Below are 56,944 nucleotides of genomic sequence, written 5' to 3' on the forward strand. Positions count from 1 at the left end.
CCTTGGGTGCTGCTGGAACCTTTGTGTTGTCCGCCTGGGACGAAGGCTCGTCCGTGGAACGGCGTGCCTTTTCGCCGGCATCACCGGCAGAGCTGACGGTCGCCTTATCATCGTTGTCGACGCTGGCAACCGGCGATGCAGCGGCTTCACCGGAAGCGGACTGAGACCCGGACGCTTTGCTGGAGCCGATGTCACCGGCGCTTTCGCCTTCTTCCAGCAGAACCGCGATCGGCGTGTTGACCTTCACGCCTTCGGTGCCGGCGGCGATCAGGATCTTCCCGAGCGTGCCTTCATCAACGGCTTCCACTTCCATGGTCGCCTTATCGGTCTCGATCTCGGCAATGACATCACCGGGGGCAACGGCGTCGCCCTCGTTCTTCAGCCATTTCGAAAGATTGCCTTCCTCCATCGTGGGAGACAAAGCGGGCATAAGGATATCGATCGGCATACCCGTTTCTCCTTAAAGCAGAATGTCGGTGTAGAGCTCGGATGCGTCCGGCTCTGGATCGGTCTGGGCGAAATCGGCGGAGTCGGCGACGATGTCGCGAACTTCCTTGTCGATCGACTTGAGTTCGTCTTCGCTGGCCCAGCCATTCTCGATCATACGGTTCTTCACCTGTTCGATCGGATCATGCTCGGAGCGCATCTTCTGCACTTCGTCCTTCGAACGATACTTCGCCGGATCCGACATCGAGTGACCGCGATAGCGGTAGGTCTGCATTTCCAGGATGATGGGACCCTGGCCGGAGCGCGCATATTCGAGCGCATATTCGGATGCCGACTTCACGGCGCGCACATCCATGCCGTCGACCTGCATGCCAGGAATCCGGAAAGAAACACCGCGCTGCGAGAACACGGTCTCAGCAGACGAACGCGAGACCGAAGTGCCCATCGCGTAGCGATTGTTCTCGATCACATAGACCACCGGAAGCTTCCACAGCGAGGCCATGTTGAAGCTCTCATAGACCTGGCCCTGGTTGGCCGCGCCATCACCGAAATAGGTGACGCAGACCGAGCCGTCTTCGCGGTACTTGTTTGCAAAGGCCAGACCCGTGCCGAGCGACACCTGCGCGCCGACGATGCCGTGGCCGCCGTAAAACTTGTTCTCCTTGGAGAACATGTGCATGGAGCCGCCCTTGCCTTTGGAATAGCCGCCGCGACGTCCGGTCAGCTCGGCCATCACGCCGCGCGGATCCATATCCATGGCCAGCATGTGGCCGTGATCGCGATAGGCGGTGATCATCTGATCACCTTCGCGCATGCCGAGCTTCATGCCCGTAACAACAGCTTCCTGACCGATATACAGATGGCAGAAGCCGCCGATGAAGCCCATGCCGTAAAGCTGGCCGGCCTTTTCTTCGAAGCGACGAATCAACAGCATCTGCCGGTAAGCGGCGAGTTCCTGTTCTTTCGAAAGCGTGGAAGGCGCAGGAGCTTCAAGCGTTCCGCGCAGTTGCATATCTGGTTTTGCGTCAGCCTTCGCTTTCGCCGGCGATGTTTTCGCGGCAGTGGCCATGCTCGACTCCCTCAAACTGTCTCTTGGCGGACATCAACGAGGCTCGGAAGCTCCGATGCCCGGGTCGAGAAAGACGCTAGCACGCAGAAAGCCGCACCGCCATGCGCAAAATGCATGGCTGTTATGCGGCTAACCTGTTGAAAGTTGGGAAGGAAAAGCGATGAACTCAGATCCGGTTCATCGCAGAAATGGAGGCAGATCAGCCTCCACGCTGGCGCAGAATGACCAATTCGTCGTCGTGGGAAAGGTTCAGCGAGCGGCGCGCCTGCTCATCGAGCATGTCCTTCTCGATAGAACCGTCCTGCAGAAGGCGCACGCGGGTCTCGAGTGCAATGCGTTGGCTGCGGATAGTGTCGAGTTGTTTCTGCAAGGCGGCGGCGCGCTCTTCCAGGGCATACTTGGAGTAGATGCCGTACTCACCATGCCAGGCATGGAAGCCGAAATAGGAAAGAAAGACGATCGTGATGACCGGCAGAATGAGCCGGCCGAAGTTCCGTTGACGATGTTGACGAGTCCACATTGGCGCGATCCGCTACTATCGCGCCAATGTGGACGAACGTGCTTAACGGCGCGTTACAATTAGGCTCAACGAGCCCGCAAAATGCTCGAACCGGCGTACTTTGCCTGCGGTCCGAGCTCCTGCTCGATCCGAATCAGCTGGTTGTATTTCGCCAACCGGTCAGAGCGTGCCAGTGAGCCGGTCTTGATCTGTCCGCAGTTGGTGGCAACCGCCAGATCCGCAATCGTCGCGTCTTCCGTTTCGCCGGAGCGGTGGGACATCACCGCCGTGTAGCCTGCCTTGTGCGCCGTCTCGACCGCATCCAGCGTTTCGCTGAGCGAGCCGATCTGGTTGACCTTTACCAGGATCGAATTGGCAACGCCCATCTTAATGCCGTCGCGCAGGCGTGCGGTATTGGTCACGAAGAGATCGTCACCGACGAGCTGGACCTTCTTGCCGGCAAGATCGGTCAGCGCCTTCCAACCGTCCCAGTCGTCTTCCGACATGCCGTCTTCGATCGAGATGATGGGGTAATCGGCGGCCAGTTTGGCGAGATACTCAGCCTGTTCCTGCGGTGAGCGGGTCTTGCCCTCGCCTTCATAAACGTAGTTGCCGTCCTTGAAGAATTCGGTTGCAGCGCAATCCAGAGCGATGAACATGTCTTCGCCCGGGCGATAACCGGCCTTCTCGATCGACGCCGTCACGAAGTCGAGCGCATCCACAGCGCTCTTCAGGTTCGGAGCGAAACCACCTTCGTCGCCGACGTTGGTGTTGTGGCCAGCATCCTTCAAGCGCTTCTTCAGAGTGTGGAAGACCTCGGCGCCCATGCGCACCGCGTCGCGCAGGGTTTCTGCGCCCACCGGCATGATCATGAATTCCTGGAAGTCGATCGGATTGTCGGCATGCGCGCCGCCATTGATGATGTTCATCATCGGAACCGGCAGAACATGGGAATTGACGCCGCCGACATAGCGGTAAAGCGGCAGGCCGGATGACTGCGCCGCGGCCTTGGCGACCGCCAGTGAAACGCCGAGGATCGCGTTTGCACCCAAACGGCCCTTGTTGGCGCTGCCGTCGAGCTCGATCATCGCAGTGTCGATCTGCAACTGGTTCTCGGCGTCCATGCCGCCGATCGCGTCAAAGATCTCGCCGTTGACGGCGTTGACGGCCTTCTCAACGCCCTTGCCGAGATAACGATCGCCGCCGTCACGCAATTCGACGGCTTCGTGTGCGCCGGTCGATGCGCCCGAGGGCACTGCGGCGCGGCCGAAAGCGCCGTCCTCGAGATGCACATCGACTTCAACCGTCGGATTGCCGCGGCTGTCGAGAATTTCACGCCCGATGATGTCGATAATGGCCGTCATTGCTGCCTCTCCGCTATGATCTTGATCTCGCGGATGTCCTTATCGGATGCAGACGGAAACGCAACCGCGGCTGCGCTTCACCCGCCGGCAAGCAACAGAAACAGAGGGGCTGCTTTGCTTACCCTGAGAGCTCCAGCCTCAGCGTTTCGCCAGAGCATCGAACGCCATCAAGCGTTCCATGAGGGCCGGCAGCTTGTCGAGGGGGACCATGTTCGGTCCATCGGACGGCGCATTGTCGGGGTCCTCATGCGTTTCGATGAAGACGCCGGCGACGCCGACGGCAACGGCTGCTCGCGCCAAGGTTTCCACATGCCGCCTGTCGCCGCCCGAAGAGCCGCCCTGCCCGCCGGGTTGCTGTACAGAATGCGTGGCATCAAAGATCACCGGTGCACCGATCTCCCGCAACACCGGCAAGGCGCGCATATCGGACACGAGGGTGTTGTAGCCGAAAGATACGCCGCGCTCCGTCGTCAGAACATTGGAGTTGCCGGATGCGGTGACCTTCGCCACAACGTTCTTCATGTCCCAAGGCGCGAGGAACTGGCCCTTCTTGATGTTCACGACCTTACCCGTCGCCGCTGCTGCAACCAGAAGGTCGGTTTGACGGCAGAGGAAAGCGGGGATCTGGAGAATGTCTACGACTTCGCCGACCACCGCGCATTGTTCTTCCGTATGCACATCCGTCAGAATCGGAAGGCCAAGCTCCTTCTTGATGTCAGCAAAGATCGGCATTGCAGCATCGAGCCCAGCGCCGCGCTTGCCGCCAAGGGATGTGCGATTCGCCTTGTCGTAGCTCGTCTTGTAGATCAGGCCAATGCCGAGCTTGGCTGCCATGTCCTTCAGGCTGCCAGCCATGTCGAAGGCGTGCTGGCGTGTTTCCAGCTGGCATGGACCCGCGATCAAGGTCAGCGGCAGATCGTTGCCGAAGGTGACGGAGCCCACGGACACATGCGGATTGGGATTGGTCATGATCTTGCTTCCGTGAACAGGAACGGGACACCCTGGCCGGCAGCCGCATCGACGCGCAGGGATGAGCCTGCCGTTTCCACGACCATACCGCCAGCTTCCAGATGGGTGCGGGTCGCGCTTAAATCTTGGACGCCGAACTCGATGGCAGCAAACTGCAGCGTCGGATCGGCTTCATCCCAGCGTGCATCGCCAAGAAGCGCATGCGCAGCAGCCGGGGTCAGAACCGAAATTGTAGAGGTGCCGGTTTGCAAATCGATGGCATCATCGCTGCGGACGGGGTCGGCATGATCCATCAGCGTCGTCAGCAGCATCTCAAAATGATGCGGTTCGGGCGCAACGAGAATCACCCGCCGCAAGGTCGTGACGCCATTCGCATGACGCGTCAGCGGTGTGCGATCGACGGCGGGAACACCGATACGCTCACAGGTAAAGAACAGCGCGTCCGGCGCACGGAGATCGCCGGCGAAAGCCAGGAGAAAGCTTGCTTCGCCCGATGTACCATCAAAGCCGACAAAGGGTCGCGAGAAGCGCAGCATGTCGCCGCGCGAAACCGCGTCGGCGCGAAAGCGTGCGTCGTCGGCCGAAGCGTCCTGCGTGCCTAGAACAAGCGCGGACAGTCCGTCTTGCCCGACACGTGTGCGGAACGTCTTGTCATGTCCGACAAAGACATTGCCCGACTTAACGGCCTCGCTTGCGCGCTCCTCGTCCGCAACGGCAAGCGGTTCAAGAAAGGTGCCGTCCGCCAGATAAACGCAGGCGTTTTCCGTGCCGAAGGGATGCTGGCCACGAGGGGCGACCTGGAAGCCGAGCGCTGCGTAGCGCGCTTCGGCAACATGGAGATCGCCGACAGGCAGGACGAGATGGTCGAGTGGACGAAGATGAGCGGTCATCCACGCGGTCTGCCCCAAATCACTGCCGGGTTCAAGATAGCGTCATCAACCCGGCAGATTGTCTCTTCAGACCAGCCGGCTTTGCGCCATCGCAGCCTGCACAAAGCTGGCGAAAAGCGGATGCGGCTCAAACGGACGGCTCTTCAGTTCCGGATGATACTGAACGCCGATGAACCAGGGGTGGTCGGCGTATTCCACCGTTTCCGGCAGAACACCATCGGGGCTCATGCCGGCGAAAACCAGCCCGCAGGCCTCGAGCCGTTCCTTGTAGTCGATGTTGACTTCAAAGCGGTGACGATGGCGTTCGACGATGTCGGTGTCGCCATAAATCTCCGCGATGTGCGAGCCTTCCTTCAGGCGCGCGTCATATGCGCCAAGACGCATCGTGCCGCCCAGATCGCCGGCCGCCTGCCGCTTCTCAAGCATGTTGCCGCGCAGCCATTCGGTCATGAGACCGACCACCGGCTCGCTCGTCTTGCCGAACTCAGTGGACGAGGCGTGCTCGATGCCTGCCAACGAACGGGCAGCTTCGATGCAGGCCATCTGCATGCCGAAGCAGATGCCGAAATACGGCACCTTGCGCTCCCTGGCGAACTTGGCGGCGAGGATCTTGCCTTCTGAACCGCGTTCGCCAAAGCCGCCGGGCACCAGAATGCCGTGGACCTTTTCCAGGAACGGTGCCGGATCTTCCTTCTCGAAGATCTCACTCTCGATCCAGTCGAGCTTCACCTTGACGCGATTGGCAATACCGCCATGCGCCAGCGCCTCGATCAGCGACTTGTAGGCGTCCTTCAGGCCGGTATATTTGCCGACAATCGCGATCGTGACTTCGCCTTCTGGGCTGTGGATCCGATCAGCAACTTCGGCCCAACGCTCCATGCGGGGCTTTGGTGCAGGATCGATGCCGAACGCGGCCAGAACTTCGCTGTCGAGACCTTCCTGATGATAGGCGGTCGGTACGTCATAGATGTTGGCGACGTCGAGGGCCTGGATGACCGCCGATTCGCGCACATTGCAGAACAAGGAAAGTTTGCGACGCTCTTCGCGTGGGATCGAGCGATCAGCGCGCACCAGCAGGATGTCCGGCGCAATGCCGAGCGCCTGGAGCTCCTTGACGGAGTGCTGCGTCGGCTTGGTCTTCAATTCGCCCGCTGCCGGAATGAACGGCATCAAGGTCAGGTGGATATAAACAGCCTGCCCGCGCGGCAATTCGTTGCCGAGCTGACGAATGGCTTCCAGGAACGGCATCGCTTCGATGTCGCCCACCGTGCCGCCGATCTCGCAAAGAACGAAATCGAAGTCGTCATTGCCCTCACGAACGAAGTTCTTGATCTCGTCGGTGACGTGCGGAATGACCTGAACCGTCGCGCCAAGATAATCGCCGCGCCGTTCGCGCTCGATGATGTTCTTGTAAATACGGCCAGTGGTGATGTTGTCCCGCGCATTGCCCGAGCGGCCGGTGAAGCGCTCGTAATGGCCGAGGTCGAGGTCGGTCTCAGCGCCGTCGTCGGTCACGAAGACCTCGCCGTGCTGGTAGGGCGACATCGTGCCCGGATCAACGTTGAGATAAGGGTCGAGCTTGCGGATCCTCACGCGGTATCCGCGTGCCTGCAACAGAGCTCCAAGAGCTGCTGCCGCTATGCCTTTGCCAAGTGAGGAGACCACGCCGCCGGTGATGAAAACATATCGCGCCATGGGATTTATCGCTTAGCTCTTGCGGATCGATTCCGCCAGTCAAAATTGACAGCTCTCGCCGTGAACGGCGCACTGCCCTGTGCACAAAAGAAAGAGGCCGGCGAACCGGCCTCTTTTAAAAGGGTATTGGACCCGGCCAGATCAGAGAACGACGATCTGAGCGCCCATGGGAACGCGTTGGTACAATTCCATGACGTGTTCGTTGATCATCCGGAAGCAACCGTTCGATGAGGCGCTGCCGATCGATTCGGGTTGGGTCGTGCCATGGATACGGATGTGGGTGTCCGTCTTGCCTTGGTAAAGGTAGATTGCGCGGGCGCCGAGCGGATTGTTTGGGCCGCCGTTCATGCCGTCCTTGTACTGACCATACTTCTTGGGCTCGCGCGCCTGCATGTCCTTGGTCGGGAACCAGCGCGGCCATTCCTGCTTGTCGCCTACCGTACCGGTGCCCTTGAAGGCCAGACCTTCCTTGCCGACGGCAATGGCATAGCGGCGGGCGGTGTCACGCGACTCTACGAGGTACAAGCGACGGGCGCTCGTATCGATAACGACCGTTCCCTTGTCGTAGCCAGAGAAGGCAACGGTCTGAGGTTCGAATTCCGGCTTGACCTTGAATGGCTTGGCAGCAGCGCGCGCGGCGAGCTTGCTGTCGAGCGTCTGCGTTTCGGGCAGATAGCGCGGCGGAGCATCTTCGCCGAAGATGGTCTTGAAGAAGCCGCCCTGCGGACGCTGAACGCTGCGCAGCTCGCCATTGTTGCCTTCCACGGCGACGTCGACCGTCGGCATGGTGGAAACCGGCTGCACCATCTGCGGCATCGCAACGGTGCGGGTCACCTGCTTCGCCTGCGTCACCGTCTTGCCCTGCTGAGCTGAACGCGAAGCAGTCTTCCTTGCATCTGCCGCGGACTTCGTTTTTGCGGCTGCGCCTTTGGCGGGAGCTGCATTCGGCTTGGTCGTCGCGCCGGTGGTCACCGTCTGCGCATCGAGCTTGCGTTGATACATTCCGGCGAAATCGAAAACGCGGTCTCCACCGGCATAAGCGGGAGACACGAAAACAACAGCCGAGCAAAGGCCGGCAACAACAAGGTTACGGAGCAGCATGGGCAAACCTGACTTGACTAAAACGAAGGAGACTCGCGTCACGGCGATCACCGCACGCCACCTTCGCCGGTCTTGGTAATCCCATCGGACCGAAGGCTCAAGAACCTCCTGCCATCCCTGATCATGGGGATGGCTTCGCGTCGCATTCTTGCAACAGGCTCTGTCCGGTCGAACAGAGCCCCGAAATTGGCGTTACTGACCCGAAGGAACGCTGTTTCCGCCCTGCGGAGCAGCATTGTTGGTCGTTGGTGCAGCAGGCTCGGACGCTGCCGGAGCGCCAACTGCTGGAGCATCAGGCGCAGGCGACGTTGCAGCCGGCCGGGTCGACGCTTCCGGCGCATCACCCGAAGGCGGCGTAACCGGTGCAGATTCCGCAGGCGCTGCCGGGGTCGACGGGCTGCCGCCAAGCTGGTCAAGCACACCATTGCCGCCGCCGGCAGGTGCCGACTGTGTTTGACCGGGCGCGTTGTTCGGCAACCGGTCGAGAATATCGAGCGGATCGTTGCCGTAGTAGCGAGCCAGCAAGGACAAGGCGAGGGACGTAATGAAAAACGCCGTCGCAAGGATGGCGGTCGTGCGCGTCAAAGCATTGGCAGCACCACGGGCCGTCATGAAGCCGGAACCACCGCCCACGCCAAGGCCGCCGCCTTCCGAACGCTGCACGAGAACGACACCCACGAGCGCAAGCACGATCAGAAGATGAATAACGATGATGACAGTCTGCATAATCGGGTCCGGAAAAATCGGAGGCGGCGACTAGCGCCGACAAGAAAGGATTGGGCGGCTCACTACACGCAAACGCAGATCAATCCAAGTCCTGCAACCTGCCATGCATGGATCCCGCATATGGGGGCCGCCCAATCGGGGCGCAACGCGTCAGCTTAAAGCGTCGTAAGCCTCGGCGATGGCGAGAAAATCCGCAGCCTTGAGGCTTGCGCCGCCAACCAGGGCGCCGTCGACATTCTGCACGCCCAGCAATTCCCTCGCATTAGACGGCTTGACGGACCCACCATAAAGAATGCGGACCTTTGCGGCTTCTTCGCCGATCAGGTTCGTAAGCTCCTGCCGAATATGCGCATGAGCCTGCTCGACGTCACGCACGCTCGGAGTGAGTCCGGTGCCGATCGCCCAGACGGGTTCATAGGCGACGATCAACCAGTGTGCCGTCGAAGACGATGGTACAGATCCGCTCAGCTGCTCAGACAGAACGCGCAACGCTTCACCATTGGTGCGCTGCTCATGCGTTTCACCGATGCAAAGAACCGCTTGGAGCCCTGCTCGCCACGCCGCTTCGGTCTTCGCCTTCACATCTGCGTTGGTTTCGCCGTGATCGGTGCGGCGTTCGGAGTGGCCGACGATCACGAACTTTGCCCCTGCATCGCGTAGCATCTCGGCAGAAACGTCGCCGGTATGAGCGCCGCTTTCCTTGGCGTGACAATCCTGGCCGCCGACTTTGACCGGCGTATCCTTGATCCGCTCGCAAGCCCGCGAAAGCAGCGTTGCCGGCACGCAGATCAATGCGTCGGTTTGCGTATCCAGTCCATGCATGAAGCCCTGACCGATCCGCGAAAGCTCGTCGAGTGCCGAACTGACGCCGTTCATCTTCCAGTTGCCCGCAACAAGCGGACGAATGCCAGGGGTCATGCTCTTCTCCTCACCTCATGAACAAGCGGGGGTCTGCGTACCAAATTACGGCGACAAAGCAATCGACACTGCCAGCGTCACGGGCTATTGCCGCGTGAAGCGCCCTCGCCCACTCGGCTTGGGCAGTCATCTATGAACCAAACGGACTTCTCATGCTGACTTTCCTGCGAAGCGCTGCCGGAACCTGGATCTCCAAGCTGCTCCTGATTCTGCTTGTCGTGAGCTTCGCCGCCTGGGGCGTATCGGCGCAGCTGGTCAACGGCACCAGTTCGAACAGCGTCATCACCGCGGGCGACGCGCAAGTTTCGCAGCAGGATTTCCGACTGGCCTATGATCGCCAGATCAATCTGTACTCGCAGCAATTCGGAACGCGCATTACGCGCGAACAAGCGCGCGCCTTCGGGATTGAGGATCAGGTTGTCGCACAATTGGTCGCCGGCGCGCTGCTGGATCAGCAGGCACGGACGATGGATCTCGGCGTCTCGCAGGATCGCGTTGCAGAGCTGACAGCGTCGGATCAGGCGTTTCACGGTCCCGATGGCCAATTCAACCGCCAGCAGTTCGAGTTCGTGCTCAACCAGGCTGGTATGCGACCGCAGGATTATCTGCTGAACCGCGAACAGGTCGCCCTTCGCCAGCAGATCGTTGAAGCCGTATCCGACGGCATGACGGCGCCTGACGCGTTTATGCGTGCAGTGGCGCTTTATCGTGGTGAAGATCGCACGGTGGACTACGTCGTTCTGCCACTCTCGCTCATCGATACGGTCGAAGAGCCAAGTGCCGCCGACTTGCAAGCCTATTTCGATGAGAACAAGGCTGAGTTCGCAGCGCCGGAATACCGCAAGATTTCTTATGTGCGGATGGAACCGGCTGACATCGCTGATCCGAATTCGATCTCGGACGAGCAGGTTCAGGCAGACTACGAAAAGAACAAGGCGCGCTTCACGACCCCCGAGCGCCGCAAGATCGAACAGCTCGTCTTCGGCAACGAAGCCGGCGCGCAAGCTGCGGTGGAAGCGATCCGCAATGGCGCAACCTTCGAATCGGTCGTGGCCGCGCAGAGCAAGACGATCGATGACGTTCAGCTCGGCACATTCGCAAAAACGGAGATTGCCGATCAGGCAATCGCCGATGCAGCGTTCAATCTTTCAGATGGTCAGGTGAGCGATGTTGTGAACGGCAACTTCGGCCCTGTACTGGTTCGCGTCACTCAGATCACGCCGGAAGTCGTGCGTCCGATGGCTGAAGTCGGCGACCAGATCCGTCGCGACCTTGCGCTGAGCGAAGCCAACCGCATTCTTCTGGATGCCCACGATCGCTTCGAAGACGCACGCGGCGGCGGCGCAACGCTTACCGAAGCCGCTCAGCAGCTCAACCTGCGCGTTTCGACGATCGACGCCGTCGATCGTCAGGGACGCCGCCCGGACGGCTCGGTTGTCGATGACCTGCCGGCCTCGGCACAGCTCCTGCAGCAGGCTTTCGAAACGGAAGTCGGTGCGGACAACCCCGCGCTGCAGACAGATGCACGTGGCTACGTGTTCTTCGACCTCGACGCGATCACGCCGGCACGCGACCGCACGCTGGATGAAGTGCGCGATCAGGTGATCGAGAAGTGGAAGGAAGATCAGGCTGCGTCTCGTCTGGCTGCGCGCGCGGCAGATGCACAGAAGCGTCTCGCAGATGGCACGGCTACGCTCGACCAGATCGCGACCGAGGTGGACCAGCCCAAGCAGACCAAGCGGGGTTTGAAGCGCGAGGCGGATGATGTGGACCTCGGCCGCGAGGGTGTCGACGCTGTGTTCAGTGTCGCACAGGGCGGTTCGAAGGTGACGCCAGCACCGCAGGATGGTGGCCAGATCGTGTTTCAGGTCACGGACATCACCGAGCCGGTTGCAACCGATGCCGCGAGCCTGGGCGACGAACAAACGCGTCGGTTCAACACGGGCATGGCGGACGACCTGCTGGACCAGCTCGTTGCGCGCCTGCAGGGCGAGTACAGCGTCCAGGTTAATCGCGGGGCAATCGACCGCGCGCTGGCGTTCTGAAATGGCTGACCTGAAGACCTATATCGGCAAGGCAGCGCAAGGAACGGCGCTGTCCTTCGATGAGGCGAAGCATGCCTTCGACATCATCATGTCGGGACAAGCCACGCCCAGCCAGATCGGCGGCTTTCTCATGGCCCTGCGCGTACGCGGCGAAACCGTGGACGAGATCTCCGGAGCCGTCGCGACCATGCGCGCAAAGATGGTGCGCGTCGATGCACCAGACGATGCGGTGGACATCGTCGGCACTGGTGGCGACCAGTCGGGCTCCTATAACGTCTCCACCTGTGCAGCCTTTATCGTGGCTGGAGCAGGTGTTCCCGTTGCCAAGCACGGCAACCGCGCTTTGTCGTCTCGCTCAGGTGCTGCCGATACGCTGATGGCGCTCGGGATCAACGTCGAGATCCCGGCAGCTCACATCGGACGATGCGTCAGGGAAGCCGGGATCGGCTTCATGTTTGCACCGGCGCATCATTCTGCCATGCGGCACGTCGGACCAAGCCGCGTCGAGCTCGGCACGCGCACGATCTTCAACCTTCTCGGACCTCTCGCCAATCCGGCCGGCGTGTCGCGCCAGCTGGTCGGCGTTTATGCGCCTGAATGGGTTGAGCCTATCGCGCATGTGCTGAAGGGCCTGGGTGGCGAGGCAATCTGGGTTGTGCATGGCGATGGTCTCGACGAGATGACCACTGCCGGGACCACGAAGGTGGCCGCTCTCGAGAATGGCTCGGTTCGTAGTTTCGAAGTGACGCCGGAAGACGTCGGTCTGCCGCGCGTCACGATCAACGATCTCAAGGGTGGCGACGCCGAGCACAATGCGGATGCGTTGCGCGCAGTGCTCGCCGGTGCGCAAAATGCGTATCGCGACATTTCGCTTCTGAACGCCGCCGCTGCATTGGTGATCGCTGGCCGCGCATCTGATCTGCGCGCAGGCATCGAACTCGCGCGGCAGTCGATCGACAGTGGCAATGCCCTGTCGACCCTTGAGCGGCTTGTTGCCCTAGCCAACGAGAAGCAGGCATGAGCGACATACTGGCAAAGATCGAGGTTTATAAGCGGCAGGAGATCGCAGCGGCAAAAGCTGCCTTGCCGCTCAATGAGGTGCGCGCTCAACTCGCTGATGTTCCAGCCCCTCGCGGCTTTGGGAATGCCGTCGAACGCAAGCGCGCCGATGGTGCTTTTGCTCTGATCGCCGAGATCAAGAAAGCAAGTCCATCGAAAGGCCTGATTCGCGAAGACTTCGATCCGCCATCGCTTGCCGCCGCCTATGAAGCCGGCGGCGCTGCCTGCCTCTCCGTGTTGACGGACGGACCATCCTTTCAAGGCTCACCGGACTACCTGAAAGCTGCAAAGCTGGCTTGTGGCCTGCCTGCTTTGCGCAAAGATTTCCTGTTCGATCCTTACCAGGTTTACGAGGCCCGCCTTTGGGGTGCGGATGCAATCCTGATCATCATGGCCAGCCTTGATAACGACGATGCCCGTGCGCTTGAAGACGCGGCACTCGAGGTCGGCATGGATGCGCTCATCGAGGTGCATGATGAAGCCGAGATGGAGCGCGCGCTGAAGCTCTCATCGCGCTTGATCGGCATCAACAATCGCAATCTGCGCACCTTCCATGTCGATCTGGCTGTTTCCGAGCGTTTGGCCGCAGGCTTTCCGAGCGATCGCATGCTTGTTGGAGAAAGCGGGATCTTCACGCATGATGACTGTCTGCGCCTCGCGCGCTCAGGCATCGGCAGCTTCCTCGTGGGCGAGAGCCTGATGCGTCAGCCGGACGTCGAGGCCGCAACACGTGCGCTGCTGGAAGGTAGCGAAGCAATCAGGACTGCATGATGAGCACCCTCACCCATCTCGGCAGCAACGGCGAAGCCAATATGGTGGATGTCGGATCGAAGCCTGAGACGGAGCGGACCGCCATCGCCGAAGGCCTCGTGCTGATGCGGCCTGAAACTCTGTCGATCGTCATGGAAGGCAACGCCAAGAAAGGCGATGTGATCGCAACCGCGCGCATCGCGGGCATCATGGCGGCCAAAAAGACCCATGAACTGATTCCCCTGTGCCATCCGCTTTTGCTCAACAAGGTCGCCGTTGAAATCGAAGCGGACCCTGCTCTGCCCGGTTTGCGCGTGACGGGTCTAGCGCGCGTCAGCGGCAAGACGGGCGTCGAGATGGAAGCGCTGACTGCTGTTTCCGTCGCCTGCCTCACGGTCTACGATATGGCCAAGGCCGTTGACCGATCCATGACGATCACGGGCGTCCGCGTCATGGAAAAATCGGGCGGGAAATCAGGGGATTTCCGCGCGGGAGATCAGTAAATGGCGCTTCTGCCTGTCAGCGAAGTTTTTGACCGCCTGCTTGGCGATGTAGAAAAACTGCCGGCAGAGGATGTGCCGCTCGCAGAAGCTGACAATCGCGTGCTCGCGACCGCACTGAACGGAAGGCGCACACAGCCCCCCTTCGATGCCTCTGCTATGGATGGCTATGCCGTTCGAGCGCAAGACACGGACGACCCAAACACGCCGTTGGAGATCATGGGCGAATCGGCTGCTGGCCATCGCTTCAATGGTCGGATCGAGACAGGCCAGGCCGTTCGCATCCTGACCGGCGCCCCGGTGCCAGAGGGTGCGGATACCGTATTGATCCAGGAAAATACCCGGCGTCTCGGTGATCGAGAGATCGTCGCCACCGAACCCGCTGCACTCGGTCGTAACATCCGCAAGGCAGGTCTGGACTTCGCTGAGGGTGACGCGCTGCTGCCGGCCGGCCGATTGCTGGATGCCGGTGCGCTATCACTTGCAGCCGCAGCGAACCATCCATCTCTCTCGGTGGTCCGCAGGCCACGCGTTGCCATCATCGCGACAGGCGATGAGCTGGTTTTGCCAGGTTCCGTTCCCGGGCCGGATCAGATCATCGCCTCAAACAGCTACGGTGTCGCCGCGATCGCTCGCAAGGCCGGCGCGACTATTCTGGACTTCGGCGTCGTTGCCGATGATCGCGAGAAAATCGCAGCCGTTGTTGCTGAAGCGCGGCAAACCGCCGACGTCATCGTGACCCTTGGGGGTGCGTCAGTCGGTGACCACGATCTCGTTCGGCCGGTTCTGGAAGCGCAGGGCATGCGCCTCGATTTCTGGAAGATCGCAATGCGGCCCGGTAAGCCGTTGATGTTCGGCAGGCTTGGCGAGACCAGGGTGCTCGGTCTTCCGGGAAATCCGGTCGCGAGCCTGGTCTGTTCCCATCTGTTCCTTGCACCCCTTGTTGCGAAGCTGGGTGGACGCAAGCATGTCGCCGACATCCGCAACGCGATCCTCACGGCACCTTTGCGCGAGAATGATCAGCGTCAGGATTATATCCGCGCCTCTTCCGAGCAACGGCCGGATCAGCTGACAGTGACACCCTTCGGGTTGCAGGACTCGTCCATGCTGAACACGTTGGCGCGAGCGGATTGCCTGATCATCCGCCCGCCCTTCGCACCGGCAGCGGATGGCGGTGAGCTCGTTCAGATCATGATGATCCGCTAGGCCATAGCCTTCTGCGCCAACCGCGCGAGCTGCGTCATGACGATCGCCGAGCCGGACAGCCGCTTGTCCGGTGTCGGCCAATCGCGAATGAACACGATGCTTTGGTCCGGCCGTATCTTGGCCTGAGAGCCCTGCTCACCCACGAATTTGACAAGCCCGACCGGATCCGAGAACTGCTTGTCGCGGAACTGGATGACGACACCCTTCGGGCCGGCGTCCAGTTTTTCGACATTGGCCTGCCTGCAAAGCGTCTTGATGAAGACGATCTTGAGGAGGTGCTGCACTTCTTCCGGCATGGGGCCGAAGCGGTCGATCAGCTCGGCGCCAAACGCGTCGATTTCCGATGAACCTTCCAGTTCGGCGATGCGGCGGTAGAGGCTCAGGCGCAGCTGAAGATCCGGAACATAGCTTTCCGGGATCATCACGGCCGTACCCACCGAGATCTGCGGCGACCAGTTGCCGTCGGCGATCTCACCCGTACCCTTCAGCTCGGCAACCGCCTCTTCCAGCATCTGCTGGTAAAGCTCGAAACCGACTTCCTTGATGTGACCCGACTGCTCGTCGCCCAGGAGGTTGCCGGCGCCGCGCAGATCGAGATCGTGGCTTGCCAGCTGGAAGCCGGCACCAAGCGTGTCCAACGATTGCAGCACCTTCAAACGGCGCTCCGCCGTCTGCGTCAGGAGCCGGTTGGCGGGCAATGTGAAGAGCGCAAAGGCACGCAGCTTCGATCGTCCGACACGGCCGCGCAGCTGGTAAAGTTGCGCCAGACCAAACATGTCTGCGCGGTGCACGATCAGCGTGTTGGCTGTTGGAATGTCGAGGCCGGACTCTACGATCGTGGTCGCCAGCAAAACATCATATTGCCCATCATAGAAGGCGTTCATGATGTCTTCGAGTTCCGTAGGCGTCATCTGCCCGTGCGCGACGGCAACCTTCAGTTCAGGCACCGCACCGGCCAGGAAGTCACTGACCTCCTTCAGGTCGGAAATGCGCGGCACGACGTAGAAGCTTTGGCCTCCACGGAACCGCTCACGCAGCAACGTCTCACGAATCACGAGCGGGTCGAATGGCGAGATGAAGGTCCGCACCGCCATGCGATCAACCGGCGGCGTGGTGATGAGCGATAATTCGCGAACGCCGGTCAGTGCCAGCTGCAAGGTGCGCGGAATCGGTGTCGCAGAGAGCGTCAGCACATGCACGTCGCTCTTCAGCTCCTTCAGGCGCTCCTTATGCTTGACGCCGAAGTGCTGCTCCTCGTCGATGATCAGCAGGCCAAGCCGCTTGAACTGAATGGAGTTCGTGAGCAGCGCATGCGTCCCGACGACGATGTCGACCTTACCGTCGGCCAACTCACGCTTGGTCTCGTTCAACTCCTTTGTGGAGACGAGGCGTGACGCTTGGCGAACCGTTACAGGGAGCCCGGCGAAGCGCTGCGAAAAGGTACGGAAGTGCTGGCGTGCGAGCAGCGTTGTCGGCACGACCACCGCGACCTGGAAGCCTTCCATGGCCGCAATAAAGGCCGCACGCAGCGCCACCTCGGTTTTGCCAAAGCCCACATCGCCACAAACAAGACGATCCATCGGCTGACCAGCGCCAAGATCGTCACGGATCGCGTCGATCGCCGCCTGCTGGTCCTCGGTCTCGTCATAAGGGAAACGGGCAGCGAACTCGCCATACACGCCTTCCGGCGGAACCATCGCCGGCGCGCCGCGCATCTTGCGCTCGGCAGCGACCTGAATGAGCTGACCGGCCATCTCGAGAAGGCGCTTTTTCAGCTTCGCCTTGCGCGATTGCCAAGCTACGCCGCCCAGCTTGTCGAGGGTCGCTTCCGTTCCCTCTGAGCCATAGCGCGAAAGAAGCTCGATGTTCTCGACCGGCAGGAACAGGCGGTCATCGCCGGAATAACGGATCTCGAGGCAATCATGCGGCGCACCCGCAGCCTGAATCGTTTGCAGACCGACGAAGCGGCCGATGCCGTGATCGGCGTGAACGACGATGTCACCGGCAGCCAGCGAAGCCACTTCGGCGATGAAGTCCGAAGCCTTCTTACGCTTCTTGCGCCGGATCAGGCGGTCGCCAAGGATGTCCTGCTCGGCAATCACCGTCATCGTTGCAGTGGAAAAGCCTGCCTCCACCGGCAGAACGGCGAGTGCAGCCTGCCCTGGCTTCAGCTTCTCGACACCAGCAAGACGATCGACAATGATGAGGTTCTCGAGGCCGCGCTCTTCCAGAATGGAGCTCAAGCGGTCGAGCGAACCATCGCTCCAGCCGGCAATCACCATGCGCTTGCCGGCAGCGCGCTCGTCGGCGATGTATTTGGCCACTGCCTCGAAGACATTGGCCTTCGGATCGGCACGCTCTTCCGCAAAGCTGCGACCGCCGTGAGAACCGGCGTGCAGCACCTTGCGACCACCATCCGGCGCATCGAACGGCGTGAACTCGACCGACAAACGGTCCGTCTCAGCCGCAGCCACATGGTCGGGCGTCAGGTAAAGCAATTCCGGGCAGATCGGCTTGTAAGGAACAGCGTCGCCGAATTCCTTGCCGCTTCCTTGTGTCTTGCGCGCCTCGTAGTGATCGGTGATCAGCGTATGCCGCTCACCGATCGCTTCTCGGGCAAGATAGTCGAAAACCACAGGTACATCGGGGAGATAGTCGAAGACGCTCTCAACCCGGTCGAAGAACAGCGGCAACCAGTGTTCCATGCCGGCGAAGCGGCGGCCTTCGCTGATCGCTGCATAAAGTGCGTCATCGCGGCTGGGAGCGCCGAAGGTCGCCACGTAGTTCTTGCGGAAGCGGCTGATCGTTTCCGCATCGAGCGTGATCTCGCTCATCGGCTGCAGCACGAACTCCTTGCGCTGGCCGGTCGTTCGCTGATCCGCTGGGTTAAAAGCGCGAATTGATTCCAGCGTGTCGCCGAAGAAGTCGAGCCGCAGGGGCTCGGTCGTCCCGGGAACGAAGAGGTCGAGAATGCCGCCGCGCACGGCGAACTCGCCAACGTCGCGGACTGTGCCGACCCGGTCGAACCCTTCGCTTTCAAGCCGGGCGATCAGGCCCTTCATGTCGATCTGGTTGCCGGGACGCGCCGAATAGGATTGCGCGGCCAGGACCTCTGCCGGCGGCATCTTCTGCAGTGTCGCATTAGCGGTGGTCAGGATCACCGCGCGATGCGGCTTCTGGCGCAGCGCGATCATCGCGCTCATGGCTTCGAGGCGACGCGCGGCCGAGTCGACGCCGGGAGAAACGCGGTCATAAGGAAGACAATCCCAGGCGGGCAGCTGAAGCACGGGAAGCGTCGGATCCACGAATGCTAGCGCATCGGCGAAGGCAGGCAGACGCTGCCCATCGCGCGCAACGAAGATCACCGGGCCGCTGCCGCTTTCCACAACCACCCGCGCCAGCGCAAAGGCTTCAAAGCCATCCGCGACGCCATCAAGCGTGATCGAGCCGAGACTGGACTTCGGCAGACCGAGTTTGGGAAGCAGCGTCATGAGGGAAATGCCAGGCCTTGCGAACGGGAGAACGCGACAACACGTCGGAAAATCGGTGTGTTCACCGCCTCGGGGGCGGCGCGCTCACCGGTCATAAAGGAAAAGAGATCGACATCGGGAACGTCGAGAAGCCGCTCATATTGTTCGATTTCTTCATCGTTCAAGGTGCTGATTTCAGCATCCGCGAAGCGCCCGAGAATGAGGTCCATTTCGCGAATCCCGCGACGCCACGAACGAAGCAGCGCCTTCTTGGCGCGCGGATCAAGTCCGTCGCTGGAGCGGGTCGTGCCGGTCATGGGAAAAGCCTTGATGCGTTGAGAAACGAGCTTGAACGGCGATATAACGCGGCAAGGTCGAAGTGTCAGCCTTCGTGACCCACAAGTCCGCCTTATCTTGGAAGTTCGTCCGGAAACGCTTACAGCAGCATCATGCGCCCATTAAAGCTCGATCCGCTCTTCGCTCCTGCCACTTCACTTGAAGGTGTTGGTCTTAAGCTGTCGGCTTTGCTGAAGAATATCGTTCCCGTCGATGTGTCTGATCGCGAGGTTCGCATCGGCGACCTGATCTTCGTTTTGCCGCATGGTATGATCGACCGACGCAACAGGCCGGGCATCGCCTACGCGCCGGAAGGCGGCATCGTCACCCTTGAAGTGCGTATCGACCGGCATCAGCCGCCGCCGAGCGGCAACCGGTCTGTGCCGTACCGGGTCTTTGCGCATGATGATACCGGTGAACTGGCGCTGACTTTCTTTCGCGGCCATGCGGCATGGCTGGAAAAGCAGCTGCCGGAGGGCGAGACCGTGGTGGTTAGCGGACGCATGGAGTGGTTCAACGGCCGGCCGAACATGGTCCATCCCGATCATATGGCGCTGCTCTCCGATGCCGCCTCCTTGCCTCTGCTCGAGCCGGTCTATCCGCTGACCGCAGGCCTGTCCGGAAAGGTTCTGCGCAAGGCGCTTTCTGCCGCCGTCGACCGTGTTCCTGTCTTGCCCGAGTGGCTGGATCCCAGCCTCATGTCTCGCGAGCGCTGGCTAAGCTTCGACAATGCCTTGCGCGCGCTGCACCGCTTCGAGGAGCCGGAGGACATCGCGCCGGAAAGTCCCGCCTGGCGGCGCTTGGCCTATGACGAACTGCTGGCGAGCCAGGTCGCCCTCGCTTTGGTTCGATCGCGTATGCGGCGTCTGGCCGGGCGGCCGCTGGGTGGTGATGGCCGGATCGTCGAAGCGGTTAAAGCCGCGCTGCCCTATAGCCTCACCAACAGTCAGGCCAAGGCGGTGGACGAGATCCAGGTCGATCTCGCCGACCCAGAACGCATGGTGCGTCTGCTGCAAGGCGATGTGGGCGCCGGCAAGACAGTGGTTGCATTGCTCGCCATGGCGCGTGCTGCGGAAGCCGGTGGCCAATCCGCCTTGATGGCACCGACGGAAATCCTCGCTCGACAGCATTTTGCGACAATCGGGCCTCTCGCAGAGAAGGCCGACCTTCGCACCGCCGTCCTGACGGGTCGGGAAAAGGGCAATGAGCGCGCGCAGATACTTGCCGGCATGGCGGACGGCAGCATCGACATCGTGGTCGGCACCCACGCGCTGTTTCAGGAAGGCGTTGCCTATAAAGATCTCGTTTTGGCCATCGTGGATGAGCAGCACCGTTTCGGCGTGCATCAGCGTCTTGCCATGACCGCCAAGGGAACCGCGCCTGACATGCTGGTCATGACCGCCACCCCGATCCCACGCACCCTCGTGCTGACGGCCTTTGGCGACATGGACGTGTCCCGTCTCACCGAGAAGCCTGTCGGGCGACAGCCCATCAAGACCGTGACCCTGCCACTCGACCGCATCGACGAACTGGTGGAACGGATGCGTGCTGCTGTCTCCGAGGGCCAGAAGATCTACTGGATCTGTCCGCTGGTGGAGGAGTCCGAAGAGATCAAGTTGATGTCGGCCGAAGACCGCTTCAAGAAGCTTCAGCCTTTGTTCGGCGATCGAATCGGTCTTGTTCATGGCCGCATGAAGGGCGCCGACAAGGATGCGGCCATGGCTGCGTTCAAGCAGGGCGAGACGCGCATTCTCATTGCCACCACCGTGATCGAGGTAGGCGTGGATGTGCCCGATGCCACGATCATCGTCATTGAACATGCCGAGCGCTTCGGACTGGCGCAGCTGCATCAGTTGCGCGGACGCGTCGGTCGCGGCTCCAAGCCGTCCACTTGCGTGCTGCTTTACAAGGACCCGGCGGGCGAAACCGCGCGCAAGCGACTGGGCGTGTTGCGCGACACCGAAGATGGCTTCCTGATTGCCGAAGAAGACCTCAAGCTGCGTGGTGAAGGCGAGTTGATGGGAACGAAGCAGTCGGGCACGCCGGGCTTTCGCGTTGCACGGCTGGATGTGCATTCCGATCTGCTGGAGATCGCGCGCGATGATGCGCGTTTATTGCTGCAGCGCGATCCGGAGCTGAAATCAGAACGCGGCGAAGCGATCCGCCATCTTCTTTATCTATTCGGGCGCGACGAAGCCGTTCGGCTGCTGCGCGCGGGGTAGCTGCAGTGCGGGCAGTGCCGCTTCCACATCGTTGCGCGAGCCGTGGAACTCGGGCGTCACCAGACCGGCGGAAACAAGGAAGCGGACGGCCTCTTCAATCGACATCGAAAGCGGCACGACATCGTCTTCGCGCACATACATGATGTAGCCCGTGGTGATGTTGGGCGTGATGGGCCGAAACACCGCCATGACCTTGCCATCACGCTCAGCCAGCGCCGCATTGATCTCGGACTCCTGCTGCTTGGGGATGAAGACGATCGACCATGTGCCGCGACGCGGCCATTCAACGAGACCGACTTCCTTGAACAGCTCGCTGCGGTTGTCGAGAACGGTCGTGAAGATCTGCTTCAAGCCACGATAAACGTTCCGCGCCAGTGGAATATGATCGAGAATGCGTTCGCCGAACTTCAGGATCGAACCACCGATGAAGTTGGCGGCGAGAAAGCCCACAAGGGTGATGAAGATCAGCGCCACAACCAGGCCGAAGCCAGGGATTGCGAACGGCAGGTAACTCTCTGGCGTGTAGCGATAGGGAATGTAGGGCTTCACCCAGCTGTCGATCAGATGGATGAAGTACCAGGTCAGATAGGCGGTGATCGCAAGTGGGGCGATCACCACGACGCCTGTCAGAAAGTAGTTTCTGATCCGCGCCATGCCGCGCGGCTTGATTGGATCCGCCATACTTCCACCTGCCCCTGCACGCTCCTTCTTAGCTGAGAACGTTTATCGGGCAAATGACAGAGGCGTTTCCGCCTCTGAGCCTTGATCACTCCACGGTGACCGACTTGGCGAGGTTGCGCGGCTGGTCCACGTCAGTACCCATGAACACGGCCGTGAAGTAAGCCAGCATCTGGATCGGCAAGGCATAAATGATTGGTGCGATGATCTCCGGCACGTCCGGCAAGATGATCGTTTCCATCGCATTGATCGTGGCGCGCCGTGCGCCTTCCGTATCCGTAATCAGAATGATGCGACCACCGCGCGCGGCGACTTCCTGCATGTTGGAAACGGTCTTGTCGAAGTTGCGATCATGCGGCGCAATCACGATCACCGGCATGTCTTCGTCGATGAGCGCGATCGGTCCATGCTTCAGCTCGCCTGCGGCATAGCCTTCGGCGTGGATGTAGGAGATTTCCTTGAGCTTGAGCGCGCCTTCCATGGCGAGCGGGAAACTCGTTCCGCGACCGAGATAAAGGGCGTGCTTCACCTGTGAAAGCTCACGTGCCAGCTTCTCGATCTGCGTATCGAGCTTCAGCGCTGCCGAGGAATAGCGCGGCGCTTCCGAGAGGAAGCGAACAAGCTCGCGCTCCTGTTCAGGCGAGATATGACCGCGCTGCACACCCGCACGCACGGCGAGTGCGGCGAGAACGGCTAGCTGGCAGGTAAAGGCCTTTGTGGACGCAACGCCGATTTCCGGACCGGCCAGTGTCGGGAAAATCCCGTCCGATTCGCGCGCAATTGTTGATTCCGGAACGTTCACGATGGCTGCGATCGGCACGCCCTGGCTGCGGCAATAGCGCAAGGACGCCAGCGTATCCGCAGTTTCACCGGACTGCGAAATGAACAAGGCCGCACTGTTCGGTGAGATCGGCATCTCGCGATAGCGGAACTCGGAACCGACATCGATATCCACCGGAAGACGGGCGTAACGCTCGAACCAGTAGCGAGCGACCGAGCCTGCCAGAAACGCCGTGCCGCAGGCCGAAATCGACAGGCGGTCGATCTGGCTGAAGTCGAACGGCAAGGGGATGTCGCGGGTGCGACCTTCAACGAAATCAAGATAATGCGCCAGCGTGTGGCCGATCACCTCCGGCTGTTCATGGATTTCCTTTTCCATGAAGTGGCGGTGGTTGCCCTTATCCACCATGAAGCTCGTGGAGCGCGCCTTGGTCTGCTGGCGTTCGACTTCGCGGCCGAGGATGTCGTAAATGGTAACGCCATTTCGCCGGATCGCAGCCCAATCGCCGTCTTCCAGATAGGTAATGACGTCCGTAAAGGGCGAAAGAGCGACCGCGTCGGAGCCCAGGAACATCTCGCCTTCGCCATGACCGACGGCCAGTGGCGGACCATTGCGCGCAGCAACGATCAGGTCGTCATGGCCACGGAACATGATGGCAAGCGCGAAGGCACCCTCCAGCCGCTTGATCGCCTTATGCGCGGCGTCCACCGGTTCACTGCCGCTTTTCAACTCGCGCGAGATGAGGTGGGCGACGACCTCGGTATCCGTTTGCGAGGCAAACACGTAGCCGTCGGCAATCAGTTCGGTGCGCAGCTCGGCGAAGTTTTCGATGATGCCGTTATGAACGATGGCAACATCCGTCGAGAAATGGGGATGCGCGTTCGTTTCGTTAGGCACGCCATGCGTCGCCCAGCGGGTATGACCGATACCGATGCGGCCATCGAGCGGCTCAGCCTTCAGCTTGTTGTCGAGATTGACCAGCTTGCCTTCGGCGCGGCGGCGCTCCATCCGGCCATCAGCGAGGGTTGCGACGCCTGCGGAATCATAACCGCGATATTCCAGCCGCTTGAGCGCATCCACGATCAACGGCGCGACCGGACCTTTACCGACGATCCCGACAATTCCGCACATAAACTATCCCTCGTTACAGGCTTTAGACCCCGGCCTATCTACGTTTATGCCCGGCAGTTAAGAAGTCACTTATGGTATCGAAACGTTGCAGCCTTCATGGCTGCTGAAGCACTTATTTGGACGAAGCATCCTTGATGCTGCGCTGGCGTGCACGAAGGTCTTCGGCGCGACCGTCCATCGTCTTCTGGCGGGCACGGCCGAACGCAAGCGCATCACCTGGAACATCCTGCGTAATGACGCTGCCGGACGCGACATAAGCACCATCGCCAATGCTGACCGGAGCCACGAGGGACGAGTTCGAGCCGACGAAGGCGCGTTCGCCGATCTGAGTTTTGAACTTGTTCAGGCCATCATAATTGCAGGTGATGGTTCCCGCGCCGATGTTTGAACCAGCCCCGATCGAAGCATCGCCGATATAGGAGAGATGGTTGATTTTGGCGCCGGCACCGACCTTCGACTTTTTGACCTCGCAGAAGTTGCCGACCTTCGACTTATCGCCGAGCTCCGTACCGGGGCGCAAGCGCGCGAACGGGCCGATCTGCGCGCCTTTGCCGATCACCGCACCTTCCAGATGCGAGAAGGCATGGATCGTCACGCCGCCATCCACTGTGACGCCGGGTCCGAAGAAGACGTTCGGCTCGATGATCGTGTCTGGGCCAACCACTGTGTCATGCGAGAAGAACACGGTTTCCGGCGCGATCAGCGTCGCGCCGTCGATCATAGCGGCATGGCGACGGCGCGTCTGCCAAAGAGCCTCCGCCTCTGCCAATTCGACGCGATTGTTAACGCCCAGCACGCTCTGCGCATTCACTTCCGCGGCGACGACAGTGAGCCCTCTGTCGCGGGCAAGCGCCACAATGTCGGTCAGGTAATATTCGCCCTTGGCATTGTCGTTGCCGATGGCGTCCAGCAAGGCCAGCGCGTGTTCGCCTGCAATGGCCATCAAGCCGCCATTGCAAAAGGTGATCGCGCGCTCGGCCTCGGAGCAATCCTTGTCTTCGCGGATGGCGACAAGCGCACCATTGTCTTCAATCAGGCGTCCGTAGCCAGCAGGCTTGTCGGTGCGAAAGCCCATGACCACGACGGCGGCACCACCGGCTAGCTTGTCGCGCCCGGTGAGCAGGGCATCGGACTGAACCAGCGGCGTGTCACCAAACAGCACGAGAAGGTCGTCATAGCCACGGCTGATTGCGTCGCGAGCAGCCAGAACCGCGTGGCCGGTGCCTTTGCGTTCTGTCTGCACGAAGGTTTCCAGCAGACCGTTTTTCGAGTCGATGGCAGCACGCACCTCTTCGGCTCCGCGGCCGACCACGACGGCAATGTCACCGGCACCGGCACCGGCTCCGCGCGCAGCCGCAACCACGTGGCCCACGAGCGGCAGACCTGCAACCTTATGCAGAACCTTCGGCAGAGCGCTTTTCATGCGGGTGCCCTCACCGGCCGCAAGGACGATGGACAAACAGCTACGATCGGTCATGGCATCGGCTCCGCAACAGGATGGTCGCGCCCGTCTAGCGTAGCTTCTGCCAAAAAGGAACGTTGCGCCTGATCACGTTAGCCGAGGCGGCCGAGAACCGGAAAATTCTCGAGGAGCCAGTAGGACACGGTCTGCACGCCGCCGGTCATGAACGCGATGCCGGCGAGAATCAGCAGCACGCCCATAATTTTTTCGACGCGGCCGAGATGAACCTTGAAGCGACCGAGAAAGCGCATGAATGCGCCGGAAAAGAATGCGGCCGCGAGGAACGGTATGCCGAGGCCAAGCGAATAGGCCGCAAGCATCGCCGCACCCTCACCCAACGTGCCGCGTCCGGCCGCCAATGTGAGAATCGGGCTGAGCACTGGCCCAATGCAGGGCGTCCATCCAAAGGCGAAAGCGAGGCCCATGATGTAGGACGCAAACAGGCTCGCAGGTTTGCCTTCGGTCTGGAACCGGGCTTCGCGCGACAGGAAGGGGATGCGAAGAACGCCCAGGAAGTTCAGCCCCATCAGCATGATGATCGCGCCGGAAACGAAGCCGAGCTCGTATTTGTAGGCAAGAAGCAGCCGGCCGAAAGCGGACGCGGTCAGCCCGAGCAGAACAAAGACGGTCGAGAAGCCGAGCACGAAGGCAAGGCTGGCCTTTGCCAAGGCTGAGCGTTGTGCGGCAGGCGCAGCACGCCCTTCGCGGAAGTCGTCGACGGTCACGCCGGCCATGTAGCAGAGATAAGGCGGCACAAGCGGAAGAACGCAGGGCGAAAGGAAGGACAAGGCTCCAGCTCCGACCGCGCTGAGGTAACCGACGTCAACTGCCATTATCTGAAAACTGCCCTGCCCGATCTTTGTCCGGCGTATAGCGTAGAAAGAGCCTCAGCCCCAATGTGCCAAGGCGTCACGATCCCGTGCGGCCGGCAAGGCCGGCCTGGATCAACGTGTTCAATCCACAAATGGTTTAGGGATTGGTGAGCGCGATGGGACTCGAACCCATGACCTACAGATTAAAAGTCCGTTGCTCTACCAACTGAGCTACGCGCCCGGAAGCCACGAAGCGCTCCGAAAGTGCGGCGGAACATATTCAGCACCCCCCTCCCGGTCAACCGCTCATTCACGACTTTCGTACGAAGATGCGATGCCTTGTCGGCTGTTCCCTTGCCTGTCATCACGTGTCATGAAATTTCAGTGTCCTCATTTTCAAGTGCTGGCAGCGGCCTACATATGGCGACAACAGCAATAACCTTGGCAGTGAAGATTAGTTGTTTCGGATATGTTGTGTGGCCTTTATAACATGGAACTAGAATTTGCCTGATGCCAGGGACCTGCCCGCGCTGGATCTGTGCGCGCAAGAGCCAATTCGTATTCCTGGCGGCATCCAGCCCCATGGAGCGCTTCTGCTCGTCGATGAAGCCGATTTTTCGGTGCTTCAATTCAGTGCCAATGTGGACGAGGTTCTGCCTGGGCTGGTTGTGGAAACTGCGGGACGCAAGATCCTCAATCCCGATGGATTCGACGCGCTTTGCGATGAACTGAAGGCCTGGTTGAAACGTCCGAGCGATACGTTCGAGCGCCTGATCTCCAACAATGGTATACGGCACCACGTCTCAGCCCAGCGCACACCGCAAGGCTTGATGTTGGAATTCGAGCGCGCATCGGCGACGGGCGGTAATGAAGCGCATTACGCAAGACTGCGCCGCTTCGTTGATAATGCCGACAGCTTCGAGGGCACGCAGGCACTGGCCGAAGCTGTTGCGGGCGAAGTTCGCGATCTGACGAGCTTCAACCGTGTCATGATCTATCGCTTCGATGAGCAATGGAACGGCACGGTTATCGCCGAAGATGGTGACGGTACGCTGCCGTCTTATCTCGACCTGCGCTTCCCGGCCACCGACATCCCCGCTCAGGCGCGCGAACTCTATCTGCAGAATCGCATTCGGTTGATCCCGAGCGCGAGCTATGAGCCCGTTCCGCTTGTACCGCCGTTTTCGCCCGTGGACGGGCAGCCGACGGATCTGGGCAGCTCGGCGCTGCGCAGCGTGTCTCCGATCCACCTCGAATATATGCGCAACATGGGCACCGCGGCGTCCATGTCGATCTCGTTGATCGTGGACGGAAAGTTGTGGGGCCTGATTTCCTGCCACAACGCCACGCCGCTGCATGTCACGCCGGCCGTGCGCAATGCCGCAGAGTTTCTGGGTCGCATCGTTTCGCAGCATATCGCTGGCTTTGATCGCATCAGCGAAAGCAGGCAACGCCTCGCCTTCAAGCAGATCGAAACCGAGCTGATCGCCTATGTTAGCCGCGCCTCGAGCTTCCAGCAGGGACTGGTCGAGCGGCCGCGGCAGTGGCTGGGGATCACCAATGCACTTGGCGCTTCCGTCATTACTGACGACATGGTGCTCGCAACCGGCACGGTTCCACCAAGCAAGGCGATGCGTGAGCTTGCCGAGTGGCTGCACGACCAGCGGCTGGACGGACCGTTCGCCACCGATAATCTGGCTGCCGTGTGGCCGGGCGGCAGCGCCGTTTCCGATGTTGCGAGCGGCCTGGTCGCGGTACCAATTTCCAGCCTGCACCCAAGCTTCATCATGTGGTTCCGACCGGAGGTCATTCGGACGGTGAACTGGGGCGGCGATCCGAAGAAGCCCTCGGTCAGCGAAATCGACATGCGCATTCATCCGCGCAAATCGTTCGAAACCTGGAAAGAGAACGTGCGGGACCATTCCGCGCCCTGGTCGAAAGCCGAGGTCCAATCGGCGGCCGAGTTCCGCAATGCCGTGGTCAACTTCGTTCTCAAACGCGCCGAGGAGCGTGCCGAACTGACCGAGGAGCTGAAGCGTTCAAACAAGGAACTCGAATCGTTTTCCTATTCCATCTCGCATGATCTGCGCGCGCCCTTTAGGCACATCCTCGGCTATGCGCAGCTGCTCGAAGAGGAAGAAGAAGAGCTCAAGTCGATCTCACGGCATTATCTCGCGGGCATTTCCAATGCCGCGCTGTCCGCGGGCCAGCTCGTCGATGACCTTCTTCGTTTCTCGCAGCTTGGCCGCGCCAGCCTGAACATGTCGTCCATCGATATGCAGAAGGTTGCCGGAGAGGTGCGTCGCAGCTTCGACAGCATCGGCGAAGATCGCAAGATCGAGTGGCGCATCGGCACCCTGCCCGATGGCTTCGGCGACGCTGCGCTTGTTCGGCAAGCGATCTACAATCTGGCCGACAACGCGGTGAAATATACCCGTGATCGTGATCCTGCGATCATCGAGATCGAAGGTCATGAAGATGGGGAAAGCACCATCTACACGGTGCGCGACAATGGCGTCGGCTTCGACATGGCCTATGGCGGCAAGTTATTTCAGGTATTCCAGCGGCTTCACCACATCGAAGACTTCGAGGGAACCGGCATCGGCTTGGCTTTGACTAAGCGCATCATCGATCGACATGGCGGATCCATCCGCGCCGAAGGCAAGCTCAATGAGGGAGCATCGTTCAGCTTTACGCTGCCGAAGCCGAAGAAAGGACGTCAACAGGCATGAACCTACGTCCGATTCTCCTCGTTGAAGACAATCCCGCAGATGTCGAGCTGACCCTGGCCGCCTTGAAACGCAGCCAGATCGCCAACGAGATCGTGCTGGCGCGTGATGGCGTGCAGGCGCTCGACTACATTTTTTGCCAGGGGCAATATGCCGACCGCGAGCCTGAACCGCCGGCGGTGGTTCTGCTCGACCTGAAGCTTCCGAAGGTCAACGGTCTGGAAGTTCTCGAGCGCGTCAAAGCGCATCCTGAACACCGCAACATCCCGATGGTCATGCTCACCTCGTCACGCGAGGAAAGCGACGTCGTGCGCAGCTATAGTATCGGTGTGAATTCCTTCGTGGTGAAGCCGGTTGAGTTCGATCAGTTCTTTGATGCAATCCGCCACTTGGGAATGGTTTGGGCTGTGTTGAACGAGCCCTTCCCGGCTAAGCGACCATAAGATGCAGCAAAATGTCCTGACTGACGCAACTGAAGCAGGCGCCCGCATCCTGCTGCTGGAAGACAGCAGCATCGATGCCGACCTGATCACGCGTCAGATTCTCAAGCTTGGCCCCGATACGCATATCGACCGCGCCGTGATTCGGCGCGACTTCGAAACTGCGCTGAGCGCTTCGCGCTATGACCTGATCTTCTCGGATTACTCGCTTCCGGATTTCACGGGCTTGGAAGCGTTCGGTGTGGCGACATCGCTTGCACCCAACGTGCCGTTCATCTTCATTTCCGGCGTCATCGGCGAGAAGTTTGCAACGGAAGCGGTTCGCGCCGGTGCGACGGATTACGTCACGAAGCGCGATCTCGGCCGTATTCCCGGCGTTGCCAAGCGCGCACTGGATGAAGCACGGGCACGTCGCGACCGCGAGACGGCCATGCTTGCCTTGCAGGAAAGCGAACATCGCTTCCAGCTGATGGCAGACAGCGCGCCAGCCTTGATCTGGGCAACGGACGAGTCCGGCCAGTTCACCTTCGTGAATCGTCGCTTCGAAACGGACTTCGTCACCACGATCCCCGAAATGCTGAACGGCGGCTGGGCAACGCTCATTCTGCCCGATGATCTCGCCGCGTTCACGGCTGCCAATCAGGAAGCCCTTCAAAGGCGCTCGGTTTTGAGCGTCGAAGTGCGCGTGATCGATGGTGACGGCCACACCCGCTGGCTTCGCTGTGAGGCAGCGCCGCGTTACAGCGGTTCGGGTCGCTTTGTCGGTCATGTCGGCTGCGCCATCGACGTTTCGGGCATTCGGCTGGCGAACGACATGCTGGAAGCCGAGGTCGCGGCACGCACGCTCGAACTGGCTGAGAAGGAAGAAGCGCTGCGCCAGTCGCAGAAGATGGAAGCCATTGGACAGCTGACGGGCGGCATCGCGCACGACTTCAACAACATGCTGGCCGGAATAAAGGGCGGCGCGGATCTCCTGCGCAAGCGCCTTGCAACCGGCAAGATCGATGGCACGGAGCGCTACGTCGACATCATCACATCGTCCGCTGATCGTGCTGCCGCGCTGACGCATCGCCTGCTGGCCTTCTCTCGCCGCCAGTCGCTGGACGTGGAACGCACGGATCTCAACGAGCGAATTGCATCTCTGCTCGAGCTTCTGCAGCGCACCTTGGGCGAAGGTATCGACGTCGAAACGCGGCTTGAAGCGAATTTATGGCCGGCTTTGACCGATCGTAACCAGTTTGAAAGCGCCGTTCTCAATTTGGCCATCAATGCCCGTGATGCCATGCCCGGCGGCGGGCAACTGACGATCTCCACCTTGAACACGAAACTCGATTCGGCCTCGGCAGCGAGCTTCGGTGTTTCACCGGGTGATTACGTTCAGATCCAGGTTTGCGATACCGGGACGGGTATGCCGCAATCGGTGATCGACAAGGCTTTCGACCCTTTCTTCACGACCAAGCCGATCGGCCAGGGTACGGGATTGGGTCTCTCGATGATCTTCGGCTTTGCCAAGCAGGTCGGCGGGCACACACGCATCGTATCGGCACCCGATGAGGGCACGACGGTGGAAATTTATATGCCGCGCGACATCAGTGCTGTCAGCGAGGCGGACGAAGACAAGGATGCGGAAATGACGGTGGCAACAGGCAGCGGAACCATCCTGGTGGTTGAGGATGAGGTTCTCGTTCAGATGTTGATCGTCGATTACCTCAACGAGCTTGGCTATGAGACCATCGAGGTCAATGAAGCGCAGAGTGCGTTGGCCATCATCGAAAGCGACCAGACGATCGACCTCCTGCTGACCGATGTCGGCCTTCCCGGCATGAACGGGCGCGAGCTTGCTGAACGCGCGCGCACATTCCGTCCGAACATGAAGGTGCTGTTTGCAACCGGCTACGCGGAGGGCGCAACCAGCCGTCAGGGCTTTTTGGCGCCCGGCATGGATATGGTCGCCAAGCCGTTCGATCTCGACAAGTTCGGCGAAAAGGTCAACGCGATGCTGAAGATGGAGTTTTCCGGCGCCGCGTGATTGCCCTTACCCGACGACGATCGTCGCTTTGTTCTGCACGCGATTATACAGGTCGATGACGTCCTGATTGATCATGCGCACGCAGCCGGACGACATGGCCTGCCCGATCGTCCACCATTCCGGTGATCCGTGAACGCGGTAGCCGGTGTCGATATTGTCCTTGTAGATATAGTGCGCGCGAGCACCGAGCGGGTTGTCCAGACCACCCGGCTGGCCACCTGCCCACTTGATCAGCTCGGGCTTGCGCCCGATCATCTCGCGCGGCGGCGTCCATGTCGGCCACTTCTTCTTGTACTGAATGACGGCACGGCCCGACCACAGGAAACCTTCCTTGCCGATGCCCACGCCGTAGCGGATCGCCTCGCCGCCCGGTTGCACGAAGTACAGGTAGCGGTCCTGCAGGCTCACGACGATCGTTCCGGGAACCTCGCCGGTTGGATCCTGAACGATCTGCCTGCGAAACTGCTTCGGCACCTTTTCGTAGGGGATGGCTGGCAGAACAAATGGCCCATCCTGCATTGAAGCATACATGGACTGGTAGCTGCCAAGCGAACTGTCGACGCTGACCTTCGGCCGGATCGTTCCTGTTGAAGTGAAATCCATGTCGAACGCGGACATGTCGATGCTGCGGCTGCAGCCGGCGAGGCCAAGCAGCCCCATGCCTGCGAGCATACCTCGCCGTGAAATCAGTTCGCTCACAGGATAGTCTCCAAACCCGATGATGAGCAACCATGCGCCAACATGGTTGATGAATGGTTATGCCTTGGGAATCATGTGCTTCTATCCGGCTGCCCGTACGGAACAGGAACGAATTGCCTCCTTGCACGTTGAAGCGACCATAGGGACCAGTGCATTTGCTCAGGAGGCAACATGAATAAGATCTGGAAATCAGTAGGTGCAGCGGCAATTTCCGCCATGATGGCAGCTACGACTTTCGTTCCCGCTCAGGCTGCAATGGGCGTCGAGCGGCCTTCGGCACCGGTCAGCAAGTCGGCAACTGCGCAGCCGCTTGAGGTCCAGTATCGTCGCCATGGTCATCGTCGCGGCTATCATCGCGATCATCGCGGCCGTCACTACTACAACGGTCACCGCGGCTATCGTCACTACCGCAAGGGCTATCGCCGTCACGGCAACGCTTGGTATCCAGCAGCTGCGTTCCTGGGTGGCGCGATCATCGGTGGTGCAATCGCCAACTCGCAGTCCGCACCGCGTGTTCGCAGGGGCAGCAGCCACGTTCAGTGGTGCTATGACCGCTACCGGTCGTATCGTGCTTCGGACAACACCTATCAGCCGTACAATGGCCCTCGCCGCCAGTGTAACTCGCCGTATCGGTGATCAATCAAAGGGCCTCTTAGGAGGCCCTTTTCTTATGCGGGGCGGCTCAACGTGCGAGACACGGCATCACGCCAGCCATCCAGACGTTCGCTCCGTGTCGCTGCGTTCATTGCGGGTAGAAACTGACGATCGCAGCGCCATGTCCCGGCAAACGCGTCTCGGTCCGGCCACATTCCGACAAAGCTTGCAGCGAGCCAGGCGGCTCCCAACGCCGTTGTTTCCTGAATGACGGGCCGATCCACCGGCGCATCAAGCAGATCCGCAAGACGCTGCATCGTCCAGTCCGACACAACCATCCCGCCATCGACACGCAAAACCGGCGTTTCGCCTTCTGACCAGTCCCGATGCATGGCATCCAGAAGGTCGGCAGTCTGGTATGCAACCGATTCGAGAGCCGCCATCGCCAGTTCGCGCGGACCCGTGGCCCGTGTCAGCCCGAAGATCGCACCGCGCGCATCCGCATCCCAGTAAGGAGCGCCAAGGCCGACAAACGCGGGCACGAGGTAAACGCGCTGGTCGCCGTCGGCTTCCTGCGCCAACTGTCCGCTTTCTTCCGCCGTCTTGATCAGGCCCAGCCCGTCGCGCAGCCATTGAACGGCCGCGCCTGCAACGAAGATCGATCCTTCGAGCGCATAGGTCGTCTCGCCGTTCAGGCGGTAAGCGATCGTGCTGAGAAGCTTGTTTTGCGACCGCACCAGATCGGTGCCCGTGTTCAAAACGGCAAAGCAGCCGGTACCATAGGTCGCCTTCACCATTCCCGGCTGGAAACAGGCTTGTCCGATCGTTGCCGCGTGCTGGTCGCCAGCAACGCCACAGATCGCGATAGCGTGCCCGAACAACGCAGAATCGGTTTCGCCGAAGTCGGCTGCGCAATCATGAACCGTCGGCAGAAGAGAAGCAGGAACGTTGAAGACGTCCAGCAGCGCGTCGTCCCAGCGGTTTTCCACGATGTTGAACAGCAGTGTGCGCGAGGCGTTGGTAGCGTCGGTTGCGTGAACACGGCCTCCGCTCAGACGCCAGATCAAGAAGCTGTCGATCGTGCCGGCAAGAAGCTCACCCTTCTCTGCCCGTCCACGCGCGCCATCGACATGGTCGAGCAACCAGGCAATCTTCGTGCCGGAGAAGTAGGGATCGAGGATTAGCCCGGTCTTCTCGGAGACGAGCGGCTCGACACCTTCAGCCTTCAGCGCTTCGCATGCGCGCGCTGTGCGTCGGTCCTGCCACACGATGGCATTGTGGATCGGCTTGCCGGTCTGTCTGTCCCAAAGGACAACGGTCTCCCGCTGATTGGCGATCCCGATGGCTGCCACCTGGTCTGCGCCGACATCTGCTTTGCGCAGAACAGCGCGCACGGTCTCTACGACGCTTGTCCAGATATCCTCCGGATCATGTTCGACCCAGCCGGATTGCGGGTAATACTGCAGAAATTCCTGCTGCGCGATGGCGACGACAGCCATGGCTTCGTCAAACAGGATCGCGCGCGAGGAGGTCGTGCCTTGGTCGATGGCGAGAACGAATCGCGTCAACTCAACGCCTTTCGGTCAGTCTTCAGTGAAATCGGGCAGGCTGCTGAACGCCGTCTTCAACGCGTCCGACCAGCCATCGGAAACCGTGCGATAATATGGATCATCACCGCCGATGCGCTTGCGGTAGCCGACCCGCATCGTGTCGCGTTCATAAAACATCATGTCGAGCGGAAGCCCGACCGACAGGTTCGACTTCAAGGTGGAATCGAACGACACCATCAGGAGCTTGGCCGTTTCGGCGAAACTCATCGTTGGATCATAGGTGCGCACGATGATCGGCTTGCCATATTTGGTTTCGCCGATCTGGAAGAAGGGCGTGTCTTCGCCCGCTTCGATGAAGTTGCCTTCGGGGTAGATCAGGAACAGGCGCGGCTCGCCGCCTTTGATCTGTCCGCCGAGAATGATCGAGGCGTTGAAATACGAATCGGCTGTCTGCCCGTCCGGCGACGAGGTCTTGATGACTTCCTTGACCGTGTCGCCGACCAGCTTGGCCGTTTGAAACATCGAGGGTGTTTCGAGCAGCGTGCCGACCCGGTCGGCGGCAGCCTTGGAGCGTTCGTCGAGCAGGCTGACGACCGCCTGTGTTGTCGCCAGGTTGCCGGCCGACATCAGCACAATCACGCGCTCGCCGGGCTCTTCCCAGACATGCATCTTTCGGAATGTGGAAATGTTATCGATCCCCGCATTGGTGCGGGTGTCGGACATGAACACCAGGCCGCGATCGATCTTGAGGCCCACGCAATAAGTCATGAAAGTCCAATCCAACGAAAGTCGGAGTGATTACTGCTCGACTGTGACGTGAACTTCAAGACGTTCCGACGCTTGTCCCAGCCTGAAGCCGGAAACAGGCGAGGCATCGCTGTAATCGCGACCGACTGCCAGCCGGACATAACGCTCATCGGGCGAGATGCCGTTGGCGGGATCGAAGGCGACCCAGCCCAGCCCGTCGATATGCGCCTCCGCCCAGGCATGGCTGGCGGCATGCGCGTCATCTTCGGCCATCAGGTAGCCGCTGACATAGCGCGCCGGCACCTGGAGGAGCCGTGCGGCGGACGCAAAGATATGCGCCTGATCCTGGCAAACACCGGCGGCCTTGTTGGCGGCTTCTTCGGCCGTGGTCACCACCGTCGTGCTGCCGCTCTCATATGCGATGCGCTCGACGATCAACTGCAACAAGGCGTGCATCCGCTGCAAAGGCGCACCGTCCGGCACGTCGGCAGCGAGCGCCTTGATCGCCTCGCCGGCTGCCGTCAAAGGCGTTTCGCGTCGAAACAGCCAAAGCGGCGTATACCCGCGATGAGGACCTGACAGGCCTGAACGATCCACCGTCTCGATCAATCCAGTCGCCGTTGCGCTCAGCAGCGTTTCACCGGGATTGACGCTGAACAAGCGCGTGACATTCCCGAAGCTGTCCGTGTAGCCGACCTCCTCAGTCGCTCCACTGACCTCAAGCGACCAGTCCAGGACGCGCTGGCTCTGGCTGTCACCGGGGATCAGGCGCAGCCGTTGAAGCGCATAAGCGTTCGGCTGATCGTAGCTGTATTCGGTCTTGTGTGTGATCTTCAGGCGCATAGCTCAGATGAACCGGTAGTTTTCGGCGACAGCCTGGCTGAAGCGCGCATTGTCGTCGATGAAGCCTTCCAGATATTCGTGCAGACCGTAGTCGAACACGTCCTTGATGGAACTCACCTGCAGACCCTTGAGCACCTTCAAGGCAATATCATAGCTCGGATGATGGACGCCGTAGTCTTCCGACAACTGCCGCAGATCTTCGACAATGCCGCGATAACAGAAGGCCAGCGAGCGCGGCATGCGTGGATTGAGGATGAGATAGTCGGCAATCAGCGTCGGCTTGTAATCGACCTCATAGACCCAGCGATACGAACGATGCGCGGACACCGAGCGCAGGATCGATTCCCACTGGTAGTTGTCGAGCGACGACCCCACCCAATGCACCGAAGGCAGCAGGACATAATATTTCACGTCGAGAATGCGCGCCGTGTTGTCGGCGCGTTCAACGAGAGTGCCGAGCGAGGCGAAATTATAGATCTCGTTGCGCAGCATCGTGCCGGTAAAGGCGCCGCGAAACAGCGCCGTGTCGCGCTTGATCGCGTCCAGCACACTTGGCAGCTCCCGCTCGTCGATGGGATTGGCCAGAAGCCGCTTGAGCGACATCCAGGCTTCGTTCAAGCTTTCCCAGCACTCCCGGGTCAAGGCGGTGCGCACCATCCGCCCGTTCATGCGCGCCGTTTCGATCGAAGACACGACGCTTGATGGATTGCACGTATCGCGCAGCAGAAAGTCCGACACGGTCGCAGCGGTGTACTCGCTGTGGCGCTTGCGGAATGCCGTCTCCGCACCGGCGCTGACGACTAGCGATGTCCATTCCTCGGCCGAGTTCGTGGTTTCCGTCAGGGCTAGCCGCAGCCCGGCATCGAGCAAGCGCGCCATGTTTTCGGCGCGCTCGATATAGCGGCTCATCCAGTAAAGACCGTTGGCGGTGCGTCCGAGCAGCATCTAATCGTCCAGGATCCAGGTGTCTTTGGTGCCGCCGCCCTGCGAGGAGTTCACAACAAGCGAACCCTCCTTCAGCGCTACGCGCGTCAGCCCGCCGGGCACGATCTGGATGCGATCCGACACGAGCACAAAGGGGCGCAGATCGACATGGCGGGGCGCAAGCCCGGCTTCGGTGAGGATCGGGCAGGTCGAGAGCGATAGCGTCGGCTGCGCGATATAGTTCGAGGGTTTCGCCTTCAGCTTGTCGGCAAAAGCCTCCCTCTCCTTCTTCGAAGAAGCCGGCCCGACCAGCATGCCGTAGCCGCCGGATCCATGCACTTCCTTGACCACCAGCTCGTGCAGATGATCAAGCACATAAGACAGGCTCGACGGTTCGGAACAGCGGTACGTCTCAATGTTCGGCAGCAAGGCTTTGCGACCGGTGTAGAACTCGATGATTTCCGGCATATAGGAATAGATCGCCTTATCGTCGGCGATGCCGGTGCCCGGCGCATTGGCGATCGTGATCTTGCCTGCGCGGTAAACGTCCATGATGCCCGGAACGCCCAGTGCCGAGTCCGGACGAAATGTCATCGGATCGAGGAAAGCATCATCGACACGGCGATAAAGCACGTCGATGCGCTTGTAGCCCTGCGTCGTGCGCATCGCGACATGACCGTCGATAACCCGCAGATCCTGCCCTTCGACCAGTTCCACGCCCATCTGGTCGGCGAGAAAAGCGTGTTCGAAATATGCGGAGTTGAAGCTGCCCGGCGTCAGCACCGCAATCCGCGGCGAGCCTTCGCAACCTTCTGGCTTCACGGCAGCCAGCGACTGGCGCAGCAGCTGCGGATAGTTGGCGACGGGACGCACCTTGATGCGCTGAAACAGCTCGGGAAAGAGCTGCATCATCGTTTCGCGGTTTTCCAGCATGTAGGAAACGCCGCTCGGCGTCCGCGCATTGTCTTCCAGCACGAAGAACTCGTCCTCGGCGGTCCGTACGATGTCGGTGCCTATGATATGCGTATAAACGCCACCCGGAGGACGAACCCCGATCATCTCCGGCAGGAACGCCTCGTTGTTGGCGATCAATTCCCGCGGAACACGCCCGGCCTTGATGATCTCCTGGCGGTGATAAATGTCGTCGAGAAAGGCATTCAGCGCCTGCACGCGCTGCTCGATGCCCTGCATCAAACGCCGCCACTCCTGCCCCGACAGAATACGTGGCACAATGTCGAACGGGATCAACCGTTCGGCAGCCGCATCCTCGCCATACACGGCGAAGGTGATGCCGGTGCGGCGAAAAACGCGCTCGGCGTCCTGCATCTTTTCGGTGAGACGGGCTGGGTCCTGCTCGTCGATCCAAGCCTGGTATTTCTGATAAGGCTGGCGCAGTCCGCTGTTTTCCGGACGCATCTCGTCGAATGCAGGCAAACGTCTAATCCCCCGTTCCAACCATCTCAGAGACTTCCCGGCTAAAAAGCAAGCTCGACATTAGTTCAGCAACCTAGAAGGCGCGGAATGTGACGATTGTCCGTGTGTCGCGGATGCCCGGAAGGATCTGGATCTTCTCGTTCACGAAGTGGCCGACATCGCCGCCATCCTCGATGTAGAACTTGGCAAGCAGATCGAACTCGCCGGCTGTGGAATAAACCTCGGACGCCAGTTCTGCATCTGAGATGGCGCGCGCCACTTCGTAGGCCTTGCCGAGCTCGCACTTGATCTGAATAAAAAACGCCTTCATCGCGCCCCCTGCTACCTGATGCGATACGCTCGAAACCCTCTCGGGTTCCCTGAGTCCTTCTTGGTTCCTGTGCGACAATGACTGCCTAGCGGCCGTGCAGGCAAGGAGCTTCGGCACAAATGCCTGCGTCCCAGTGTGTTTTCTGTCGCAATCACGGCTTGGATGCTAAGAAGATGGTTAGGAAGGGTGAGGCTCCGCTGGGCGAGCCTCGGTAATCGTGGCGATCGACCATGCTGGTAACGGAAGGAGCTGCACGCGACGATCGGCGCAACCGTCAGCTTGCGGGCATGTTGGCGGCGATTGCAGGCGGCCTGAACGCTGCGGCTTTCCACGCCGTCGGCTTCTTTGCGGCCAATATGACCGGCAACGTCTCGCTTCTGTCCGATCATCTCGCCATTGCGGACCTGAGCCTTGCGGGCTTTTTTCTTCTGATCGTTTTGTCTTTCGTGACCGGATCCGCTCTGTCGACCCTGCTGATCAATGCCGGGAGACGGCGCGGCAATGTCGCGATCTATGCGCACAGCATCCTGCTGGAAGGCGCGATCCTGGCAGCAGTCGGTCTCGGTGCCCTGCTGCGCGGAGGCCCGCCTTCTGCCGACCTCATCGTGATCAGTCTCAGTTTCTTGATGGGGCTTCAGAATGCCGTCGTGACACGCATTTCACAGGCGCGCGTGCGCACGACCCACGTCTCGGGCATGCTGACCGACATTGGCATCGGCCTGGGCATGTTGGTCGATATTGCCCGCGGTGTGGAACCGCAGGACGGTGCTGCGGAAACACGCGCAAGGCTCCGCTTGCACCTCGAAACGGTCGCCGCGTTTCTTCTGGGCGGCGTCGTCGGCGTGGTTCTGTATCAGCGGATCGGCAGCGGCTCTTTGCTGCTTGCTGCCGCTTTGCTTTTGCTGATCGGCTGGCGCGCTGTTCTCAAGAGCCGCTCACCCGCAGCCTAGAGCGGCGGGATGTCGCCGCGTTCCCAGCCGCCCGTCGCTTCTTCCGCAAAAGCCGAGAAGCGGCCATCCCAGATTGAAGCGCGAATACCCTGCATGAGTTGCTGGTAGTAAGCGATGTTGTTCCACGACAAGAGCATCGCGCCGAGCGCTTCCTGCGAACGCACGAGATGATGCAGATAGGCGCGGGAATAATCGCGTGCTGCCGGGCAGTCGCTTTCTTCATCCAATGGCCGATGATCGTCGGCATGCCTGGCATTGCGCAGGTTCACGCGCCCGCGACGGGTGAACGCCAGACCATGCCGGCCGGCGCGCGTTGGCATTACGCAATCGAACATGTCGATGCCCCGCGCCACCGACTTGAGGATATCGTCGGGCGTCCCGACACCCATGAGATAACGCGGCTTTTCGGCCGGCAGAACCGGACAGGTGACGTCGAGCATCTCCAGCATGACATGCTGCGGCTCGCCAACGGCCAGCCCTCCGACCGAATAGCCCTTGAGGTCCATCGCTTTCAGAGCGGACGCTGATCGCTCGCGCAGCACCGGCTCGGCACCACCCTGAACGATGCCGAACATCGCGCGTCCCGGCTGATCGCCGAACGCCGTCTTGCAGCGCTCCGCCCAGCGCAGCGACATTTCCATGGCGCGCTCGACATCGGCGAACGGCGCCGGCAGGGCTACGCACTCATCCAGCTGCATCTGAATGTCGGAGCCAAGCAGCCCCTGGATCTCGATCGAACGCTCGGGCGACATCTCATAGCGAGCGCCGTCCACATGCGAACGGAAGGTCACGCCCTGTTCCGTCAGCTTGCGCAGCTTTGACAGTGACATGACCTGAAAGCCGCCGGAATCGGTGAGGATCGGGTGCGGCCAGCGGGCAAATTCATGCAGACCGCCCAGCCGCGCGACCCGCTCGGCGCCCGGCCGCAGCATCAGGTGATAGGTGTTGCCGAGAATGATGTCGGCACCCGTCCCGCGCACCTGGTCCATGTAAAGGGCCTTCACGGTGGCCGCCGTGCCGACCGGCATGAAGGCGGGCGTGCGCACTGTTCCGCGCGGCATGGTTATGGCGCCCAGCCGGGCCTTGCCATCCGTTGCCTGCAGCGTGAACTGAAAGGTCTCGCTCATGCCGGGACATCCTGAACATCGTTGCGAAACAGCAGACTGGAATCGCCATAGGAATAGAAGCGGTAGCCATCGCGGATCGCGTGCGCATAAGCATCACGCATGGTGCCGAAGCCGGCAAAGGCGGAAACGAGCATGAAGAGTGTCGAGCGTGGCAGATGGAAATTGGTCATAAGAATATCGACGGCGCGGAACTGGTAGCCCGGCGTAATGAAGATGTCGGTCGGCCCCTGCCAGGGTTGGATTGTGCCATCAGGCTGAGCGGCACTTTCCAGCAGCCGCAGCGAGGTCGTGCCGACCGAAACGATCCGCCCTCCCCGAGCGCGAACCGCATTGAGCGAAGCAGCAACCTCTTCCGTGACAACACCGATCTCGGAATGCATCTTGTGATCGGCAGTATCGTCCGCCTTCACCGGAAGGAATGTGCCGGCCCCGACATGCAGCGTTACGAAATGCCGCGAGATACCGGCGTCATCCAGCGCGGCCATCAGGTCAGGCGTGAAATGCAAGCCGGCCGTGGGCGCTGCGACAGCACCTTCCTGGTCTGCATAGATCGTCTGGTAATCGGCACGATCACGCGCGTCTTCAGGACGCTTGGAGGCGATGTAAGGCGGGAGCGGTATATGGCCGACGGCGTGCAGGGCCTCATCGAGAGCAGGCCCCGACAGGTCAAAGGCCAGTTCCACCTCGCCCGCCTCGCCTTTCTCCACCACCGTGGCATTCAGTGCGCCGCTCATGCAAGCCTCGGCAGAATGCCCGAAGGCGATACGGTCGCCGACCGCAAGCCGCTTTGCCGGGCGCATGAATGCCCGCCACCGATCCGCCGCAACACGCATATGCAAGGTCGCGTCCACCGCAGACCTGTTCTCGGCCCTAGTACGGATGCCGTGCAGTTGTGCGGGAATGACCTTTGTATCGTTGAAGACCAGCGCGTCGCCTGGGCGCAGCAGCTTGGGCAGATCAAACACGTTGCGATCACCGAGCGTGCCACCTTCCCCGACAACCAGCATGCGTGCACTGTCGCGCGGATCGGCGGGACGAAGCGCGATCCGTTCATCGGGCAGGTCGAAATCGAAGAGGTCGACTTTCATCAGGTAAAGCGGATCATCAAGGCGCCGGACAAGAGCAGCAGCGCACCCATCACCCGGCCAAGCGAGATTTCGCGCACGGCGAGCCCAAGAAAGCCGATCCGATCAAGAAACATGCTGGCGAGCAATTGGCCCGTCATGAGAAAAGCCATGAGCGCCGCAGCGCCAAGACGTGGGATCAGCATGATCGACGTCGTCACGTAAACGGCGCCGAGCAAGCCACCCGCAATAAACAGCCAGGGTGCAGGCGCACGAAAACTCGGTGCGGTGCCCTGCACGCGCGTCATCACCGCCGTTGCGACGATGAGAATGAATGTTCCGGCAATAAAGGAAACACAGGCCGCTGCCAGCGGCATCCCCAGGCCCCGACCCAACTGTGTGTTGATCGGGGCCTGGAAGGCAATAAGCGCTCCGGACAGAATGCCGAGCAGTGACCAGAGCAGCTGCGTCATAGGAAAGCCTTAGGCGGCGACGTCGGCCGCGACCTTGAGCGACGTGATCTTGTCGGGATCCTGGACCGGCTCGCCGCGCTTGATCTTGTCGACATTCTCCATGCCTTCGATGACCTGGCCCCAGACCGTGTACTGACGGTTCAGGAAGGCAGCATTCTCGAAGCAGATGAAGAACTGCGAGTTGGCCGAGTTCGGGCTCTGCGAACGCGCCATCGAGCAGGTGCCACGGCTGTGGTTCATGTTGTTGAACTCAGCCTTTAGGTCCGGCTTCTCGGAACCGCCCATGCCGGCACGCGACGGGTTGAAGCTGGACGAGGTCGAATTGCCGAACTTCACGTCGCCGGTCTGGGCCATGAAGCCGTCGATGACGCGGTGGAAGACGACGCCATCATAAGCGCCTTCACGAGCCAGTTCCTTGATGCGGCCGACATGGCCGGGAGCCAAATCGGGGAACAGTTCGATAACAACCTTGCCCTTGGTCGTTTCCATGACCAGCGTGTTTTCGGGATCCTTGATCTCAGCCATGTGAGCTCCTTGTCTGGGGCGCCAGGATCGGCGCCGCTTGCTTGATGGTGTTACTTGGTGTCGCCAGCGATGCGCGCCTTGATGATGCGGTCCGGCTCGCTGACCGAGCCATTGTCCGACGGATCGCCGCGCTTGATCGAATCGATCAGGTCGAGGCCCTTTTCGACCTTGCCGACGATCGTATATTCGCCGTCCAGCGGAGGAGCCGGGGCGAACATGATGAAGAACTGCGAGTTGGCGGAATCCGGGTTCTGCGAACGCGCCATACCGACGGTGCCGCGCACGAAGTGTTCCTGCGAGAACTCGGCCGGAAGGTCCGGCAGCTCGGAACCGCCCGTGCCCACAGCCGCAGCCTTGTAGCCATCTTCCATGTCGCCATACTGGACGTCGCCGGTCTGGGCCATGAAGCCTTCGATCACGCGATGAAAGGCGACATTGTCATAGGCACCTTCGCGCACCAGAGCCTTGATCTGCTCCACGTGCTTCGGCGCGAGGTCCGGGCGAAGCGCGATCGTCACGTCGCCATTCTTCAGGGTGAGTACGAGCGTATCCTGAGGGCTGGCAGCAAGCGCGGGTGCGCTCCCTACTGCCCATGAAAGCGCGAACGCAAGGGCGAGCGAGGCGAGCCTGAACATGCGCATAAAACGGTCTCCCAACATTATTTCTTGAACTTGGCTTCCAGCGCGGATGCGACGGAAACTGGGACGAAAGGTCGGACATCGCCGCCCATCGCGGCTATCTGCCTCACAAGTGTGGCAGTTATGGTGCGAACGGAAGGGCTGGCCGGCACAAAAATCGTTTGCAGCTCCGGCGCCATGGTTTCGTTCATGCCCGCCATCTGCATTTCATAGTCGAGATCGGTGCCATCCCGCAGTCCGCGGATCATGATCCCGGCCTCGCGCTTGCGCGCCGCATCGATCAGGAGCCCTTCGAAGGCGATCACCGACAAGCGCTCGGCCGAAGAGCCGAGTTCGTCTCGGGCCGCGGTCTCGATCAGACCCACTCGTTCGTCGAAAGAAAACAACGGCGTCTTGGACGCCTGGATGCCGATCGCGACGAGAACCTTGTCGGCAACGGCAAGCGCTCCCTTGAGCACATCGAGGTGCCCGTTGGTCAAAGGATCGAACGATCCGGCATAGATGGCGACACGCTGCGTCATGCCGCGCTTCTAATCTTCGCCCGAGTCAAAGGCAAACAGCTTTGGCGCTCCAACCACAGCTCGCTCACGGACAGGTGAGACCAACCAGCAAAGCAAATGCAAAATCAAGTGGAACCGAAAGAACGTCAACTGGTTATTGAGCCAGGAGAATAACCCCATGATGATCTTGATGCTCGCCGCCGCCATGACCATTGCCATGCTGATTGCGACCGTGTTCGGGCTCCACCAGGAAGCACAGCACGTCAAGCAAACCGTCAAGAGCGATCGCATGAACCGCTTCGGCCCTAACTTCCAGCAGCCTTACCGCTACAAGTAAGGCGCGCCGTTCAAATAAGAAAAAGGGACGCTCCTCCCAGCGTCCCTTTTTCTTTGTCTGCAATCCTGCCGCGATCTTATTCGATCTCGGCGACCGGAAGCGGATCTTCCCCATCCTCGACCTGAGGTTCGGAAATGCGCTCGACCGAAACGACGCGTTCGTCCTTCGCAGTCACGAAGACCTTCACGCCCTTGGTAGCACGGCTCGCCATCCGGATGCCACCGACTGGAACGCGGATAACCTGCCCGCCATTCGACACCAGCATGATCTCATCCGCGGATTCGACCGGGAAAGCGGCTACCAAACGACCAATTTCGTTGGTCTTGGACACGTCAGTTGCCCGAATGCCCTTGCCGCCGCGACCCGTGACGCGGAAATCATAAGACGATGAGCGCTTGCCATAACCCCGTTCGGTGACGGTCAGCACCATCTCCTCGCGCGCTTTCAGCTCTTCATAACGCTCGTCGCCGAGATCGCCTTCAACCGCCACATCCTCGACCGGCGTCACGACCTCTTCTTCGTCGCCCGTCAGAGCACGACGCTCATTGGCTGCGCGCTTGAGGTAAGCAACGCGCTCCCAAGCCTCGGATTCAACGCCATGCAGGATCGTCATCGAGATCGCGCGATCGTCCTCCGCCATGTTGATGCCGCGCACGCCAACCGAATTACGGCTGGAAAACACGCGAACATCGCCAACGGGGAAGCGGATGCACTGGCCGGATGCAGCGGTCAGCAGAACATCGTCGGTGTCCGTGCAGGTCGCAACGCCGAGAATCTCGTCGCCCGCTTCTTCAAGCTTCATCGCGATCTTGCCGTTGCGATTGACCTGAACGAAGTCAGACAGCTTGTTGCGGCGAACGGTGCCGCGCGTCGTCGCGAACATGACATCCAGGTTGCCCCAGCTGTCTTCATCCTCCGGTAGAGGCATGATCGTTGTGATGCGCTCACCCTGCTCCAGCGGCAGCATGTTAATCAGCGCCTTGCCGCGTGACTGCGGATTGCCGATCGGCAGACGCCAGACCTTTTCCTTGTAGACGATGCCGCGCGACGAGAAGAACAGCACCGGCGTATGCGTATTGGCCACGAACAACCGCGTGACGAAATCTTCATCACGCGTCGACATGCCAGAGCGGCCTTTGCCGCCACGGCGTTGCGAACGGTACAGTGAAAGCGGCACACGCTTGATGTAGCCGGTGTGGCTGACGGTCACGACCATGTCCTCGCGGGCAATGAGGTCTTCGTCCTCCATGTCCGCGCCGCCTTCGACGAGCTCCGTGCGACGTGGCGTACCGAATTCGTCGCGCACCGCTGCGAGCTCGTCCTTGACGATCGTCATGATGCGAACGCGCGACGACAGAATGTCGAGATAATCGGAAATCTCGGCGCCGATCTTGTTCAGCTCATCGGCAATTTCATCGCGGCCGAGCGCGGTCAGGCGCTGCAGTCGCAGTTCGAGAATGGCGCGAGCCTGTTCTTCCGACAGGTTATAGGTGCCGTCCTCGTTGATCTTGTGGCGCGGGTCGTCGATCAGGCGGATCAACGCCTCGACGTCCTGTGCCGGCCAACGCCGTTCCATCAATTGGTCGCGCGCGGTCTGTGGATCCGGTGCCTTGCGGATCAGAGCGATGACCTCGTCGATATTGGCGACGGCGATGGCCAGACCAACCAAGATATGCGCGCGGTCACGAACCTTGCGCAGCAGATACTTGGTGCGACGGCTGATCACATCCTCGCGGAAGGCAATAAAGGCCTTCAGGATATCGATCAGGTTCAGCACTTCCGGCTTGCCGCCGTTCAGCGCAACCATGTTGCAGCCGAAAGAGGTCTGCAGCGGCGTGAAGCGGTAAAGCTGGTTCAGCACGACTTCCGCATTGGCGTCGCGCTTCAGTTCGATCACGACGCGGTAGCCCTGACGGTCGCTCTCGTCGCGAATGTCGGAGATGCCCTCGATGCGCTTGTCGCGCACCAGCTCGGCCATCTTCTCGATCATGGAAGCCTTGTTCACCTGGAACGGCACTTCCGTGACGACGATCGCCTCGCGCTCGGCACGAACTGTTTCCGTGTGGACCTTGCCGCGCATCAGCACCGAGCCACGCCCGGTGGAATAGGCGGACTGAATGCCGGAGCGGCCGAGGATCAAGGCACCCGTCGGAAAATCAGGACCGGGAATGATGTCCATCAGTTCGGTCAGATCGAGCGCCGGATTGTCGATCAGCGCGATCGTGCCGTTGATGATCTCAGCCAGGTTGTGCGGCGGAATATTGGTCGCCATGCCAACCGCAATACCACCCGATCCATTGACCAACAGGTTGGGGAAGCGCGCCGGCAGAACCTTTGGTTCTGAGCCAGATGAATCATAGGTTTCCTGGAAATCGACCGTATCCTTGTCGATGTCTTCCAGAAGCTCGTGGGCAACCTTGGTCAACCGCGCTTCGGTATAGCGCATGGCCGCCGGGCTATCGCCGTCGATCGAGCCGAAGTTGCCCTGCCCGTCGATGAGCGGCACGCGCAAAGACCAGTCCTGCGCCATGCGAACAAGAGCGTCATAGATCGAAGCGTCGCCATGCGGATGGTATTTACCCATCACATCGGCAACAGGTCGCGCCGATTTCACATATTTGCGGTTCCAGTGGTAACCACTGTCATACGACGCGAACATGATGCGGCGGTGGACGGGTTTCAAACCATCGCGAACATCGGGCAGCGCACGGCTCACGATCACGCTCATCGCATAATCGAGATACGAACGCTGCATCTCCTCCATGATGGAGATTGGCTCGATGCCGTTCGGGCTACCGTCGCCGGGGACGCGCGGAGTCGTTTGATCTGTCAACTTAGAAGTACCGATCGCTAGGAATCATCAGGCATTTATATAGGAAGTCATCTCCGGACACCAATTCGGCAGGAGCGATTCCCACAGCAAAGCGGATCGAAAAGGCTTGGAATAACAAAGCGATAGCTTTCGCCTCTGCCGGTTGGTAGGAGGCAAGCAAAAAAAGCATGATGCGGATGCGCGAAAACACCCGCAAAACGGGATCAGCCTTGCTGACACGACGCGCCATTTAACTGGATGAGAAAGCGCAAATGCCTGACTTCGAAAGCGCCTTCAACGCCTTTGTGACGATCCTGGTGACGATCGATCCGCCTGGGCTGGCGCCTCTGTTTCTCGCCATCACTGCGGGAATGAACCGCTCGCAACGGCTTCAGGTCGGCGTGCGCGCCTCCATCATCGGCTTCGCCATTCTGGCTCTTTTCGCGCTGGGCGGCACCGTCATCCTGACGGCGTTCGGCATCACGCTGCCGGCGTTCCGCACGGCAGGCGGCCTCCTCCTGTTCTTTATCGCTTTCGAGATGATCTTCGAGCGCAGACAAGAGCGCCATGAGCGGAGCGCTACGACCGCAGTGACGCGCGACATGATCCGCAACATCGCCGCCTTCCCGCTGGCAATCCCGCTCATCGCCGGCCCGGGAGCAATCTCCGCAACGGTTCTGTTGTCGGGCGGCTTCACCACACCCCTGGCGAAGCTCGCCTTTGTCGGCATCCTGATGGCCTGTCTGGCCATCACCGCTCTGGTTCTCGCGCTCGCCCACCGCGTCGACCGCTTCCTCGGCGAAACGGGGCGTTCGATCCTGACGCGATTGCTCGGCGTGCTGCTTGCCGCCTTGGCCGTTCAGTTCGTGGCCGACGGGATCAGGGCTTTGGTTGCGGCTTAGGCTCGGCCTTCTCATCAGGGCAAGGCGTCGAAGACGCCGGCAGAATGTCGAGATTGACCAGCGTGCCGGTCATGGAAAAGTCGCCGTAGTCCATGACGAGGTCCCGCGTCAGGCCATTAGCATGCAGCTTGAAGCTGGTGCGATAATCAGGCGTTTCTTCTCCGCCATCACCGACGAGGTCGAAATAAGCGATGTCGACCGGCCAATAGGTATCGTCAGCCAGATCCTTGAGCGGACCCGCCTCGGCATCCCCCGCCTGTTCCTTTGTCGGTTTGCCTATCACGATCGTCGTCGTCATCACCTTGTCCGCTTCGTCCGAACCATCGAACAGCGTGGTTTCGTAGAAGGTGTCACCCTTTTCCGCACGGTTCACCAGTTCCAGCATGTGCTGTGTCGGAAACTGGGTGGCGGGCAGCTTGATGTCGTTCGGTTGCGGCTTCTCGATCTTCACTTCCACGGCGTCCGCTTCGCGGGTCGCCGTTCCGCGCAGCTCGCGATCGAGCGCGCGATCAATGTAGGACTTCGTGGCGAAGTTGAAGGTCTTGCCCTCGCCGTCTTCAAAGGTCGTCGTCTGCTGGTCGGTAACCCGCGTCGCATCGGCCGTGTTGATTTCGGTCACGAAGCGGAACGTCACGGTATAGCCTTCGCAGGCCGAACCGTTGAATTCATAGACCATCCGTCCTGAAATGTTCGAGATCCCGGACTGCTCGGTCGCCTTGTCGAGCTTCAAATCGTAAACCGCGCGATGCGGCATCAGCGTGACTGCGCCCTGTGCCTGTGCGGCCACCGGGGCAAGCAGAACGAGTGTCGGTAGAACGGCGCGGACAATCCGCATGGGTCTCTCCCTGGATCGGGGCACGAAAATGCGCAACAATCCGGCTGTATCTATAAGGGGAACGTGGCAGAAGCGAGCCGCTACGTCTTCGAACAGGCTGCATATAAGGAGACCAGGATGAGCGACACAATCGAAAAACGGCTGCTGGAACTCGGTGTCACACTGCCGGAAGCGGCAGCGCCCGCGGCGAACTATGTTCCCTACACCCAAACCGGCAATCTGATCTTTACCGCCGGTCAGCTTCCTTTGAAGGACGGCAAGCTGATGGCCATGGGCCTGCTGGGCCGTGAGCTTGGAACGGAAGCCGGCAAGCTTGCCGCCAAGTGGTGCGCCGTCAATGTTCTTGCGCAGGCGAAGGCGGCACTCGGCGATCTCGGCCGAATCAAGCGCCTCGTGAAGATCACCGTCTTCGTGGCGTCCACGCCGGACTTCACCGAACAGCACCTCGTGGCAAATGGCGCTTCGGATTTTCTGGCGGCAACCTTCGGTGAAGGTGGAAAGCATGCGCGATCCGCTGTTGGCGTTGCCGTCCTGCCCATGAACGCGCCGGTTGAGATCGAGGCCATTCTGGAAGTCGAATGAGCAAACGCGATCTGGATTGGCTGACCGCGCGGCCGATTGCGCATCGCGGCTACCATGACCTCAACAAGCAGCGCTGGGAGAACACGCTTTCAGCGTTTCAGGCCGCGATCGAGAAGCAATACGCCATCGAATGCGACGTGCATCTATCCGCCGATGGCGTTCCAATCGTCTTCCATGACGATGCGCTGAAGCGTCTGACGGGCGTTGACGGTTCGATCTTCGAGAAAACTGCGGCGGAGATGCGCGACCTGCGCATCGGCGGCACCGATGATCATCCGCCGACGCTGGCCGAACTGCTGGAACTCGTTGCCGGACGCGTGCCTCTGGTGATCGAGCTCAAGGGCATCGAAGGCAAGGATGACGGGATCGTCGCCAAGGTGGCCGAGCAGCTGAAGGCCTATGACGGGCCAGCCGCCATCATGTCGTTCGATCACTGGCTGGTGCGCCAGTTCCGTACGCATGCACCGAACGTGCCCGCCGGCCTCACCGCTTACGGGCGGGAAGACAGCGATCTGGAAGCCCATTTCTCCATGCTGGCTCATGGCTTCGACTTCGTGTCCTACGGCGTTGATGATCTGCCAAACCGCTTCATCACCTTCGTGCGCGAACAACTGGACATGCCGGTGATCACCTGGACGGTTCGCAACGAGCAGGCGAAGGCAAAGACATTTGCTCATGCCGATCAGATGACCTTCGAGGGTTTCGAGGCCTGATCGCTTCAAACACAGCCTGCCGCATCGTCATCTTGTCCTCGCATGCGGCGGGCGTATCTTGAGAGGATGGCAGATGCTGGCGGTGAGATGGCAGAAGACGGCGAGATCACGATCCGCGTCGCGACGGATCTCAAGGCATTTTCCCCTGCCGAATGGAGCAGCCTCGACGGCGCATTCAAGGTCGGTGCCCTGCCCTACAATCCCTTCATCTCCTATGCTTTCCTGAGTTCTTTGGAAGATTCCGGCTGCGCCACCCGCAACACCGGCTGGCTCGGACAACACCTGCGTCTGGAATCACCGGATGGCGCGTTGCTTGGTGCCGTTGCAGGCTATCTCAAGTCACACAGTCAGGGTGAATACGTCTTCGATCACGGTTGGGCGGATGCGTTCGAGCGAGCCGGCGGCGACTATTATCCGAAGCTCCAGATCGCAGTGCCCTTCACGCCGGCTTCGGGACCACGTTTGCTCGTGGCGAAAAACTACGCGCCAGATGCGATCCAAGCCGCTCTGTCAGAGGGCATCAAGGCTCTAACGAACCAGCTCGGCGCGTCTTCCGCTCACGTTACTTTCGCCAGTGAACCAGACGTTGCGGTGCTGGAAAGCGCCGGCTTTCTTCATCGCACCGACCAGCAGTTCCACTTCTTCAACCAAGGCTATTCGAGCTACGGGGACTTTCTCCACGCTCTCGCCTCGCGCAAGCGCAAGACCCTGCGCAAGGAGCGTGAGTCGGCCTTGGCTTCGGGCATAGCAATAGAGTGGCTGACCGGCAGCGATCTGACCGAGCGCGTGTGGGACGACTTCTACGCCTTCTACATGGACACCGGCAGCCGCAAATGGGGTCGGCCCTACCTCAACCGCAAGTTCTTCTCGCTGATCGGCGAGCGCATGCCGGACGATGTCCTGCTGATCATGGCCAAGCGCGAAGGCCGTTATATCGCAGGCGCCATCAACTTCATCGGCGGCGACACGCTGTTCGGACGCAACTGGGGCTGCATCGAGGATCACCCCTTCCTGCATTTCGAGGTCTGCTACCATCAGGCCATCGATTTCGCGATCGACAGAAAGCTGCGCGTGGTTGAAGCCGGTGCTCAGGGCGAACACAAGCTGGCGCGCGGCTATGTGCCCGTAACCACCCACTCGGCCCACTACATCGCTCATCCCGGCCTGCGCAAAGCCGTGGGCGATTACCTCAACCGCGAGCGCCGCGACGTGGCAGCAATGGGCGAATATCTCGAAGACCGCACGCCGTTTCGCAAGTCGGAGTAAGTGCCGGGCTCTTCGCCTTTACGCTCAAGCGCTTCTTGCTTATCGCTCGTTTCGAGCAACCACCGGAGGCTGACCCATGACTGCTGTTTATGATCCCGAAAACATCTTCGCCAAGATCCTGCGCGGCGACCTGCCGGCTCATCGCATCTACGAAGACGATCACAGCTACGCCTTCATGGACATCATGCCCCGTGGCGACGGCCACTGCGTCGTGATTCCAAAGGCTCAGGCACGCAACCTGCTCGACATCGCACCCGGTGATCTCGCCCATCTGATCCAGACGGTGCAGCATGTCGCCAAAGCCGCTGTAAAGGCTTTCGACGCTGATGGCGTGACGATCGAGCAGTTCAACGAACCGGCCGCCGGCCAGTCCGTTTACCACCTGCACTTCCACGTCATTCCACGCTTCGAAGGCGTCGCGCTGAAGCCGCATACCGGCACGATGGAAAAGTCCAAGGTGCTTGCCGCCCACGCCGAAAAGATGATTGGCGTTCTCGGAAACTAAAGCGCGTAAAGGCCCGCAAGCAGAATGGCCTCGGCAACGATGATGCCGACCACGACGGTCTTGCGGGCAAGCTGGTAGGCGGCGAAACCTGCAATCTCCGCCTCGATGCGCAACGCCACCGGCGTGGATGCCAGCTCTCCCGATGGGAACAGGATCAGATTGCCGATCACGGCCGCAACCAGGGCGGTCGCGATCGCGCGAACGAGAACCAGCACTTCCGAGTCGTCGCGGATCCGACCGCCGAGATAAACGCCGAGATAGCGCCAGGCGTCGGTCGCCAGCCATCCTGCAACGAGGATGAAGACAAACGGCCACCACCAGGCATCGTTGGAATGAAACGTCATGCCGATCGCCTCCGATGCGCGAGACGATAGATCACGTAGGCACCGATGCCACCCGCGAATCCGGCGATCAGCAGATCAAAGCTCGGCACCAGAACATGACAGACCGGGCCGAGCACGATGCCGAACACCATCGCCAGATTGGTCGCCCATTCTCTGGCCGATCCCCACAGCGAGGTCAGGAAGTACATCGGCGTCAGCATGAAGAGCGCCGCCGATAGCTCGCGCGGAAGCGCATCCACCAGCACGTAAACACATCCCACCACGATCATGTTGGTCAGGGTCAGTGTCGAGCCCAGGCCGAAATAAAAGGCCGTGCGCCTGGAAGCGGGCACATCCGGCAGCTTCGCCATTGCGAGCACCCATGACGTGACCGCCACGAAGTGGGACAGGAAGTAGAGTGTGATCCCGCGCGTTCGGGGTCCACGCAACTCGGGCACGATTGCAACCACCATCGGGGTCAAACGCACCGAGGAAAGCGCCACGGCAAGTGCCGCTGCGCCCAGCGAGTTGCCGGCGATCACGGCACCCACGAGAACGACCTGCGCAGGCAGGGCCCAAACGATTCCCGTCATGAACACAGTGGCCCAAAGACCAACATCGGCCGCCTTCGCCAAGGCGCTGAAGCCGACGAAGGAGCTCATCAAGATGAAGCCGGGGATGGAATAGGCGGCTCTTGCGCCTCGAAGATACCAGCGGAAGCTGGGCTCATCTTGCGCTTCGTTCAACGCCTCCATTCCAGGTCCTTTTCGGGCGGCCGCGAACCTGTATGGCACGTTCAGCTTCAGCCGGACCACAGGGATGAACCCTTGGCACAAAGAAAAAGCGCGCGGTGGGTGCCGCGCGCTTTTAATTCGTCAGGTGGAGCGAACGCCTAGTTCTTGCGCGGAAGCTGCGGAACGAGGCTGCGCTTGCCGGGCGACTTCTTTTCTTCCTCGGCCGGCTCCTGCGGCGCTGCCTTCTTCGCAGCAGGCTTTCTTGCGCGCTTCGGAGACTTTGCCTCGGCTTCCTTCTTTGGCTTGACCGGAAGCTCGCCTGCCAGCGACTCCAGCTTCAGGTCCTTCTTGCCGTCCACTTCCTCGACTGTGACACGCACCGTGCCGCCGTTCTTGAGCTTGCCGAACAGAACCTCGTCGGCCAGTGGCTTCTTGATGTGCTCCTGGATAACCCGTCCAAGCGGACGCGCACCCATGCGTTCATCATAGCCCTTGTCGGCCAGCCAGGCGATGGCGTCTTCCGACAGGTCGAAGGTCACGCCACGCTCGGACAGCTGCGATTCAAGCTGCATCACGAACTTCTGCACCACCTGGTGGATCACCGGCACCGGCAGCGAGCCGAACGGGATGATCGCATCGAGACGGTTGCGGAATTCCGGCGTGAACAGGCGGTTGATCGCCTCCACATCCTCGCCCTCGCGCTTCGAAGACCCGAAGCCGATCGCAGCCTTGGCCATGTCGGACGCACCGGCATTGGTGGTCATGATCAGGATCACATTGCGGAAGTCGATCTTCTTGCCATTGTGATCCGTCAGCTGACCGTGATCCATGACCTGCAACAGGATGTTGAACAGGTCTGGATGCGCCTTCTCGATTTCGTCGAGCAGCAGCACGCAATGCGGATGCTGGTCGACGCCATCCGTCAGCAGACCGCCCTGGTCGAAGCCAACATAACCGGGAGGCGCGCCGATCAAACGGCTGACCGTGTGACGCTCCATATATTCCGACATGTCGAAGCGCAGCAGCTCACAGCCGAGCGACGCCGCCAACTGCTTGGCAACTTCGGTCTTGCCGACGCCGGTCGGACCGGAGAACAGGTACGAGCCGATCGGCTTGTCGGGTTCGCGAAGACCAGCACGCGCCAGCTTGATCGCGGAAGACAGGGCCGTGATGGCCGTGTCTTGACCGTAAACCACACGCTTGAGTTCGATCTCCAGCCCAGCCAGCACCTGCTCGTCATCAGCCGAAACCGTCTTCGGCGGAATACGCGCCATCGTGGCGATGGTGGCCTCGATCTCCTTCACGGTGATCGTCTTCTTGCGCTTGTTCTGCGGCAGGAGCATCTGCGATGCACCCGTTTCATCGATCACGTCGATCGCCTTGTCCGGCAGCTTGCGGTCATTGATGTAGCGAGCCGACAGTTCCACAGCCGCCTTGATGGCGTCGGAGGTGAACTTCACCTTGTGGAAGTCCTCGTAATAAGGACGCAAGCCCTTCATGATCGCGATCGTGTCGTCCACCGTCGGCTCGTTCACGTCGATCTTCTGGAAACGGCGCACGAGCGCGCGATCCTTCTCGAAGAACTGGCGGAACTCCTTGTAGGTGGTGGAGCCGATGCAGCGGATCGCACCCGAAGACAAAGCCGGCTTCAGGAGGTTCGACGCATCCATTGCGCCACCGGACGTGGCACCAGCACCGATCACGGTGTGGATCTCGTCGATGAACAGCACGGCGCCCGGATAATCCTCGAGTTCCTTCACGACCTGCTTCAGCCGCTCTTCGAAGTCGCCACGATAGCGCGTACCAGCCAGGAGCGTGCCCATGTCGAGCGAAAAGATCGTCGCATCGGCAAGCGCGCTCGGCACTTTGCCTTCCACGATTCGCTTAGCCAGACCCTCGGCAATGGCCGTCTTGCCCACGCCGGGATCGCCGACGTAAAGCGGGTTGTTCTTGGAACGGCGGCAAAGAACCTGGATGGTGCGGTTGATCTCGGTCTCGCGACCGATCAGCGGGTCGATCTTGCCGCCCTTGGCCTTCTGGTTGAGGTTGACGCAATAAGCCGTTAGCGCGTCCTGCTGCTGCTTTTTCTTGCCGTTCTCATCCGTTTCAGCACCGGCAGCACCAGCCTGCTCATCCTCGGCACCACGCGGCGGACGCGATTCGCTCGCCCCTGCCCGCTTGGCTATGCCGTGGCTGATATAATTGACCGCATCATAGCGGGTCATCTGCTGTTCTTGCAGGAAGTATGCGGCATGGCTTTCGCGCTCTGCGAAGATCGCAACGAGCACGTTGGCGCCGGACACTTCCTCGCGACCCGACGATTGAACGTGGATCACGGCGCGCTGAATCACGCGCTGGAACCCGGCCGTGGGCTTGGAGTCCTCGTCATAGCCGGTAATCAGGTTGTCGAGTTCGGTGTCGATATAGGTCAGCACCGTCTGCTTGAGATCGTCGACATCGACGTTGCATGCCCGCATGACTGCCGATGCATCAACGTCATCGATGAGTGCCAGCAGCAGATGCTCGAGCGTCGCATATTCGTGATGTCGCTCGTTGGCGAATGTGAGCGCCTGGTGAAGCGCCTTTTCAAGGCCTTGGGAGAAAGCCGGCATTTAGTACCTCACTTCTTCTCCATCACGCATTGCAGCGGATGCTGATGCTGACGGGCAAAGTCCATGACCTGAGACACTTTGGTCTCGGCCACCTCGAATGTATAGACCCCACATTCGCCCACGCCGTGATTATGGACGTGGAGCATGATGCGGGTTGCCGCCTCCTGGTCCTTTTGGAAGAACCGCTCGAGAATATGGACGACGAAATCCATCGGCGTGTAGTCGTCGTTGAGGATCAGAACCCGGTAAAGATTGGGCTTCTTTGTCTTGGCGCGCGGCTTGGTAATAACCGCAGTGCTGCGGCCCGGTCCGTTGCCGCCATCCTGTGCCTGCATTCGTGTTAAACGCCGCCCGGCGTCTCCACCCATCGTCACGCGCTATGCCCCTGAGTCCTGTCTGTCGCTCCATCCCGATGTAGGTGCGAAGACGTACGATTTTAAGGCCTTCTTTTGCGCTGGCAATACGGCCACTCAGCCAGCCGCGGCATCTGCAGAGATCCGCAACATACTCACGACACGAAGACCGTAAAAAAAGCACTGGACCGCAATTCGAGATTAATTCGTCCGAGCGCGTCAACGATCCGGTTACCCTAAAGGCTTTCGTAACCACCTGCCTTTAGCGTATTTTCTTGTGGCTGACATTTCGGCCACGCCCGCCAATCCAAAAGACTAACCTGAAGGGTGTATCCGTGCGTCAGACATCGGCCAGCCTCCTCTCTGCCTTCTGCCAAACTGCCAAGACTGCACTGGTCGCCTTGACCATGCTGTCGTTGGGAGCTGCTGCTGCACAAGCTGCTTCCAACCCGCGCTATGCGGCCATCGTGGTTGATGCGAACACGGGCAAGACACTGTATTCCTCAAGCGCCGACGGCATGCGCTACCCAGCCTCGCTCACGAAAATGATGACGCTTTATCTCGTCTTCGATGCGCTGAAGGCCGGTCGCATTCGCCTCGATTCGCGCGTGCCCTTCTCGAAATACGCCGCAGCCCGTCCGCCAACGAAGATCGGCATCCGTCCTGGCAATTCCGTGTCGGTCGAGGATGCGATTCTCTCGCTCATCACGAAGTCGGCGAACGATGCGGCGGCAGCGCTCGGTGAACTGATCGGCGGAACCGAATCCAATTTCGCACAGATGATGACCGCCAAGGCCCGCAGCCTCGGCATGGACAAGACCACCTTCCGCAATGCCTCGGGCCTGCCGGATCCCAACCAGCGTACCACCGCGCGTGACATGGCGACGCTCGGAATTGCGCTGCGCGAGCATCATGCGAAGTACTATCCTTATTTCTCCACGACCTCGTTCAAGCTCGGCAAGCAGACCATCAACGGTCACAACCGCCTGCTCGGCCGCATCAAGGGCGTCGATGGCATCAAGACCGGCTACATCAACGCGTCGGGCTTCAACCTTGTCACCTCGATCAAGGACGGCGACCGCAAGCTCGTTGCCGTTGTTCTCGGCGGCACTTCGGGTGCGGCTCGCGACAATCAGATGGCCAAGCTGATCAAGACCTATCTGCCAAAGGCTTCCACCCGGTCCACCGGCCTGCTCGTTGCCCGCGGCAACACGGACATGCCGGAGGTTCAGGCATACGCTGCGGTTCTGCCGCACAACGATGC

Annotated in this window: 54 protein-coding genes and 1 tRNA gene (2 of these 55 cut by a window edge); 18 read left to right on the top strand and 37 right to left on the bottom strand. The window is 60.5% G+C overall.

What is annotated here, in order from left to right; genetic code table 11:
• The 10 genes from JYU29_RS06960 to tpiA form a co-directional block, all read right to left on the bottom strand.
• On the bottom strand, positions 1–448 hold the start of the coding sequence (locus JYU29_RS06960; RefSeq protein ID WP_213983950.1) for a pyruvate dehydrogenase complex E1 component subunit beta. The gene continues 1,025 nt to the left of window position 1, outside the view; the window shows 448 of its 1,473 coding nt (coding positions 1–448); it begins with the start codon at positions 446–448; its stop codon lies beyond the left edge, outside the window.
• Between the two features lie 12 nt (positions 449–460).
• Entirely contained in the window at positions 461–1,516 is a 1,056-nt protein-coding gene (gene pdhA / locus JYU29_RS06965) for a pyruvate dehydrogenase (acetyl-transferring) E1 component subunit alpha (protein ID WP_213983951.1), read from the bottom strand.
• Between the two features lie 199 nt (positions 1,517–1,715).
• Positions 1,716–2,036 carry an FtsB family cell division protein gene (locus JYU29_RS06970; protein ID WP_213983952.1) on the bottom strand — a complete coding sequence of 107 codons (321 nt, stop codon included), beginning with the start codon at positions 2,034–2,036 and terminating at the stop codon, positions 1,716–1,718.
• A 65-nt stretch (positions 2,037–2,101) separates the two neighbouring features.
• Positions 2,102–3,379, bottom strand: a complete 1,278-nt coding sequence (eno, locus tag JYU29_RS06975; RefSeq protein ID WP_213983953.1) for a phosphopyruvate hydratase — start codon at positions 3,377–3,379, stop codon at positions 2,102–2,104.
• 138 nt (positions 3,380–3,517) lie between these two features.
• Complete coding sequence (gene kdsA / locus JYU29_RS06980) at positions 3,518–4,348, bottom strand: 3-deoxy-8-phosphooctulonate synthase (RefSeq protein ID WP_213983954.1); 831 nt, start codon at positions 4,346–4,348, stop codon at positions 3,518–3,520.
• Positions 4,345–5,238, bottom strand: a complete 894-nt coding sequence (locus JYU29_RS06985; RefSeq protein ID WP_213983955.1) for a VOC family protein — start codon at positions 5,236–5,238, stop codon at positions 4,345–4,347. Before JYU29_RS06985 ends, kdsA begins: the two co-directional genes overlap by 4 nt.
• A gap of 66 nt (positions 5,239–5,304) precedes the next feature.
• On the bottom strand, positions 5,305–6,933 hold the full coding sequence (gene pyrG, locus JYU29_RS06990; RefSeq protein ID WP_213983956.1) for a CTP synthase: 1,629 nt from the start codon (positions 6,931–6,933) through the stop codon (positions 5,305–5,307).
• A gap of 141 nt (positions 6,934–7,074) precedes the next feature.
• A complete protein-coding gene (locus tag JYU29_RS06995) occupies positions 7,075–8,034 on the bottom strand; it encodes a L,D-transpeptidase (protein ID WP_213983957.1) in 960 nt (319 codons plus the stop codon).
• A gap of 192 nt (positions 8,035–8,226) precedes the next feature.
• Positions 8,227–8,760 (bottom strand): preprotein translocase subunit SecG, encoded by a 534-nt coding sequence (gene secG, locus JYU29_RS07000; protein WP_213983958.1) that lies wholly within the window; start codon positions 8,758–8,760, stop codon positions 8,227–8,229.
• Positions 8,761–8,910: 150 nt separating this feature from the next.
• Positions 8,911–9,678, bottom strand: coding sequence for a triose-phosphate isomerase (tpiA, locus tag JYU29_RS07005; RefSeq protein ID WP_213983959.1), 768 nt, complete (start codon positions 9,676–9,678; stop codon positions 8,911–8,913).
• A 152-nt stretch (positions 9,679–9,830) separates the two neighbouring features.
• On the opposite strand from tpiA, the gene JYU29_RS07010 reads away from it, so the two are divergent.
• The 5 genes from JYU29_RS07010 to JYU29_RS07030 are packed head-to-tail and all read left to right on the top strand — an operon-like array spanning position 9,831 to position 15,238.
• Positions 9,831–11,723, top strand: a complete 1,893-nt coding sequence (locus JYU29_RS07010) for a SurA N-terminal domain-containing protein (protein WP_213983960.1) — start codon at positions 9,831–9,833, stop codon at positions 11,721–11,723.
• A 1-nt stretch (position 11,724) separates the two neighbouring features.
• Positions 11,725–12,744 (top strand): anthranilate phosphoribosyltransferase, encoded by a 1,020-nt coding sequence (trpD, locus tag JYU29_RS07015; RefSeq protein ID WP_213983961.1) that lies wholly within the window; start codon positions 11,725–11,727, stop codon positions 12,742–12,744.
• A complete protein-coding gene (gene trpC / locus JYU29_RS07020; RefSeq protein ID WP_213983962.1) occupies positions 12,741–13,553 on the top strand; it encodes an indole-3-glycerol phosphate synthase TrpC in 813 nt (270 codons plus the stop codon). Before trpD ends, trpC begins: the two co-directional genes overlap by 4 nt.
• Complete coding sequence (moaC, locus tag JYU29_RS07025; RefSeq protein ID WP_213983963.1) at positions 13,550–14,035, top strand: cyclic pyranopterin monophosphate synthase MoaC; 486 nt, start codon at positions 13,550–13,552, stop codon at positions 14,033–14,035. Before trpC ends, moaC begins: the two co-directional genes overlap by 4 nt.
• Positions 14,036–15,238, top strand: a complete 1,203-nt coding sequence (locus JYU29_RS07030) for a molybdopterin molybdotransferase MoeA (protein ID WP_213983964.1) — start codon at positions 14,036–14,038, stop codon at positions 15,236–15,238.
• On the opposite strand, the gene mfd is transcribed toward JYU29_RS07030, so the two are convergent.
• Together mfd and JYU29_RS07040 are read right to left on the bottom strand one after the other, a co-directional pair.
• Positions 15,235–18,729 (bottom strand): transcription-repair coupling factor, encoded by a 3,495-nt coding sequence (gene mfd / locus JYU29_RS07035; protein ID WP_213983965.1) that lies wholly within the window; start codon positions 18,727–18,729, stop codon positions 15,235–15,237. The genes JYU29_RS07030 and mfd overlap by 4 nt on opposite strands.
• Positions 18,726–19,025: an FAD assembly factor SdhE gene (locus tag JYU29_RS07040; RefSeq protein WP_213983966.1), complete on the bottom strand. Its 300-nt coding sequence runs from the start codon at positions 19,023–19,025 to the stop codon at positions 18,726–18,728. The genes mfd and JYU29_RS07040 overlap by 4 nt, the downstream gene beginning before the upstream one ends.
• A 132-nt stretch (positions 19,026–19,157) precedes the next feature.
• On the opposite strand from JYU29_RS07040, the gene recG reads away from it, so the two are divergent.
• Positions 19,158–21,266: an ATP-dependent DNA helicase RecG gene (recG, locus tag JYU29_RS07045; protein ID WP_213983967.1), complete on the top strand. Its 2,109-nt coding sequence runs from the start codon at positions 19,158–19,160 to the stop codon at positions 21,264–21,266.
• Here recG and JYU29_RS07050 read toward each other — a convergent pair.
• The 5 genes from JYU29_RS07050 to JYU29_RS07070 form a co-directional block, all read right to left on the bottom strand.
• Positions 21,222–21,947, bottom strand: coding sequence for a DUF502 domain-containing protein (locus tag JYU29_RS07050; RefSeq protein ID WP_347879860.1), 726 nt, complete (start codon positions 21,945–21,947; stop codon positions 21,222–21,224). The genes recG and JYU29_RS07050 overlap by 45 nt on opposite strands.
• A gap of 85 nt (positions 21,948–22,032) precedes the next feature.
• Complete coding sequence (gene glmS, locus JYU29_RS07055) at positions 22,033–23,856, bottom strand: glutamine--fructose-6-phosphate transaminase (isomerizing) (RefSeq protein WP_213983968.1); 1,824 nt, start codon at positions 23,854–23,856, stop codon at positions 22,033–22,035.
• Between the two features lie 112 nt (positions 23,857–23,968).
• Entirely contained in the window at positions 23,969–25,333 is a 1,365-nt protein-coding gene (gene glmU, locus JYU29_RS07060; protein ID WP_213983969.1) for a bifunctional UDP-N-acetylglucosamine diphosphorylase/glucosamine-1-phosphate N-acetyltransferase GlmU, read from the bottom strand.
• A gap of 77 nt (positions 25,334–25,410) precedes the next feature.
• Positions 25,411–26,151, bottom strand: a complete 741-nt coding sequence (locus JYU29_RS07065; protein WP_213983970.1) for a cytochrome c biogenesis CcdA family protein — start codon at positions 26,149–26,151, stop codon at positions 25,411–25,413.
• 144 nt (positions 26,152–26,295) lie between these two features.
• Positions 26,296–26,371, bottom strand: a tRNA-Lys gene (locus JYU29_RS07070).
• A gap of 262 nt (positions 26,372–26,633) precedes the next feature.
• Here JYU29_RS07070 and JYU29_RS07075 point away from each other — a divergent pair.
• Genes JYU29_RS07075 through JYU29_RS07085 form a run of 3 tightly spaced genes read left to right on the top strand, consistent with a single transcriptional unit; the run spans position 26,634 to position 31,328 of the window.
• Positions 26,634–28,862 carry an ATP-binding protein gene (locus tag JYU29_RS07075; protein ID WP_250157200.1) on the top strand — a complete coding sequence of 743 codons (2,229 nt, stop codon included), beginning with the start codon at positions 26,634–26,636 and terminating at the stop codon, positions 28,860–28,862.
• The gene (locus JYU29_RS07080; RefSeq protein WP_213983971.1) at positions 28,859–29,302 is read left to right on the top strand and encodes a response regulator; all 444 of its coding nucleotides are present in this window, start codon (positions 28,859–28,861) and stop codon (positions 29,300–29,302) included. The genes JYU29_RS07075 and JYU29_RS07080 overlap by 4 nt, the downstream gene beginning before the upstream one ends.
• Before the next feature lies 1 nt (position 29,303).
• On the top strand, positions 29,304–31,328 hold the full coding sequence (locus tag JYU29_RS07085) for a response regulator (RefSeq protein ID WP_213983972.1): 2,025 nt from the start codon (positions 29,304–29,306) through the stop codon (positions 31,326–31,328).
• Between the two features lie 6 nt (positions 31,329–31,334).
• Here JYU29_RS07085 and JYU29_RS07090 read toward each other — a convergent pair whose 3' ends face one another.
• Entirely contained in the window at positions 31,335–32,027 is a 693-nt protein-coding gene (locus JYU29_RS07090; protein WP_213983973.1) for a L,D-transpeptidase, read from the bottom strand.
• A 171-nt stretch (positions 32,028–32,198) separates the two neighbouring features.
• Here JYU29_RS07090 and JYU29_RS07095 point away from each other — a divergent pair, with 171 nt between their 5' ends.
• Positions 32,199–32,663, top strand: a complete 465-nt coding sequence (locus JYU29_RS07095; RefSeq protein ID WP_213983974.1) for a BA14K family protein — start codon at positions 32,199–32,201, stop codon at positions 32,661–32,663.
• Between the two features lie 32 nt (positions 32,664–32,695).
• On the opposite strand, the gene glpK is transcribed toward JYU29_RS07095, so the two are convergent.
• The 6 genes from glpK to JYU29_RS07125 all read right to left on the bottom strand — a co-directional run bounded on the left by glpK (position 32,696) and on the right by JYU29_RS07125 (position 38,429).
• Entirely contained in the window at positions 32,696–34,189 is a 1,494-nt protein-coding gene (gene glpK / locus JYU29_RS07100) for a glycerol kinase GlpK (protein ID WP_213983975.1), read from the bottom strand.
• A 15-nt stretch (positions 34,190–34,204) separates the two neighbouring features.
• The gene (locus JYU29_RS07105; RefSeq protein ID WP_213983976.1) at positions 34,205–34,939 is read right to left on the bottom strand and encodes a proteasome-type protease; all 735 of its coding nucleotides are present in this window, start codon (positions 34,937–34,939) and stop codon (positions 34,205–34,207) included.
• 30 nt (positions 34,940–34,969) lie between these two features.
• Positions 34,970–35,761: a transglutaminase family protein gene (locus JYU29_RS07110; protein WP_213983977.1), complete on the bottom strand. Its 792-nt coding sequence runs from the start codon at positions 35,759–35,761 to the stop codon at positions 34,970–34,972.
• A 3-nt stretch (positions 35,762–35,764) separates the two neighbouring features.
• Complete coding sequence (locus JYU29_RS07115; RefSeq protein WP_213983978.1) at positions 35,765–36,706, bottom strand: alpha-E domain-containing protein; 942 nt, start codon at positions 36,704–36,706, stop codon at positions 35,765–35,767.
• Entirely contained in the window at positions 36,707–38,119 is a 1,413-nt protein-coding gene (locus tag JYU29_RS07120) for a circularly permuted type 2 ATP-grasp protein (protein ID WP_431192828.1), read from the bottom strand.
• 73 nt (positions 38,120–38,192) lie between these two features.
• A complete protein-coding gene (locus tag JYU29_RS07125) occupies positions 38,193–38,429 on the bottom strand; it encodes an Lrp/AsnC ligand binding domain-containing protein (protein WP_213983979.1) in 237 nt (78 codons plus the stop codon).
• Between the two features lie 230 nt (positions 38,430–38,659).
• On the opposite strand from JYU29_RS07125, the gene JYU29_RS07130 reads away from it, so the two are divergent.
• Positions 38,660–39,379 (top strand): YoaK family protein, encoded by a 720-nt coding sequence (locus JYU29_RS07130; RefSeq protein ID WP_213983980.1) that lies wholly within the window; start codon positions 38,660–38,662, stop codon positions 39,377–39,379.
• On the opposite strand, the gene tgt is transcribed toward JYU29_RS07130, so the two are convergent.
• The 6 genes from tgt to coaD are packed head-to-tail and all read right to left on the bottom strand — an operon-like array spanning position 39,376 to position 43,727.
• Entirely contained in the window at positions 39,376–40,506 is a 1,131-nt protein-coding gene (gene tgt / locus JYU29_RS07135) for a tRNA guanosine(34) transglycosylase Tgt (protein WP_213983981.1), read from the bottom strand. The genes JYU29_RS07130 and tgt overlap by 4 nt on opposite strands.
• Positions 40,503–41,594, bottom strand: coding sequence for a tRNA preQ1(34) S-adenosylmethionine ribosyltransferase-isomerase QueA (gene queA, locus JYU29_RS07140; protein ID WP_213983982.1), 1,092 nt, complete (start codon positions 41,592–41,594; stop codon positions 40,503–40,505). The genes tgt and queA overlap by 4 nt, the downstream gene beginning before the upstream one ends.
• Complete coding sequence (locus tag JYU29_RS07145) at positions 41,594–42,043, bottom strand: DMT family transporter (protein ID WP_213983983.1); 450 nt, start codon at positions 42,041–42,043, stop codon at positions 41,594–41,596. The genes queA and JYU29_RS07145 overlap by 1 nt, the downstream gene beginning before the upstream one ends.
• 9 nt (positions 42,044–42,052) lie before the next feature.
• Positions 42,053–42,568 carry a peptidylprolyl isomerase gene (locus JYU29_RS07150; RefSeq protein ID WP_213983984.1) on the bottom strand — a complete coding sequence of 172 codons (516 nt, stop codon included), beginning with the start codon at positions 42,566–42,568 and terminating at the stop codon, positions 42,053–42,055.
• 50 nt (positions 42,569–42,618) lie between these two features.
• Entirely contained in the window at positions 42,619–43,209 is a 591-nt protein-coding gene (locus JYU29_RS07155; RefSeq protein WP_213983985.1) for a peptidylprolyl isomerase, read from the bottom strand.
• A gap of 17 nt (positions 43,210–43,226) precedes the next feature.
• Positions 43,227–43,727, bottom strand: coding sequence for a pantetheine-phosphate adenylyltransferase (gene coaD, locus JYU29_RS07160; protein ID WP_213983986.1), 501 nt, complete (start codon positions 43,725–43,727; stop codon positions 43,227–43,229).
• Positions 43,728–43,884: 157 nt separating this feature from the next.
• Between coaD and JYU29_RS07165 the strand changes: the two genes are divergently transcribed.
• The gene (locus JYU29_RS07165; RefSeq protein WP_213983987.1) at positions 43,885–44,043 is read left to right on the top strand and encodes a hypothetical protein; all 159 of its coding nucleotides are present in this window, start codon (positions 43,885–43,887) and stop codon (positions 44,041–44,043) included.
• Positions 44,044–44,119: 76 nt separating this feature from the next.
• Here the strand turns inward: JYU29_RS07165 and gyrA are convergent, their stop codons facing one another.
• Both gyrA and JYU29_RS07175 read right to left on the bottom strand, forming a co-directional pair.
• Positions 44,120–46,876, bottom strand: coding sequence for a DNA gyrase subunit A (gyrA, locus tag JYU29_RS07170; protein ID WP_213983988.1), 2,757 nt, complete (start codon positions 46,874–46,876; stop codon positions 44,120–44,122).
• A gap of 1 nt (position 46,877) precedes the next feature.
• Positions 46,878–47,105, bottom strand: coding sequence for a hypothetical protein (locus JYU29_RS07175; RefSeq protein ID WP_213983989.1), 228 nt, complete (start codon positions 47,103–47,105; stop codon positions 46,878–46,880).
• A gap of 22 nt (positions 47,106–47,127) precedes the next feature.
• Between JYU29_RS07175 and JYU29_RS07180 the strand changes: the two genes are divergently transcribed.
• Complete coding sequence (locus JYU29_RS07180; RefSeq protein ID WP_213983990.1) at positions 47,128–47,757, top strand: MarC family protein; 630 nt, start codon at positions 47,128–47,130, stop codon at positions 47,755–47,757.
• Here JYU29_RS07180 and JYU29_RS07185 read toward each other — a convergent pair.
• Complete coding sequence (locus tag JYU29_RS07185) at positions 47,735–48,592, bottom strand: cell envelope integrity EipB family protein (RefSeq protein ID WP_213983991.1); 858 nt, start codon at positions 48,590–48,592, stop codon at positions 47,735–47,737. The two genes, JYU29_RS07180 and JYU29_RS07185, sit on opposite strands and share 23 nt — an antisense overlap.
• Before the next feature lie 117 nt (positions 48,593–48,709).
• On the opposite strand from JYU29_RS07185, the gene JYU29_RS07190 reads away from it, so the two are divergent.
• From JYU29_RS07190 to JYU29_RS07205, 4 genes are all read left to right on the top strand, one after another.
• Positions 48,710–49,174, top strand: a complete 465-nt coding sequence (locus JYU29_RS07190) for a RidA family protein (RefSeq protein ID WP_213983992.1) — start codon at positions 48,710–48,712, stop codon at positions 49,172–49,174.
• Complete coding sequence (locus JYU29_RS07195; RefSeq protein WP_213983993.1) at positions 49,171–49,887, top strand: glycerophosphodiester phosphodiesterase; 717 nt, start codon at positions 49,171–49,173, stop codon at positions 49,885–49,887. The genes JYU29_RS07190 and JYU29_RS07195 overlap by 4 nt, the downstream gene beginning before the upstream one ends.
• Positions 49,888–49,974: 87 nt before the next feature.
• Positions 49,975–51,153 carry a GNAT family N-acetyltransferase gene (locus JYU29_RS07200; RefSeq protein WP_250157201.1) on the top strand — a complete coding sequence of 393 codons (1,179 nt, stop codon included), beginning with the start codon at positions 49,975–49,977 and terminating at the stop codon, positions 51,151–51,153.
• Positions 51,154–51,229: 76 nt separating this feature from the next.
• The gene (locus JYU29_RS07205) at positions 51,230–51,658 is read left to right on the top strand and encodes an HIT family protein (protein ID WP_213983995.1); all 429 of its coding nucleotides are present in this window, start codon (positions 51,230–51,232) and stop codon (positions 51,656–51,658) included.
• Here JYU29_RS07205 and JYU29_RS07210 read toward each other — a convergent pair.
• The 4 genes from JYU29_RS07210 to clpS form a co-directional block, all read right to left on the bottom strand.
• Entirely contained in the window at positions 51,655–52,002 is a 348-nt protein-coding gene (locus tag JYU29_RS07210) for an AzlD domain-containing protein (protein WP_213983996.1), read from the bottom strand. The genes JYU29_RS07205 and JYU29_RS07210 overlap by 4 nt on opposite strands.
• Entirely contained in the window at positions 51,999–52,736 is a 738-nt protein-coding gene (locus tag JYU29_RS07215; protein WP_213983997.1) for an AzlC family ABC transporter permease, read from the bottom strand. Before JYU29_RS07215 ends, JYU29_RS07210 begins: the two co-directional genes overlap by 4 nt.
• Before the next feature lie 137 nt (positions 52,737–52,873).
• Complete coding sequence (gene clpA, locus JYU29_RS07220) at positions 52,874–55,327, bottom strand: ATP-dependent Clp protease ATP-binding subunit ClpA (protein WP_213983998.1); 2,454 nt, start codon at positions 55,325–55,327, stop codon at positions 52,874–52,876.
• 8 nt (positions 55,328–55,335) lie between these two features.
• A complete protein-coding gene (gene clpS, locus JYU29_RS07225; RefSeq protein WP_213984310.1) occupies positions 55,336–55,695 on the bottom strand; it encodes an ATP-dependent Clp protease adapter ClpS in 360 nt (119 codons plus the stop codon).
• Positions 55,696–56,015: 320 nt separating this feature from the next.
• Between clpS and JYU29_RS07230 the strand changes: the two genes are divergently transcribed.
• Positions 56,016–56,944 carry the 5' portion of a serine hydrolase gene (locus JYU29_RS07230; protein ID WP_347879861.1) on the top strand. The gene runs 472 nt beyond the window's last position, so 929 of the gene's 1,401 nt are visible here — the first part of the coding sequence; the start codon lies at positions 56,016–56,018; the stop codon falls past the right edge of the window.

The sequence above is a fragment of the Tianweitania aestuarii genome, from assembly GCF_018457165.1.
GTDB classification, from domain to species: domain Bacteria; phylum Pseudomonadota; class Alphaproteobacteria; order Rhizobiales; family Rhizobiaceae; genus Tianweitania; species Tianweitania aestuarii.

Bases quoted from the DNA above. Each gene is read 5' to 3' on its own strand.
- trpC (WP_213983962.1), top strand. From the start codon at position 12,741: ATGAGCGACATACTGGCAAAGATCGAGGTTTATAAGCGGCAGGAGATC.
- JYU29_RS07195 (WP_213983993.1), top strand. From the start codon at position 49,171: ATGAGCAAACGCGATCTGGATTGGCTGACCGCGCGGCCGATTGCGCAT.
- JYU29_RS07175 (WP_213983989.1), bottom strand. From the start codon at position 47,105: ATGGCGCGTCGTGTCAGCAAGGCTGATCCCGTTTTGCGGGTGTTTTCG.
- JYU29_RS07165 (WP_213983987.1), top strand. From the start codon at position 43,885: ATGATGATCTTGATGCTCGCCGCCGCCATGACCATTGCCATGCTGATT.
- JYU29_RS07050 (WP_347879860.1), bottom strand. From the start codon at position 21,947: ATGGCGGATCCAATCAAGCCGCGCGGCATGGCGCGGATCAGAAACTAC.
- secG (WP_213983958.1), bottom strand. From the start codon at position 8,760: ATGCAGACTGTCATCATCGTTATTCATCTTCTGATCGTGCTTGCGCTC.
- JYU29_RS07095 (WP_213983974.1), top strand. From the start codon at position 32,199: ATGAATAAGATCTGGAAATCAGTAGGTGCAGCGGCAATTTCCGCCATG.
- JYU29_RS07080 (WP_213983971.1), top strand. From the start codon at position 28,859: ATGAACCTACGTCCGATTCTCCTCGTTGAAGACAATCCCGCAGATGTC.
- tpiA (WP_213983959.1), bottom strand. From the start codon at position 9,678: ATGACCCCTGGCATTCGTCCGCTTGTTGCGGGCAACTGGAAGATGAAC.
- eno (WP_213983953.1), bottom strand. From the start codon at position 3,379: ATGACGGCCATTATCGACATCATCGGGCGTGAAATTCTCGACAGCCGC.
- JYU29_RS07215 (WP_213983997.1), bottom strand. From the start codon at position 52,736: ATGGAGGCGTTGAACGAAGCGCAAGATGAGCCCAGCTTCCGCTGGTAT.
- JYU29_RS07010 (WP_213983960.1), top strand. From the start codon at position 9,831: ATGCTGACTTTCCTGCGAAGCGCTGCCGGAACCTGGATCTCCAAGCTG.
- trpD (WP_213983961.1), top strand. From the start codon at position 11,725: ATGGCTGACCTGAAGACCTATATCGGCAAGGCAGCGCAAGGAACGGCG.
- clpA (WP_213983998.1), bottom strand. From the start codon at position 55,327: ATGCCGGCTTTCTCCCAAGGCCTTGAAAAGGCGCTTCACCAGGCGCTC.
- JYU29_RS07205 (WP_213983995.1), top strand. From the start codon at position 51,230: ATGACTGCTGTTTATGATCCCGAAAACATCTTCGCCAAGATCCTGCGC.
- JYU29_RS07200 (WP_250157201.1), top strand. From the start codon at position 49,975: ATGGCAGAAGACGGCGAGATCACGATCCGCGTCGCGACGGATCTCAAG.
- coaD (WP_213983986.1), bottom strand. From the start codon at position 43,727: ATGACGCAGCGTGTCGCCATCTATGCCGGATCGTTCGATCCTTTGACC.
- JYU29_RS07040 (WP_213983966.1), bottom strand. From the start codon at position 19,025: ATGACCGGCACGACCCGCTCCAGCGACGGACTTGATCCGCGCGCCAAG.
- JYU29_RS07180 (WP_213983990.1), top strand. From the start codon at position 47,128: ATGCCTGACTTCGAAAGCGCCTTCAACGCCTTTGTGACGATCCTGGTG.
- pdhA (WP_213983951.1), bottom strand. From the start codon at position 1,516: ATGGCCACTGCCGCGAAAACATCGCCGGCGAAAGCGAAGGCTGACGCA.
- glmS (WP_213983968.1), bottom strand. From the start codon at position 23,856: ATGTGCGGAATTGTCGGGATCGTCGGTAAAGGTCCGGTCGCGCCGTTG.
- JYU29_RS07105 (WP_213983976.1), bottom strand. From the start codon at position 34,939: ATGACTTATTGCGTGGGCCTCAAGATCGATCGCGGCCTGGTGTTCATG.
- JYU29_RS07150 (WP_213983984.1), bottom strand. From the start codon at position 42,568: ATGGCTGAGATCAAGGATCCCGAAAACACGCTGGTCATGGAAACGACC.
- JYU29_RS06995 (WP_213983957.1), bottom strand. From the start codon at position 8,034: ATGCTGCTCCGTAACCTTGTTGTTGCCGGCCTTTGCTCGGCTGTTGTT.
- queA (WP_213983982.1), bottom strand. From the start codon at position 41,594: ATGAAAGTCGACCTCTTCGATTTCGACCTGCCCGATGAACGGATCGCG.
- JYU29_RS07085 (WP_213983972.1), top strand. From the start codon at position 29,304: ATGCAGCAAAATGTCCTGACTGACGCAACTGAAGCAGGCGCCCGCATC.
- JYU29_RS07145 (WP_213983983.1), bottom strand. From the start codon at position 42,043: ATGACGCAGCTGCTCTGGTCACTGCTCGGCATTCTGTCCGGAGCGCTT.
- moaC (WP_213983963.1), top strand. From the start codon at position 13,550: ATGATGAGCACCCTCACCCATCTCGGCAGCAACGGCGAAGCCAATATG.
- JYU29_RS07030 (WP_213983964.1), top strand. From the start codon at position 14,036: ATGGCGCTTCTGCCTGTCAGCGAAGTTTTTGACCGCCTGCTTGGCGAT.
- JYU29_RS07190 (WP_213983992.1), top strand. From the start codon at position 48,710: ATGAGCGACACAATCGAAAAACGGCTGCTGGAACTCGGTGTCACACTG.
- pyrG (WP_213983956.1), bottom strand. From the start codon at position 6,933: ATGGCGCGATATGTTTTCATCACCGGCGGCGTGGTCTCCTCACTTGGC.
- JYU29_RS07115 (WP_213983978.1), bottom strand. From the start codon at position 36,706: ATGCTGCTCGGACGCACCGCCAACGGTCTTTACTGGATGAGCCGCTAT.
- JYU29_RS07065 (WP_213983970.1), bottom strand. From the start codon at position 26,151: ATGGCAGTTGACGTCGGTTACCTCAGCGCGGTCGGAGCTGGAGCCTTG.
- JYU29_RS06970 (WP_213983952.1), bottom strand. From the start codon at position 2,036: ATGTGGACTCGTCAACATCGTCAACGGAACTTCGGCCGGCTCATTCTG.
- JYU29_RS07185 (WP_213983991.1), bottom strand. From the start codon at position 48,592: ATGCGGATTGTCCGCGCCGTTCTACCGACACTCGTTCTGCTTGCCCCG.
- JYU29_RS07130 (WP_213983980.1), top strand. From the start codon at position 38,660: ATGCTGGTAACGGAAGGAGCTGCACGCGACGATCGGCGCAACCGTCAG.
- kdsA (WP_213983954.1), bottom strand. From the start codon at position 4,348: ATGACCAATCCCAATCCGCATGTGTCCGTGGGCTCCGTCACCTTCGGC.
- recG (WP_213983967.1), top strand. From the start codon at position 19,158: ATGCGCCCATTAAAGCTCGATCCGCTCTTCGCTCCTGCCACTTCACTT.
- JYU29_RS07125 (WP_213983979.1), bottom strand. From the start codon at position 38,429: ATGAAGGCGTTTTTTATTCAGATCAAGTGCGAGCTCGGCAAGGCCTAC.
- clpS (WP_213984310.1), bottom strand. From the start codon at position 55,695: ATGGGTGGAGACGCCGGGCGGCGTTTAACACGAATGCAGGCACAGGAT.
- glmU (WP_213983969.1), bottom strand. From the start codon at position 25,333: ATGACCGATCGTAGCTGTTTGTCCATCGTCCTTGCGGCCGGTGAGGGC.
- JYU29_RS07210 (WP_213983996.1), bottom strand. From the start codon at position 52,002: ATGACGTTTCATTCCAACGATGCCTGGTGGTGGCCGTTTGTCTTCATC.
- JYU29_RS07110 (WP_213983977.1), bottom strand. From the start codon at position 35,761: ATGCGCCTGAAGATCACACACAAGACCGAATACAGCTACGATCAGCCG.
- mfd (WP_213983965.1), bottom strand. From the start codon at position 18,729: ATGACGCTGCTTCCCAAACTCGGTCTGCCGAAGTCCAGTCTCGGCTCG.
- JYU29_RS06985 (WP_213983955.1), bottom strand. From the start codon at position 5,238: ATGACCGCTCATCTTCGTCCACTCGACCATCTCGTCCTGCCTGTCGGC.
- tgt (WP_213983981.1), bottom strand. From the start codon at position 40,506: ATGAGCGAGACCTTTCAGTTCACGCTGCAGGCAACGGATGGCAAGGCC.
- JYU29_RS07155 (WP_213983985.1), bottom strand. From the start codon at position 43,209: ATGCGCATGTTCAGGCTCGCCTCGCTCGCCCTTGCGTTCGCGCTTTCA.